The 57,671-nt window shown below is 64.6% G+C and carries 45 protein-coding genes and 3 pseudogenes (1 of these 48 only partly in view); 27 read left to right on the top strand and 21 right to left on the bottom strand.

Going from position 1 to position 57,671, the window contains the following annotated elements:
- Positions 1 to 898: 898 nt before the first annotated feature.
- The 3 genes and pseudogenes from ACZ6O0_RS16405 to ACZ6O0_RS16395 all read left to right on the top strand — a co-directional run.
- Positions 899 to 1,072 (top strand): annotated as a pseudogene (locus tag ACZ6O0_RS16405) (hypothetical protein); the annotation flags it as partial.
- Positions 1,073 to 1,141: 69 nt separating this feature from the next.
- Positions 1,142 to 1,705, top strand: a complete 564-nt coding sequence (locus ACZ6O0_RS16400) for a type IV toxin-antitoxin system AbiEi family antitoxin domain-containing protein (RefSeq protein ID WP_465766437.1) — start codon at positions 1,142 to 1,144, stop codon at positions 1,703 to 1,705.
- Complete coding sequence (locus ACZ6O0_RS16395; protein WP_465765741.1) at positions 1,702 to 2,883, top strand: nucleotidyl transferase AbiEii/AbiGii toxin family protein; 1,182 nt, start codon at positions 1,702 to 1,704, stop codon at positions 2,881 to 2,883. The genes ACZ6O0_RS16400 and ACZ6O0_RS16395 overlap by 4 nt, the downstream gene beginning before the upstream one ends.
- Positions 2,884 to 3,016: 133 nt before the next feature.
- On the opposite strand, the gene ACZ6O0_RS16390 is transcribed toward ACZ6O0_RS16395, so the two are convergent.
- A complete protein-coding gene (locus ACZ6O0_RS16390; RefSeq protein ID WP_465765740.1) occupies positions 3,017 to 3,304 on the bottom strand; it encodes a hypothetical protein in 288 nt (95 codons plus the stop codon).
- Positions 3,305 to 3,418: 114 nt separating this feature from the next.
- Between ACZ6O0_RS16390 and ACZ6O0_RS16385 the strand changes: the two genes are divergently transcribed.
- Together ACZ6O0_RS16385 and ACZ6O0_RS16380 are read left to right on the top strand one after the other, a co-directional pair.
- Positions 3,419 to 4,924 (top strand): AAA family ATPase, encoded by a 1,506-nt coding sequence (locus ACZ6O0_RS16385; RefSeq protein ID WP_465765739.1) that lies wholly within the window; start codon positions 3,419 to 3,421, stop codon positions 4,922 to 4,924.
- A complete protein-coding gene (locus tag ACZ6O0_RS16380) occupies positions 4,924 to 5,781 on the top strand; it encodes an HNH endonuclease signature motif containing protein (RefSeq protein WP_465765738.1) in 858 nt (285 codons plus the stop codon). The genes ACZ6O0_RS16385 and ACZ6O0_RS16380 overlap by 1 nt, the downstream gene beginning before the upstream one ends.
- Before the next feature lie 22 nt (positions 5,782 to 5,803).
- Here ACZ6O0_RS16380 and ACZ6O0_RS16375 read toward each other — a convergent pair whose 3' ends face one another.
- From ACZ6O0_RS16375 to ACZ6O0_RS16360, 4 genes are all read right to left on the bottom strand, one after another.
- Complete coding sequence (locus ACZ6O0_RS16375; RefSeq protein WP_465765737.1) at positions 5,804 to 7,369, bottom strand: ATP-dependent nuclease; 1,566 nt, start codon at positions 7,367 to 7,369, stop codon at positions 5,804 to 5,806.
- An 892-nt stretch (positions 7,370 to 8,261) separates the two neighbouring features.
- Entirely contained in the window at positions 8,262 to 8,480 is a 219-nt protein-coding gene (locus ACZ6O0_RS16370) for a hypothetical protein (protein WP_465765736.1), read from the bottom strand.
- 981 nt (positions 8,481 to 9,461) lie between these two features.
- The gene (locus ACZ6O0_RS16365; RefSeq protein WP_465766418.1) at positions 9,462 to 10,748 is read right to left on the bottom strand and encodes an ISL3 family transposase; all 1,287 of its coding nucleotides are present in this window, start codon (positions 10,746 to 10,748) and stop codon (positions 9,462 to 9,464) included.
- A 271-nt stretch (positions 10,749 to 11,019) separates the two neighbouring features.
- Complete coding sequence (locus ACZ6O0_RS16360; RefSeq protein WP_465765735.1) at positions 11,020 to 11,826, bottom strand: DUF6338 family protein; 807 nt, start codon at positions 11,824 to 11,826, stop codon at positions 11,020 to 11,022.
- Between the two features lie 247 nt (positions 11,827 to 12,073).
- Here ACZ6O0_RS16360 and ACZ6O0_RS16355 point away from each other — a divergent pair, with 247 nt between their 5' ends.
- The 6 genes from ACZ6O0_RS16355 to ACZ6O0_RS16330 all read left to right on the top strand — a co-directional run bounded on the left by ACZ6O0_RS16355 (position 12,074) and on the right by ACZ6O0_RS16330 (position 17,250).
- A complete protein-coding gene (locus tag ACZ6O0_RS16355) occupies positions 12,074 to 12,679 on the top strand; it encodes a hypothetical protein (protein WP_465765734.1) in 606 nt (201 codons plus the stop codon).
- Positions 12,680 to 12,755: 76 nt separating this feature from the next.
- Complete coding sequence (locus ACZ6O0_RS16350; protein ID WP_465765733.1) at positions 12,756 to 13,784, top strand: hypothetical protein; 1,029 nt, start codon at positions 12,756 to 12,758, stop codon at positions 13,782 to 13,784.
- Between the two features lie 33 nt (positions 13,785 to 13,817).
- Complete coding sequence (locus ACZ6O0_RS16345; RefSeq protein ID WP_465765732.1) at positions 13,818 to 14,399, top strand: hypothetical protein; 582 nt, start codon at positions 13,818 to 13,820, stop codon at positions 14,397 to 14,399.
- Positions 14,400 to 14,417: 18 nt separating this feature from the next.
- Positions 14,418 to 14,579 (top strand): hypothetical protein, encoded by a 162-nt coding sequence (locus ACZ6O0_RS16340; protein ID WP_465765731.1) that lies wholly within the window; start codon positions 14,418 to 14,420, stop codon positions 14,577 to 14,579.
- A 124-nt stretch (positions 14,580 to 14,703) separates the two neighbouring features.
- Positions 14,704 to 15,048 (top strand): hypothetical protein, encoded by a 345-nt coding sequence (locus ACZ6O0_RS16335; RefSeq protein WP_465765730.1) that lies wholly within the window; start codon positions 14,704 to 14,706, stop codon positions 15,046 to 15,048.
- Between the two features lie 1,287 nt (positions 15,049 to 16,335).
- Complete coding sequence (locus ACZ6O0_RS16330; RefSeq protein ID WP_465765729.1) at positions 16,336 to 17,250, top strand: hypothetical protein; 915 nt, start codon at positions 16,336 to 16,338, stop codon at positions 17,248 to 17,250.
- Here ACZ6O0_RS16330 and ACZ6O0_RS16325 read toward each other — a convergent pair.
- Together ACZ6O0_RS16325 and ACZ6O0_RS16320 are read right to left on the bottom strand one after the other, a co-directional pair.
- Positions 17,247 to 18,343: pseudogene (locus ACZ6O0_RS16325) on the bottom strand (IS630 family transposase). The gene ACZ6O0_RS16330 and the pseudogene ACZ6O0_RS16325 overlap by 4 nt on opposite strands.
- 9 nt (positions 18,344 to 18,352) lie before the next feature.
- Positions 18,353 to 18,571: pseudogene (locus tag ACZ6O0_RS16320) on the bottom strand (helix-turn-helix domain-containing protein); the annotation flags it as partial.
- A gap of 135 nt (positions 18,572 to 18,706) precedes the next feature.
- Here ACZ6O0_RS16320 and ACZ6O0_RS16315 point away from each other — a divergent pair.
- Together ACZ6O0_RS16315 and ACZ6O0_RS16310 are read left to right on the top strand one after the other, a co-directional pair.
- A complete protein-coding gene (locus ACZ6O0_RS16315) occupies positions 18,707 to 19,177 on the top strand; it encodes a helix-turn-helix domain-containing protein (protein ID WP_465765728.1) in 471 nt (156 codons plus the stop codon).
- Positions 19,066 to 19,803: an IS630 family transposase gene (locus ACZ6O0_RS16310; RefSeq protein WP_465765727.1), complete on the top strand. Its 738-nt coding sequence runs from the start codon at positions 19,066 to 19,068 to the stop codon at positions 19,801 to 19,803. The genes ACZ6O0_RS16315 and ACZ6O0_RS16310 overlap by 112 nt, the downstream gene beginning before the upstream one ends.
- On the opposite strand, the gene ACZ6O0_RS16305 is transcribed toward ACZ6O0_RS16310, so the two are convergent.
- Positions 19,781 to 21,051 (bottom strand): IS3 family transposase gene (locus ACZ6O0_RS16305; protein WP_465765726.1). Its coding sequence is split into 2 segments (ribosomal slippage): positions 19,781 to 20,706 and positions 20,706 to 21,051, totalling 1,272 coding nucleotides; the frame shifts between segments, so codons are not numbered across the junction. The two genes, ACZ6O0_RS16310 and ACZ6O0_RS16305, sit on opposite strands and share 23 nt — an antisense overlap.
- A 39-nt stretch (positions 21,052 to 21,090) precedes the next feature.
- On the bottom strand, positions 21,091 to 21,609 hold the full coding sequence (locus ACZ6O0_RS16300) for an ATP-binding protein (RefSeq protein ID WP_465765725.1): 519 nt from the start codon (positions 21,607 to 21,609) through the stop codon (positions 21,091 to 21,093).
- 320 nt (positions 21,610 to 21,929) lie between these two features.
- Between ACZ6O0_RS16300 and ACZ6O0_RS16295 the strand changes: the two genes are divergently transcribed.
- Positions 21,930 to 22,133: a hypothetical protein gene (locus ACZ6O0_RS16295; RefSeq protein WP_465765724.1), complete on the top strand. Its 204-nt coding sequence runs from the start codon at positions 21,930 to 21,932 to the stop codon at positions 22,131 to 22,133.
- Between the two features lie 150 nt (positions 22,134 to 22,283).
- A protein-coding gene (locus ACZ6O0_RS16290) for an IS3 family transposase (RefSeq protein WP_465765723.1) occupies positions 22,284 to 23,452 on the top strand; the annotation gives its coding sequence in 2 pieces (ribosomal slippage) (positions 22,284 to 22,568 and positions 22,571 to 23,452; 1,167 coding nt in all).
- Positions 23,453 to 23,582: 130 nt separating this feature from the next.
- Here the strand turns inward: ACZ6O0_RS16290 and ACZ6O0_RS16285 are convergent.
- Positions 23,583 to 26,363 (bottom strand): helix-turn-helix transcriptional regulator, encoded by a 2,781-nt coding sequence (locus ACZ6O0_RS16285; RefSeq protein ID WP_465765722.1) that lies wholly within the window; start codon positions 26,361 to 26,363, stop codon positions 23,583 to 23,585.
- A 542-nt stretch (positions 26,364 to 26,905) separates the two neighbouring features.
- On the opposite strand from ACZ6O0_RS16285, the gene ACZ6O0_RS16280 reads away from it, so the two are divergent.
- Positions 26,906 to 28,096, top strand: coding sequence for a hypothetical protein (locus tag ACZ6O0_RS16280; RefSeq protein ID WP_465765721.1), 1,191 nt, complete (start codon positions 26,906 to 26,908; stop codon positions 28,094 to 28,096).
- A gap of 483 nt (positions 28,097 to 28,579) precedes the next feature.
- Here ACZ6O0_RS16280 and ACZ6O0_RS16275 read toward each other — a convergent pair whose 3' ends face one another.
- From ACZ6O0_RS16275 to mobF, 4 genes are all read right to left on the bottom strand, one after another.
- Positions 28,580 to 31,354, bottom strand: coding sequence for a helix-turn-helix transcriptional regulator (locus ACZ6O0_RS16275; protein ID WP_465766417.1), 2,775 nt, complete (start codon positions 31,352 to 31,354; stop codon positions 28,580 to 28,582).
- A 969-nt stretch (positions 31,355 to 32,323) separates the two neighbouring features.
- Positions 32,324 to 33,232, bottom strand: coding sequence for an IS3 family transposase (locus ACZ6O0_RS16270; protein ID WP_465765720.1), 909 nt, complete (start codon positions 33,230 to 33,232; stop codon positions 32,324 to 32,326).
- A gap of 2 nt (positions 33,233 to 33,234) precedes the next feature.
- On the bottom strand, positions 33,235 to 33,528 hold the full coding sequence (locus ACZ6O0_RS16265; protein WP_465765719.1) for a transposase: 294 nt from the start codon (positions 33,526 to 33,528) through the stop codon (positions 33,235 to 33,237).
- Positions 33,529 to 33,631: 103 nt separating this feature from the next.
- Positions 33,632 to 37,213: a MobF family relaxase gene (gene mobF, locus ACZ6O0_RS16260; protein ID WP_465765718.1), complete on the bottom strand. Its 3,582-nt coding sequence runs from the start codon at positions 37,211 to 37,213 to the stop codon at positions 33,632 to 33,634.
- Between the two features lie 737 nt (positions 37,214 to 37,950).
- On the opposite strand from mobF, the gene ACZ6O0_RS16255 reads away from it, so the two are divergent.
- The 5 genes from ACZ6O0_RS16255 to ACZ6O0_RS16235 all read left to right on the top strand — a co-directional run bounded on the left by ACZ6O0_RS16255 (position 37,951) and on the right by ACZ6O0_RS16235 (position 45,360).
- A complete protein-coding gene (locus ACZ6O0_RS16255) occupies positions 37,951 to 38,352 on the top strand; it encodes a trypco2 family protein (protein ID WP_465765717.1) in 402 nt (133 codons plus the stop codon).
- A gap of 23 nt (positions 38,353 to 38,375) precedes the next feature.
- Positions 38,376 to 42,803, top strand: a complete 4,428-nt coding sequence (locus ACZ6O0_RS16250) for a trypsin-like peptidase domain-containing protein (RefSeq protein WP_465765716.1) — start codon at positions 38,376 to 38,378, stop codon at positions 42,801 to 42,803.
- 795 nt (positions 42,804 to 43,598) lie between these two features.
- Entirely contained in the window at positions 43,599 to 43,931 is a 333-nt protein-coding gene (locus tag ACZ6O0_RS16245) for a hypothetical protein (RefSeq protein WP_465765715.1), read from the top strand.
- The gene (locus ACZ6O0_RS16240) at positions 43,921 to 44,865 is read left to right on the top strand and encodes a hypothetical protein (protein WP_465765714.1); all 945 of its coding nucleotides are present in this window, start codon (positions 43,921 to 43,923) and stop codon (positions 44,863 to 44,865) included. The genes ACZ6O0_RS16245 and ACZ6O0_RS16240 overlap by 11 nt, the downstream gene beginning before the upstream one ends.
- A 339-nt stretch (positions 44,866 to 45,204) precedes the next feature.
- On the top strand, positions 45,205 to 45,360 hold the full coding sequence (locus tag ACZ6O0_RS16235; RefSeq protein WP_465765713.1) for a hypothetical protein: 156 nt from the start codon (positions 45,205 to 45,207) through the stop codon (positions 45,358 to 45,360).
- A gap of 424 nt (positions 45,361 to 45,784) precedes the next feature.
- On the opposite strand, the gene ACZ6O0_RS16230 is transcribed toward ACZ6O0_RS16235, so the two are convergent.
- Together ACZ6O0_RS16230 and ACZ6O0_RS16225 are read right to left on the bottom strand one after the other, a co-directional pair.
- A complete protein-coding gene (locus tag ACZ6O0_RS16230) occupies positions 45,785 to 46,075 on the bottom strand; it encodes a hypothetical protein (protein WP_465765712.1) in 291 nt (96 codons plus the stop codon).
- A gap of 51 nt (positions 46,076 to 46,126) precedes the next feature.
- On the bottom strand, positions 46,127 to 46,387 hold the full coding sequence (locus ACZ6O0_RS16225) for a hypothetical protein (RefSeq protein WP_465765711.1): 261 nt from the start codon (positions 46,385 to 46,387) through the stop codon (positions 46,127 to 46,129).
- 520 nt (positions 46,388 to 46,907) lie between these two features.
- On the opposite strand from ACZ6O0_RS16225, the gene ACZ6O0_RS16220 reads away from it, so the two are divergent.
- Both ACZ6O0_RS16220 and ACZ6O0_RS16215 read left to right on the top strand, forming a co-directional pair.
- A complete protein-coding gene (locus ACZ6O0_RS16220) occupies positions 46,908 to 48,131 on the top strand; it encodes a hypothetical protein (RefSeq protein WP_465765710.1) in 1,224 nt (407 codons plus the stop codon).
- Positions 48,128 to 49,018, top strand: coding sequence for a phosphotransferase (locus tag ACZ6O0_RS16215; protein ID WP_465765709.1), 891 nt, complete (start codon positions 48,128 to 48,130; stop codon positions 49,016 to 49,018). The genes ACZ6O0_RS16220 and ACZ6O0_RS16215 overlap by 4 nt, the downstream gene beginning before the upstream one ends.
- An 8-nt stretch (positions 49,019 to 49,026) precedes the next feature.
- Here the strand turns inward: ACZ6O0_RS16215 and ACZ6O0_RS16210 are convergent, their stop codons facing one another.
- The 3 genes from ACZ6O0_RS16210 to ACZ6O0_RS16200 all read right to left on the bottom strand — a co-directional run bounded on the left by ACZ6O0_RS16210 (position 49,027) and on the right by ACZ6O0_RS16200 (position 51,097).
- Positions 49,027 to 49,650, bottom strand: a complete 624-nt coding sequence (locus tag ACZ6O0_RS16210) for a 3'-5' exonuclease (RefSeq protein ID WP_465765708.1) — start codon at positions 49,648 to 49,650, stop codon at positions 49,027 to 49,029.
- A 187-nt stretch (positions 49,651 to 49,837) separates the two neighbouring features.
- On the bottom strand, positions 49,838 to 50,038 hold the full coding sequence (locus tag ACZ6O0_RS16205; protein WP_465765707.1) for a hypothetical protein: 201 nt from the start codon (positions 50,036 to 50,038) through the stop codon (positions 49,838 to 49,840).
- A gap of 147 nt (positions 50,039 to 50,185) precedes the next feature.
- Positions 50,186 to 51,097 (bottom strand): DUF6414 family protein, encoded by a 912-nt coding sequence (locus ACZ6O0_RS16200; RefSeq protein ID WP_465765706.1) that lies wholly within the window; start codon positions 51,095 to 51,097, stop codon positions 50,186 to 50,188.
- A gap of 665 nt (positions 51,098 to 51,762) precedes the next feature.
- Between ACZ6O0_RS16200 and ACZ6O0_RS16195 the strand changes: the two genes are divergently transcribed.
- From ACZ6O0_RS16195 to ACZ6O0_RS16185, 3 genes are all read left to right on the top strand, one after another.
- Positions 51,763 to 52,158: a Tn3 family transposase gene (locus ACZ6O0_RS16195; protein ID WP_465766416.1), complete on the top strand. Its 396-nt coding sequence runs from the start codon at positions 51,763 to 51,765 to the stop codon at positions 52,156 to 52,158.
- A 120-nt stretch (positions 52,159 to 52,278) separates the two neighbouring features.
- Positions 52,279 to 53,118 (top strand): helix-turn-helix domain-containing protein, encoded by an 840-nt coding sequence (locus ACZ6O0_RS16190; protein ID WP_465765705.1) that lies wholly within the window; start codon positions 52,279 to 52,281, stop codon positions 53,116 to 53,118.
- Positions 53,119 to 53,183: 65 nt separating this feature from the next.
- Complete coding sequence (locus ACZ6O0_RS16185) at positions 53,184 to 53,765, top strand: dihydrofolate reductase family protein (RefSeq protein ID WP_465765704.1); 582 nt, start codon at positions 53,184 to 53,186, stop codon at positions 53,763 to 53,765.
- A gap of 254 nt (positions 53,766 to 54,019) precedes the next feature.
- Here ACZ6O0_RS16185 and ACZ6O0_RS16180 read toward each other — a convergent pair whose 3' ends face one another.
- Positions 54,020 to 54,979 (bottom strand): ArsR/SmtB family transcription factor, encoded by a 960-nt coding sequence (locus ACZ6O0_RS16180; RefSeq protein ID WP_465765703.1) that lies wholly within the window; start codon positions 54,977 to 54,979, stop codon positions 54,020 to 54,022.
- A gap of 55 nt (positions 54,980 to 55,034) precedes the next feature.
- Between ACZ6O0_RS16180 and ACZ6O0_RS16175 the strand changes: the two genes are divergently transcribed.
- Entirely contained in the window at positions 55,035 to 56,291 is a 1,257-nt protein-coding gene (locus ACZ6O0_RS16175; protein ID WP_465765702.1) for an MFS transporter, read from the top strand.
- Positions 56,292 to 56,325: 34 nt separating this feature from the next.
- Here ACZ6O0_RS16175 and ACZ6O0_RS16170 read toward each other — a convergent pair whose 3' ends face one another.
- Positions 56,326 to 57,671, bottom strand: the 3' portion of a protein-coding gene (locus ACZ6O0_RS16170; RefSeq protein WP_465765701.1) for a DUF4132 domain-containing protein. 880 nt of this gene lie beyond the right edge of the window; only the last 1,346 of its 2,226 coding nucleotides appear in the window; its start codon lies beyond the right edge, outside the window; its stop codon occupies positions 56,326 to 56,328.

Below are 57,671 nucleotides of genomic sequence, written 5' to 3'. Positions count from 1 at the left end.
AGGATGTGATCAGGGGTGATGTCTGGTGTGGTGCAGCTGCCGCGGCTGAAAGCGATCAGGGGTGTGTTGTCAGAGGCGCTCGGTAGCTGTGATCTGTGGTGGATGAGGCGTTGCCTACCCGCTCCCCGGCGTCAAGCACCGAACGTCCTGATGTCGATCGTCGACCCTCTCATCGACGACGAGCTCCGCGCACTGAATCTATATGTGCACCTCACCAACGGAAGGTGACGGGACCGCGACTGTGTGAGCCGCCGGACCATCGCCGGGACGAGGGGATCATCCGCCTCATGCTGGAGACCGCCATCCGGTCTGGTAAGGGTGATCGTGCTCGAAGTCGACGACCTCAACCTCGATGCCGGGCTCGTCACCATCCGGCAGGCCAGGGCGGACGCGGCCGCATCATCCCGATCGACCCCGGCGCTGCGCTCGCCATTGAGCGCTACCTCGCCGTTCGCGAGGAACACCGCCTCGCCTCCGGTCGCGCCCTCTGGCTAGGCGACAGGCGCAGCGACTACAGCGAGATCGGCCTGATTCGCCCCCTGAACAGGCGAGTCGAGAAACCTTCCGCCCCCTCCGACAGTGGCACACGGCCGCCCACCGCTGGCTGGCCGCCAGCGGCTCGGAATCCAGCCTGATGGCGATGGCCGGCTGGACCCGCATAGACATGCTCATCCGCTGTACCCGCGCCCAAGCCTGCGAACGCGCTGCCGAGGAAGCTTGGAGGCTCAGATCTCGGCGCGATCTGAGCCTGGCCCTCCCTGCACGGGGTACGCGAGTCCTGCTTTCCCAGTGACACTCGTGCACCACTAAGGACGGTGTCGCGCGAGTTATTGGCTCAGGACTGTACTATCAACATGACCCCTGTACTTCCCCTCACGCGAGAGTTGCTGGCTTACCGATGTCACAATCCGGGATCAGTTCGAGAGGACGTGCGGAACTGGCAGCCGTGCTGTCCGGCGGCCGACGCTTTGTCAGGTCAGAGCAGGTGACTGCTGCCTTGGACGTCAGCGCAGATGAGGCGGCAAGGAAGCTCTCCCGGTGGGCCGCCCAGGGTTGGCTCCGACGCGTTCGCCGTGGCCTTTACATCGGAGTCCCCGTTGAGGCGACTCACCCTGCTTCGTGGTCGGAGGATCCCCTAGTCGTGGCGGCTGAGGTGTGGCCCTGCTATTTCACAGGATGGACTGCGGCGAACGAGTGGGCGCTGAGCGACCAGGTCTTCCGAACCACCATCTTGAAGACCACCTCTCGCGTGCGCGCATCCCATGTTCGGCTGCTTGACCACGACTACCTGATCAGCTCGACCAATGACGCCGACATGCGCTGGGGCATGAAGAGTCAATGGAGACATGAATCTCGACTGCGTTTCGCCGACCCCGCCCGCACCGTCGTTGACATCCTGGATGCTCCCAGGCTTGGGGGCGGAATGAGACACGGCGCCGAGATTCTCGCGGCCTACCTCGATGAGCATGACCCCGCCACGCTGATCGCCTATGGCGACAGGCTCGACAACAAGACCCTGTTCAAGAGATTGGGGTACAGCATCGAAGCTCTGCGCAGGGATCTCCCCACGATCCTCAACGCGTGCCGTGAGCGACTATCTGCGGGGATCTCAGTGCTCGACCCCAGCGGCCCACCCGGAGGTCGCGCCAACACGCGCTGGGGACTCCGCATCAACGTCACCGTCGGCGCGGAGGAACCGGCATGATCTCCCGTCGAGAGCTCGACGGACTGCGAGGTGAGTGGTCGCTCGACATCGGAGTCATCGAGAAGGACTACGTGCTGGGATGGCTATTGGCAGGCGTCGCCCAACATGTTGAGCTTGCCCGGACGTGGATCTTCAAAGGCGGGACCTGCCTGCGCAAGTGCTACTACGAGACCTTCAGGTTCTCCGAGGACCTCGACTTCACCGTGATCGACGGCGGGCCTGAAGAGGTCGAGGATCTTCAGCCCATCTTCACCGAGATAGCCGACTGGATTCGCGAGGAGTCAGGTATCGAACTCGTACTCGGCGAGCGGCCGTTTCAGCGCCGAAGGAACCGCCGCGGACATTTCACGACCCAGGGCAGGATCGCGTATCGCGGCCCGAATGTGACGCGGGGGACGCTCCCGAAGGTCAAGGTCGACATCACCAGCGACGAAGTACTGACGCAATCGCCGATCCTCCGGCCCATCGGCCATCCCTACAGTGACCACCCACTCCCCGTCGACGGGGTCTCCTGCTATCCCATCGACGAGCTGTTCGGAGAGAAGCTCAGGGCACTCGCTGAACGGTGCCGACCTCGAGACCTCTACGACGTTGTGCACCTCCATCGGCACCCGGATCTTGTCGGACGCGCATCGGCAGTCCGAGACGTGCTACGCGGCAAATGTGAGCACGCTGGAATCACGGAACCCACTTTGGAGACTATCCGCGAGACAAGGTTTCGCGCGGAGATCGAGTCCGAATGGGAGAACATGCTCGGCCACCAGCTCCCGCGACCACTCCCGCCGTTCGAAGACTTCTGGAACACGCTCGGTGACGTTTTCGGCTGGCTTGAGGGTGCCCGCCCCAGAGCCCTGCTGCCGCGTGCACAGTTCACGGACACCGACCCGAGTTGGAGCGCCCCATCCGCGATCACAACATGGCGTCGAGGCGTTCCCTTGGAGCTCATCCGGTACGCCGGAGCGAACAGGCTGACGGTCGATATCGACTATCGCGCCGAGAACGGTCGCTGGGGCTCACGGCGCGTCGCCCCGTACTCATTCCGCCGCACGCGCGACGGCAACTTCGTCCTCTTCGTCGTGAATGACCGGGGGCAACTGCGCAGCTATCGACTCGATCGCATTGCAGGCGTCCGCCCCACGAGTGAGTCGTTTGCGCCGGTCTTCAGGGTCGAGTTCTAGCCGGAGTGCGAATGCTTGCCGTCGGCAACTCTCGTAGATGGTCGCTTCCAGGGCGACTGTCTGCTCGTCGCACCGAGTAGCGTCTTGGCTTGCGTCGGTAGGTCGCGCACCGGTCCGTCGTGTGCGCCCAGAATCACCGTCGCCGGCGGCTGACTGGCCGTCGCCGTTCCGGCGGCCTGTCGGCAGGCCTCTGCGGCGGCGTCCTTGTCACCGGCAAGTAAGAGCGTCCGCCAGGGACAGCCAGGCCGCTGAAGAAGTACCCGGCGAGGTACCGTTCGTCGGCCGCGATCAGTGCCTCGACAGCGACGGGTACGCCGTGCTCCTCCAGTGCGTAGAGGTACGCGAGGATCCGATCCCGCTTCTTGGGGCCGGAGAGACCGGCGTCGGTGTAGATCCACCGGATGTCGTCGCTGGAACTCAAGTCGCCTTCCGCCAGTAGTGCAGGAACGGCGCCGCCGCCGAATGTCACGGCACGAGTCCTGGCGAGAGCGTCCGGTTGCATGGCCTGTCCGATGGACCTCGGTAGGGTTGGCGAGTGTTGTTTACGATATTGCCGCCGCGAGAAGAGCCGCCCAGAAGTGCGCCGGGCGCCTACCTGGTCAGCGACAACTGGAACGATTTCGGGTTCCGCACGCAGTTCTGGCTGTGGTGCAGCAATGGCACGGTGCAGGTTCGTATCGGTAGCGTGCGGATTGCTTCGTACGGGCTTGAGCAGGGGCCGGTGTCGATACCTGGCACGTTCGATCGGTTGGGCGCCGGCTACTTCTCTCTGGGGACCGACGAGAACTATTACGCGAGGTTGCGGGACGAGTTGTCCGAGCAGACTCGGATGGAGGTCCTCACCGCGCTCCGTGACTCGGCCTACGATCTGCGGATCTTCGAGCAGGCCCTGCGCCAACCTGCGATGGAAATCTCGCTCCTGCGCGACCTCCTGCCCGAGACCGTGCGGCAGCAGTTGCATCGCATCGCTCACGGTGGACCGACCCAGTCGGCATTCGACATTCGGTATCAGCAGGAGCCGGATGATGATGGTCCGCCGGTGATCCTCGACTTCGCCGTCGATCCGGCCGCGAAGCCGCCGAACAACATGCACGCGCTCATCGGCAGCAACGGAGTCGGCAAGACGAGGCTGCTCGAGAGGCTGGCTACGACGGTGCTGGCTCCCACACACTTCCCTCCTCCGAAGAGCCGACTGGAGGACCGTCGCACCTACCTGCGACATCCCTTTACGAACCTGGTGACGGTCTCATTCAGCGCGTTCGACCCACAACAGCCGCGTCGGCCCAGCGCAGACGTCAACTACACCTACATAGGCTTGAAGCAGCCGACCGGCGGGGGGACCAAGAGATACTCGGACCTTGCTGCGGACTTCGAGGCTGCTGTCCAGGACTGTCTGACCGGCACTGCCGCCCGGCGTGAGCGATGGGCCGCCGCGCTCGCGACCCTGGAGGCAACCGATGCGCTGTTCAGTGACGCGCGCATTCGGGACCTCGCGGGTGACGAGTACCTCCGAACTGGTGAGCTGCCGAGCCTCGCTGTGGTTGATCTCTTCAATAGCCTCAGCTCGGGTCACAAGATCGTGTTGCTCACGCTCGCGTGCCTGGTTCAGAACACGGTTGAACGGACGCTGGTGCTCGTCGACGAGCCGGAAGCCCACTTGCATCCGCCGCTTCTGTCGGCGCTGCTCCGGGCGTTGTCCGATCTGCTGCTCGATCGCAATGGGCTGGCTGTCATCGCGACTCATTCTCCGGTGGTGTTGCAGGAGACACCTCGCAGCGCTGTCTGGGCGTTGCGCCGAGTGGGGGACGACGTTCGGGTCGATCATCCGGAGATCGAGACGTTCGGGGAGAACGTCGGGGTGATCACCCGGGAGATCTTCGGCCTGGAGGTTCGGCGGTCTGGTTTCCATCAGCTCATTCAGGACCTGGCTGACGAAGGTCTCTCCTATGAGGAGATCGTCTTGGCGTTCCGGGGAAACCTCGGCGCCGAGGGTCATGCGCTGGCGCGCGCGGCCGCTCGTCATTTTCGGCAGCAGCGCTGATGTGGCACGTCGAACGCCCGCAGCTCGAGGTGCGGGATGTCTTCAGCCTGTGCATCAGCGACCAGATCAGTTCTGCCAAGCTGAGGATTCTTCAGTACTACGAGGATCCGGTGGTCGCCGCCACCGAGCGTTACGAGGAAGCCTGCCGCACGGCGTCGCTGCACCTACTGGATCGCGAGAAGTTCAACCCGCCGAAGGCTCGCACATCAGATGCCAAGGACCTCGTCAACATGTACGAGCAACGTATGGCGCCGGACAAGCCCGGGCGGGAGGTTCGGGACGCCGTACGCAACGCAGTCGTCAAGTGCCCACTGTGCGGTGTTGGGCGGGTGCGGCAGATCGATCATCATCTTCCGAAGGCCGTCTACTCGTATCTCGCGGTTGCTCCGAGCAATCTGCTGCCGGTCTGTGCCGACTGCAACTACATCAAGGGGGAGCGAGCCCCGACCTCGTACGGCGAGCAGACTCTCCACCCCTACTTCGACGACATCGACGACGACCGTTGGCTCAGAGCACGCCTCGTCGTCGACCTGCCGAACTGGTACGTCGAGTACTTCGTGAGTCCACCGAGCTCCTGGAGCCCGCTGCTGACGTCCCGAGTGCAGCATCATTTCGAGGTGTTCGAACTCGCCAAGGTCTACGAGGACCAGTCGGCGGACGAGCTAGTCGGGATCGCCGGCCAGCTCGAGACTACGTTCGATGCAGGCGGTGCCGGGGACGTCCAAGCCCACCTGCTCGACATGGCGCGCTGGCGAACGAGACCCCGAAACAACTCCTGGATGACCGCCCTCTACGAAGCAGCCGCCGACAACGTCTGGTACTGCTCAGGCGGGTTCCGGAGGATCGCCAACCGCTGAGCTGGCGGAGGCTGGTCGGCGACTATTTGTACAGATCCACGTGTCTCGAAGCGATCGTTTGGAGGATGTCGATCAGCTCCCCGGCAGCTGCTCGGACGTCGGCTGGTGAACCGTCGGCGCTGTGGAACCATGCGCAGACATCTTCGACGAGTTGGCCTTTCAGCTCGGTTTGTTCCTTCCAGCCGGCACCGCGGGATCGAGCGGTCTCGATGGCGGCGACGCGGTCTTTGAAGTGGCTCGGATAGTAGTTTTCGATGACCGGCTCCTGGAACGCGATGAAACGATCGGCCGGCCACCGTCGTCGGAACGTCGATGCCAGCTTCTCGACAGCTTGGCGGCCGGAGTCGTCGCCGTCGACGAGTACCCAGGCGCCGGGCTCGGGCTCTGGGTCGTCGGACTTCTGAACGAACAGCATGAACCGTCGCAGATCCTCGAACATCCGTTGCACCTTGGTGGTGCCGCTCGCGGCGAGCAGGCGGAAACCGGCGAGTTTCGGCGCGAACTCAGGGATCAGGATTTCGCGGAAGAACCGTTCGGCCGTGCTTTCCTCGAAGATCAGCCAGCCGACCGGGGCGGTCACGTCGTACCCGAGGTCGGCCAGTGCCTCGCGGCGCTCGATCGCGCTGCTGAGGCGCGTGTAGGTGGTGGTCGGCACTCCGTCGTTCGAGGGTGAGAGAGATGCTTGGTAGACGACTGCGCCGGGGGTTGAGCCGAGCGTTCTGAGTACGACGTCGCTGTGCGTCGAGACGACGACCTGGCAGTCGTGCTCGGCGACGGCCTCGAGGATGACATCGAGGAGTTCGTGCAGGGCTTCGGGATGGAGGTCGTTCTCGGGTTCCTCCAGCAGCAGCACCCTGCGGCCCGGGTTCGCGAGCTCGGCAAGGATCGTGATCACACCGCTGACACCCTCGCCCATCCGATCGAGCGCGACGCCCTCGTACTGACTGAGCGGAAGGCCGGGCTGCTGGCCGTGCTCGGTGAGGAAGGTGCCGATGGAAGTCCCCTCGCCAAGGACGCGCTCCACAAGCTTCCGAAATCGCCGCCCCTCGGGGTGGTCGCTCGACAGCGAGTTGAGCCACGCGGTCAGATTGTGGTCGGTCATGCCGACGCTCCTCGATCGGGCCGCATCGACGCTCGCGTCGTAGGCGCCGACCTTGCGTCGGGAGAAGACCGGAACGAAGAGCTGGTCCGGCCGCTCGGCTGACAAGGGGTCGACACTCCGTTCCGCCTGGCCGCTGTTCCAGGCGAGCGAGACCGTGAAGCGCTGAGGGTCAACGCCTTTGACTGTGATCGTCATGTCTGCCGGGAATGTGCCCGGAGGCTGGTCAAAAAAGTATGCGTCGACCACGGGTTGGGCGGGCGAGGTTCCAAGGACCATGTCGACGCGCGGTGGCTGAGGACTGCGCAGGCGTCGATCTCCGGCCTGGAACTGTGCTCCGCCCTGTGCCAGGTACATCGCCCTCAACAGCGCCGACTTGCCCGAATTGTTGCGTCCGATCAGCACCGTGACCGGTCCGAGTTCGAGCGTTCCGGAGCTGTCGATCGAACGGTACGAATCGATGGTTACCGAGCTGATGATCAAGTTCACTTCCCCCGATTGGTCATGGCGATCCTTCTCCGGATGGACTTTATCGGCAGCTGTCTACAGCCGTTACAGGTGTGAGTGTCCGTGGTTCGTCGAGCGGCATGGTCGACTGGCCGGTGATCCGTTGTGCGAGGCGGAGGTGGCGTTGGCGAGTGCCGGCGTCGAGTTCTTGGTGCATGACCTCGTGGACGGATTGCTTGACACCGGGGTTGTTGAGGACGGCTTCGAGGACGTCTTGCGTGGTGGGTTCTGGGCGGGGTTCATGGAGGTGTGCGCTCGTTTGGTGGGTGGCGACGTAAGCGAGTTCGACGGACTCTCGAACGTGGGTGGTGGGCAGGGTGACGGTGTCCTCGTCGGCACTATGAAGGGGGAGGGAGTCGTCGGGCCAGCGGTAGATGACGGTCCAGTGGTCGCCGTTCTGACGAAACCTGACTTGCCACAGCAGACACGGCTTCTCCGTTGCCAGGGCCGATGGTTGCGACGATCCGCGGGGTGTCGTGGATCTGCGGGGCGCGTTATCGATGCCGGGACAGATGCAACGATCTTGAATGCGGCGATCGGAATGGGCGTGCTCGGGTGCGCGATCTACTTGGGTGTGTCTAAGCGCTGGCGGGTTTCGCGACGCGTCGATCCTCGGCGGGCCAGGTCGCCGCAGTTCCGGAGGCCCTGAGGCGCCGTCCGGTCCGCGAGTGTTCGCGAATATCGGGTCGTCGAGGCGGATGCCAGCGGCGTGGCGGGCGCGGAGGATGGCTAGGGCCTAGTAGGCGAGGTGGAGGAGGCGTTCGCCGGCTCTCGATTTGGTGGCCTTGCGGATGAGCCTTCGCCCCTGATGCGGGCGATGGTGTGGGTGATTTCGACTGTGCCTGCGTCGATGTCGACCTGGTGCCAGGGGAGGCTAGGATTCGCCGACGCGGACGCCGGTGCCGAGCATGAAGCCGACCAGATCAGGTTGGTCGGCCTCCACCGCGCGCTCGTCTGCTGCCAGGCTCCTGCGGAGTAGGGTGCCCTCCTCGCCGGTCAGGGCGCGAGGTGGATTCTTGGGTGGAGCTTCGATGGTGTCGACCTCGCGGACCGGGTTGACGGAGATGGCTCCGTAGCGGACTGCAAGCTTCATGGCGCCGGAGACGATGGCGCGGCAGGTCTTGGCGGTGGCGTCGCCGGCGGTGGTCTTGATTTTGGTTAGGACGGTGTCGAGGCGTGGGTGGTGGCTTCGCCGATGCGGAGTTCGCCGATGGCGGGGCGGACGTGGTGCTTCAGGTTGCGGCAGTAGGTGTCGAGGGAGGCGGGGGAGCGTTTGCCGTCGGCGATCTGGGCCTCGAATCTCTTCTCCCAGAGGTCGAGGAGGTGGTTGATCTTGTGGAGGGCGGTGAGCTCGCCGGACTGGCTGGTGTTTGGCGCGGTCCTGGAGCTTCTTGAGGAGGGCGCGCTCGGCGGCGGTCTTGGTCTTGCCGTAGGCGGAGACCGGCCGGACGTGGCCGTCGTGGTCGCGGAACTTGGCCTGCGACTTGTGGTTGAGGGTTTTCCGTTGGCGCCGGTTTCGGCGACCCAGGTGGAGATCTTTCCCCACGATCCGAGCTGCAGTGGCGGTCTCGCCGTGTCATGCCTCCAACCGGTGTGGTGGTTGGCAGCTCAACGGCGAGCGTGATGGAGGATCCGCGATCTGGACAACGATGCGAAGCGTTGTGATGTGACACACAGTCACGATCAGGTGAAGTAGCTCAGGATCGGGGCGGCCTGAGGCGGAATCGGCTTGCGAAGCAAATGAGTGCGTAAAGAGTGCGCGCCGGACATGAAGAAGCCCAGGGCACTTGCGTGACCTGGGCTGTTGTGCGCCGCCAGGGACTCGAACCCCGAACCCGCTGATTCCCTTTCAAGACGAGCCGGTGATGCTCGTTGTCACCCCCCGTCCTCCCCATGACCTGGGCAAACGAAGGATGCAGCCCACCTCGTGCTTGCTTGAAGGACTCGTTCCTACTCATCCATTCCGATGGGGTAAGGCATGGGTTCGTAGCTGGCAGCGGCCGGGCTACGGCCGAAACTGTGTGCAACCTGCAGGCTTGCCCGGCCGTACTGTTGAGAGGCGTTCACCGGCTCTTCACGATCGAGGGTGTAGTTGCGGTCTGAAGCCGCCGGTCTCGAGCAGGGATCTGGCGATGTAGTTGGTCAGGTTGCGGAAGCCGAGTGCGGATCCTCGGAGGTGTTCGAGGCGGCCGTTGATGGCCTCGGTCGGTCCGTTGGACGTTCCTGGGTGGTCGAAGTAGTCCAGGACGTCGGCGGCACGTTTCTTCAGGGTCCGGCCGAGTGTGATGACTTCGACGAGCGCGGCGGGCACGCCGTGGCTGACCGAGTCGATGAGCTGCTGCATCAGCTCCCGGTCGCGGCGGCGGTCGGGTTCGCGGTATGCGGCGATCATGCGCTGGTAGATCCCCCAGGTCGCGTCGACCTCGACGTGCTCATCGGCCGCGAACAGGTCGGTCAGCCGCTGGGCCTGCTTGCCGGCGAGCAGGCCGGCGCCGGTGTGCAGCATCCGGCGCGCCGAGTAGAGCGGGTCGTGTTTGCGGCCCCGGTGGCCGTGGGTGGCTTGCTGGACGCGGCGGCGGCATTCATCGAGGGCGTCGCCGGCCAGCCGCACTACGTGGAAGGGATCCATGACCGCGACCGCATCCGGCAACTCTTCGGCAGCCGCGGTCTTGAAGCCTGTGAACCCGTCCATCGCGACCACCTCGACCCGCTCGCGCCAGGACTCGGCTCGTTCGGCGAGCCAGGTCTTGAAGACCTGCTTGGAGCGGCCCTCGACCATGTCGAGCAGCCGGGCCGGCCCGGTGCCGTCGCGAATCGGAGTCAGGTCGATGATGACGGTGACGTACTGGTCGCCACGGCGGGTGTGTCGCCACACGTGCTCGTCCACGCCGATGACGTTCACGCCGTCGAACCGGCCGGGATCCTCGATGAGGACGCGTTTGCCTTCGGCAAGGACCGCGTCGTTGGCAGTGTTCCACGACACCGCGAGGCCTTCGGCGACACGAGCCACGGTCAGGTGCTGACACACGATCCCTTCCAGCGCCCACCGCAGCCCACGGCGCGACAGCTTCGCCCGTGGTTCCGCAGCGCGGCTGGTGTCTTGGCGCCACACGTGCCCGCACCCGGTGCACCGGTACCGGCGGATCGTCACCAGCAGCGTGGTGGGACGCCAGCCGAGCGGCTCGTGCGCCAACTGCCTGACCACGGTGTCGCGGGGTACGCCTTCGCATCCGCAGCGCCGGCACCAGCCATCAGCGGCGTCGGGCTCGACCACCCGGCAGGCCAGCACGGCACGGTTCGGCTCAAGCCGCTGGCCGACGACTTCGAGACCGAGCTCGTCAAGGCGTGTGAACGTGGTCAGATCCGGGCAAGCGAAGGTAGTGTCAGGACGTCGAGGTCTTCTGGATGAGGCGTGTAGGAACCTTCATCTTCGGAAGACCTCGCCCCCTACCCCGGCAACGACGCGCCGCCAGCCTCGACACCCTCAACTGCGAAGAGCCCGTTCACCCGCTTGCTGCACAGACGCTATGCGGGTCTCTGGCCGAGTACTAGTCTGGTTAGGTTCACGCAGATACCTACGTCATGCGAGATTGCAACAGGGGGTCCTGACATGAGTGCAACACACGAGCACACTAGGCGGCCCCTGGCCCGGCTGACACCACCTCCCCCGCCGGAGCCGCCGAACCCGCCGACGCAGTCGAAGAAGTCGAAGAAGTCGAGGAAGTCGGAGAAGTAGTCGATGCTCGCACCTGCGTGACGAACATAGTCACGATCCGGCGAGCGGAGATCACGACCATCGACGACTTGTTATCGCGGACATGCTGGCTACCAGCGGCTCGGTGCCTGATTGGAGCGCGAAGGAGTATGTCTCGGTCAGGGCTGTCATTCGAGTCAAGATTGAACGAGTCAAGATAGCCCTCGACGTATGAGCCGTCGTCGAGCTCGAGTGCGACAAACGTCTGTTCGTCTGCCGGGACATCGCTGAAGACGATCCACCACACTGATGCGGTCGACGGATGCGTACGTGTGAGCTGGCCGAACACCCAACTCACCGGCTTCGTGATTCTCGGGTAGCGCCCCGCAAGCCGACCGGCCAAACGCGGGGCAGTCGCCCCGCGAAGTAGCGTCGATGCATAGGCAAGGGCTGTGGCCAGTGTCAAGAGGCTGACGCTCCACCATCCCAGTAGATTCGCGTGCTGGCTGATGTAGACCTTCGGAGTACGGATTAGCTTCTCGATGTCGATATGGCGAGACCAGATCGGCGAGGTCACTGTGACGACAAAGAGGTCCGTGGCTACGCTCACGGCGACCACTGCCGCCGTCTCCCGAAAGGCCGAAATGCGGCGATTGGTACCGCGGCGCTCCCTGCCGACCTGGTAGGCGAAACCGGGCAGCAAGAGTGCGACGAATATCAGGACGCCGGTGAGTGTGTTCGGCACATCGACCTCCAGTCTGACACATATAGCATTGACCATTCTGTCGGAGAAGTCATGTGCATGAGGCGCAGCGGCGCCCGGCATTCGTTCGGCGGGAGGTCTGCTCCTCAGCGTATGAGCACGGCCTCGATCCGATCCATCGCCTGCGCGTCCAGGCCGTCCAGAACCTTGGCGTAAATCCGCCGGCGACTCGCCATCCCGGGACGGCGGGTCGCCACGCCGGTTCGTGCCGTACGCCAGACCATGTGTTATGGACTTGAGCAAGTGGGACTGGGGCAGTGTCCCCGCGTGGTTTGGCGCGCTGTCTCTGATCCTTGCCTTCACGGTCTTCAGGCGCGATCGAGCCAACGCGGAGCGCGCACAGATTGACCTGATCGGCGCGTGGGCGACTGTCGAGCACGAACGCAGTCATCCACATGAATCCCCTGTTGTCGAGGGCATTGTCACGGCGCACATCCGCAATGCGGGTCAACTGCCGGTGCGCGTTGCGAAGATCGCCTACAAGGTCGAGTCGAACTGGATGCTCCCAGACGTAGAGCAGCCGCAATCTAGTCGCGGCGGAGTCATCGCCTGGACATTGACAGCGGGAGTCGAGCCCCAGTTGCACTTCCACGACAACCTGCTTGTTGCACCTCAGCTGACAGAGGATCTCCCGTTCACGGTCAACGTAGCGCACATGGCTCCAGAACGAGCAGAGCACCTATGGCCATCGAGCGGAATCACGGTGAAAGTCGAATGGCTCCTGGTCGTCGACAACGCGGGACGGCGCTGGCAGGTGCGACCCGAGCGAGGAGGCAGAGCAACTAGGGTGCGGTGGTGGTGGCGACCCAAGGAGTACATGCCGCGCGACTGGTAGCCAACGATCGTAGACGCGCTGGGTCGCTCAGCCATAGCGCGGCGACGCGAGATCTGAGTCATGGCATGCTGACGCGGTGAGCGAACCATCCAAGGTCGAAGCAACTGAGCAGCCGGTCACTCAACCCGATACGCGCGCCGCGTCAGAAGCGAACTTGATTGCCGGCGCGAAGCGCTGGGCTGGAGAGGCACTTGACGCCTGGACGGAAGAGGATCACCCGAAGGTGGGGCTACTGGCACCAATGGCGGTTGAGCTTCTCGGCAAGGCAGCGCTATGGCGCGACAACCCCGTCCTGCTCCTCCCGCTAAACGATCGGCACGAAGGGGCGTTGTTCCTGCTGGCGACCCGACCTGACCTCGCCGCGAAGGGCGTCCGAACCATCGGCCTCCAGGTCGTGATGGATCGCCTCGTTAGGTTGCTCGGAGACTTGCCAGTTGCGAAGGATCGCCGTGGCCGCATCGCGGACGTCCGCAATGGAGCCGTACACGCGGGTACCAGTGAGGATCTGCGATTTGTGCTGCTGGACTGCCTTGCCGTCGTCGGAGTCCTTCTGGAACGACTCGGCATAGAGCGACAGAACTTCTTCGGGTCGCACGCCGATACGGTCGATGCGCTCCTCGACAAGCGTCGGACTGAGGTTTCGCGCCAGGTTGCCGCGAAGATGTCCAAGGCCCGCGCCCGGCTTACCCGACTTGAGGAAGCTCTCGGCGAGAGGACATTCGAACTGGCGACCGAGGAACTGGCAGAGCAGCGGTTCACGCTCGACCCCGACGATTTCGTGTCCGGTGGTGCGGGGTACCAGGTCGCCTGCCCAGAGTGCGGATCCAAGGCCATGCTTTTTGGAGATGTGGACGTCAGCGCTGAAGTCGATTACGACGTAGAACCGCTCGGCGGCGGGCAGTACGACGCCATCCCGATGCCGTATTGGCAGGCGAGATTGGGTCCGCAGACCTTCTTCTGCACGGTCTGCAACCTGCAACTTCATGGCACACAAGAACTCGGCGAGGCTCGGCTGCCGTCGCAGTACTTCGACGTGACGGCCGATGACTTAGGTCCGGATTTCGACTTGGATGCACATATCCACGAGATGACGTTGGATTACTGACATGCGAGCCAGGGTCTGAAAGGGTAAATCGCCATGGTTGACATTGGCGACGAAGCGGAATATTTGCGACAACTTGAGGCCAAATTAGCACCCGACCGGATTAGAGCGACGCTCGCGTTTGCTGAGCTTTATCAGATGACGCATGAACTCATCAAACGTTCGATTCTCGATAACACAAAAGGATTCTTCGGGTGGATGCGGTTCAACGACTCGTGGCTGTACGGAGAGGATGAGTACAAGGCCACGGTGTTGAGCAGGGTTCCCAGGAATCCGTTCAGATCTTCCCTGCACCGGCTCGTTGAGATGACCGCTATCACCCAGGCGCAGGCCGACCGTCTGGACGTCATCTACGCCCATCGGCATCAGCTAACGCACGAGTTGGCGAAGTTTGTTGTAGATCTCGACTTCGAACCTGATGTGGACCTGTTCGTGGATGCACTGACAATCCTGCAGAGTATTTCGCGGTTCTGGACTCAGATCGAGATAGACATCGGCTCATTCGAGGAACATGGAGACGTTGACGTTGACGACGTGCAGCCAATGAACCTTGTGCTGCTCGATCTCTGTATATCGACCTACGGCGAAGGGCTCGGTACGAGCGAATCGCAGGAGTGAATCGAGAAGGAGAATGTCGTGCCTTATCGCTTCGTCAGGACCAAGGAATTTGTGTCTCAATACAAGGAGAACAATCCCGGCAAAGACAGGTTGCTCTGGATCGATCTCCTGACGGAGGCAGTGAATGCGTCCGGCGCCGAAGTCGTAGCGTCGGCTACGACGGGATTGCTGAGCCGATGACGATGCTGCTCAAAGTGGCGGCGGATGCTCCCAGCGGCGGAGTCTAGGGCGTCTAGTCGGTCCCCGCCGCGACGGCGCGATGCGTCGTGGCGGGCACCAAATCTGCCTAGGCCGTCTTGAGTTGTTGAGCGATCACACGCCCGACATCGGGCGGTTGGTATCGGTCGCTCTTCTGAACTTTGCCGTCTCGCTCGATAGGTCTGCCGTCAGCGTCGAGTTTGGTCATGTTCGCTTTGTGAATCTCGGCGACGACGGCGTCAAGGTCGATGCCGTAGCTGATCGTTGTCACGCTGCCGCCGCACGTCTCCATCGCCAGGATGTTTCGCCCAGTTCCGGCGACGTCGGTGAACCGGCGGGTCTCCGAGATCGGGCGCCGCTGGTCAACTGCAAGTACCAACCGACGCGGATGGCTCCGTTGGGGCTCTCGCCAAAACCGATGGCGTTGACGATTCAGACGATCGGGATTTGAGTCGTCTCGCTCGAGGCGTTGACAATCGCAGCCTTCCTGGTGCTCACGGTCTGGCTTGCAGCGCCGCTCCTCGAAAGACCAGCTGATGTGCGGTCGATCGATGACAGTGGTGCGATATGGATCGTCGTAGAAACAACAGTTCCCATTGCGGCGAGGGCCATAGACGGTCTGAAGGAATCGCGGACCGACCTGGATCAGGCGGGCGTATTTCAGAGCGTCAAACTCCCACCCTGGCGGAATCTCTGGGTTGTTACCAGTCGAGAGGCAAGGAAGACCAGGGAGTGCAGAGTCAATGGCACGCCGCCGACTTCGTCCTCTCCTGTGCCGGCTTGGTTGGCGGACTCGGGACCATGGATGGGTGATGATGTTGAAGTCCAACATTGGGTACCCGGAGACACGGCGGTCGCTGAGCCGGCGTGTCTGACACTGTTCTGTGGGGTCAATCCTGAGGATCCACCCTGGAGCGATACAGGAGCCAGCACCTACACTGCGGTCATTTCCTGATGTTTCGATTAATGTGACACTGCCCGCTCAGTTGGGCGGGTGGACGCCCGGCGACGACTGCCCACCAGGCAAGCAGACCGCCGAGTTGCCTGTTGCGACCGCATGGAGGGCTTCTACGGCGGACCCTGACGTCACCTTGACGGGCGCGACTGCCGCTTGCGACGTACGCTGCAGGCCAGTCGTTTTCAGCGAGATGTATGTCTACCTCCGGTGGCCGGGCGCTGTCATCTCGGTGACAGACCAACAGGGACAGGCTGCTCTGGTGCCGCGAGGCCTGCTCGCGGGTGCGGCCTTGGGTGTTGCTGCTCAACTGTTGGTCGAAGTCCTTACGGCTCTCACCGGCTCGATGACGTGGCCACAAGGGACAGTGGCCGCTGGGTCAGCGGATGTAGCGAAGGACTGTGCTGTGCATGATTCGGCGGAGTTCGCACCGAGTCACCATCACTCATGTTGACACGGTGGATTACTTGCGGCGGCACACCGATTTGCGTAGATATCCGACGATGTCGGAAAGATGTTTCTTCCGGCCGATCGCGTATCAGAGTCTGGGTTCGACGGTCCCTTATGCTCAGACTCATCGGGAGGGCTGCGCATGGTCGACTGCGAGAACTTCACTGACCAGTTGGATTCAAGTCGTTCGCGCCGGGCTGCCTCGATTGATCGACCGACTCTGATAGTTGGTGTAGAGAGTTCCAGAGAGAAACAATCGATTGACCATGTGAACCTCGCCGAGCGAGAAGCGGTCGTACTTGAGGTCAGGTTCGGGGTCGGGTGGCTAGCGCTATGAGTACCAAGCTGAGCAAGCAAGATTTGGTAGTCGCGATAATTGCAGGTGTCGCGGCGGTCTGCGTTGTATTGGTGCTTGTGCTCGCGGATCCGTCGGCATCGCCACCGCGGACCGCCCTCCTGATCCTGTTTGCGATGCTGGCAACATGGGTGCTGGCGGTCTGCCTGCTCAGGTCCGGTCGTCGAGCAACCCGAGATCCGCAATCGGGTGAGGCCGGCCATCCAAGCTGGCGCATGGGCTTAACGCCGGCCGTGACCGTAGGGGCGCTGCTTATCGCGTGGGTCGCTGTTCCTCGGGCGCCAGCTCGATCCGCTGAGGTTCGGCCACAGCGCACAGCCTTGCCCACCTCGACCGTTGACGATCGTGAACTCGCCAGTGGGTATCGTGCTTGTATAAAACTGGTTCGAGAGACGGCGAGCCATGTTGTCGGGACTATCGAGGGACGCATGGGCGTGACGACGCCGGACGCAACCACTGTGGTTGTTGGCGACGATCGCTCGACCTGGACCTGTAACGTGAAGCCCGATCTGAATGTATCGAACCGAAGCCCATTGGATCGAGCGGAGACTGTCGATCCACGCGACAATGGGACGGCTCCTGAGTACGCGGTGGCGACAACTATTCTGTCCCAGGACGCGACCGAATACACCACCCTGGTCTGGGCGGGAGGACCCGTCGACGGAGCTACCACCGAGCTGACATTCACATTCCCCGATGGAGCGAAGGTGCCGGCGAAGGTCGAAGAGGGGTACTGGGTATTGCAGTATTTCTGGAAGTATCCTTCCTCGCAAGAATCCCTCGGATCCGGAAAGATCGAAGTCTACGCAAAGAAGTTGACTGGCTCTGCCACGCGTGAGGTGAACCTAAGAAATATCCCCGAAGCGTGCAACCAAAAGCTGCATGGATGCTAGTGTCCTGCGCCCGAAATTCGTGACAGATATTTTGCTAGGGAGTTGAGGATCTCGTCGGCGGTTTTGGTCCACACGAATGGCCTGGGTCGTCGTTCCAGGTGTTGATCCATTCGCGGATGTCGGCTTCGAGGGCGGGTACGGAGGTGTGGACGCCGCGGCGGATGAGTTGGTCGGTGATCAGTCCGAAGAATCGCTCGACCTGATTGACCCAGGATGATCCGGTTGGTGTGAAGTGCAGGTGGAACCGGGGATGGCGAGCAAGCCAGGCGTTGATCTGGTCGGTCTTGTGAGTGGCGTAGTTGTCGCGGACGATGTGCACGTCGAGCTGGTCGGGAACGTTCTTGTCGATGATGGCCAGAAACTTCTTGAACTCGACTGCGCGGTGCCGGCGGTGCAGTTCGGAGATGACGTGGCCGGTTTCAATGTTGAACGCGGCGAACAGGCTGGTCACGCCGTGGCGGGCGTAGTCGTGGGTGCGCCGTTCGGGCATGCCGGGCATCATCGGCAGCACCGGCTGGGATCGATCCAGTGCCTGCACTTGGGACTTCTCGTCCACGCACAGCACGACAGCCTTGTCCGGCGGGTTGTGGTAGAGCCCGACCACATCGACGATCTTTTCCACGAACAGCGGGTCGGTGGAGATCTTGAACGTGTCGGCGATGTGCGGTTTGAGGTCGAACCGGCGCCAGATTCGCCCGATCGTGGACTTGGACAACCCGCTGCGCTCGGCCATCGACGCCCGCGACCAATGCGTGGCGTCTTTCGGCCTCTCCTCCAGCGTCGCCGTCACGACCGATTCGACCGTGTCCAGCAGGATCGACGGCGGCCGCCCGAGTCGAGGCTCGTCAGCCAGCCCGTCCAGCCTCTGGTCGAGGAACCGGCGCCGCCATTTACCCACCGTTCCCGGCGTCACCCGCAACTGCTCGGCCACTTCACCGTTCGCCCGCCCCTGCGCACACGCCAACACGATCCGCGCCCGCAACGCCAACGCCTGCGACGACTTCGCCCGCCGCGACCACCGCTGAAGCTGAGCCCGCTCCGCATCGCTGAGCACCAACTCCGCCTTCGGTCGCCCCGCCCGCGGCCCATCCAGCAGCCCATCCAGCCGGGCAGCGGCGAACCGCTTCCTGACATTGAGCACCGTCATCGCCGACACACCCAGCTCGCGAGCCAGCTCCGCATACACCACATCCGGCTCAGCACACCGAAGAACGATCTCCGCCCGGACCGCCAACCGCGAACCGCCCGACGCCCAACGGACCAACTGGGCACGCTCACACTCGGCCAAAACGAACTCAGCAGCAGACACCGCACTCAGCATACGAGCATCGTAATAACTTACATCGCGAACTAACGGCGCGACACTAGTAGCGTGTCGCTGCTTAGTTTTGGGGTGTTGGGGTGTGAGGGTGGCGTGGCAGATTCCTTCCCCTCTGCCAGACAAGGGATTGCTGTCATGGCGTCGCAGAAGAAGCGGCCGGTCGTGTTGACCGTGGCTGATCGTGAAGAGTTGGTTCGGGTGAGCACGACGGGGGTTCGTGGGGCTTCGATGATCATGCGGGCGCGGGTGCTGCTCGCGCTGGATACTTCGGTGGGCGAGGTCGATTCTCAGGAAGCGATCGCGGCCCGTGTCGGGGTCTCGACCGAGACGTTGCGGCTGGTTGCGAAGCGTTTCGCCGAGACCGGTGGTGACGTGGATGCCACGATCGCGCGGAAGGTGCGCGACCTGCCACCGGTGGCTTCGCCGGTGACCGGTGAGGTCGAGGCCCGGCTGATCGCGATGGCGTGCTCGCAGCCGCCGCAGGGCTATGCCCGGTGGTCGCTGCGGCTGCTGGAAAAGCATGTCGCGCTGGTCGAGGACATCCCCGACCTGGATCACTCGACCATCGGGCGGGTCCTAAAAAGACGAGGCTGCGTCCTCATCTGAAGAAGTACTGGACCATCCCACCACGGGCCACCGCGGAGTTCGCGGCCCGGATGGAAGACGTGCTGGCCGTCTATGCCCGGCCCTACGATCCTTTGCGGCCGGTGGTGTGCATGGACGAGAAGCCCTACCAACTCCTCGACCATGCCCGCGCCCCGCTCCCAGCGCGGCCTGGTCACGACGCCTGCCAAGACAGTGAGTACATCCGCCGTGGAACGTGCTCGATCTTCTGCTGGGTCGAGCCCCTGGCCGGGTGGCGCCGGGTTCAGGCCCTGTCCCAGCGAACCCGCATCGACTGGGCCGGCCAGGTCAAACAACTACTGAACCTCGACTACCCCGACGCCCAGACCGTGGTCCTGGTGATGGACAACCTCAACACCCACGGCATCGCCTCGCTCTACGAGGCGTTCGAACCACAAGAAGCCTTCACCCTCGCCCAACGCCTCGAAATCCACCACACCCCCAAACACGGGTCATGGCTCAACATCGCCGAGATCGAACTGTCCGCACTGACCCGGCAATGTCTCGACCGCCGCATCAGCGACCTCGACATCCTCAACACCGAACTCTCGGGCCTTACCCCCGGATCTTGGACACGGTGGTGGATTACGCCGCTGACGGGAGCGTAGTGGGGTGGAGGGTTTCGTAGGTGTTCGGGGACTGGTAGTGGCACCAGGAGTGCCGGCGGCGGGTGTTGTAGCGGGTGACCCATCGGAACACTTCGCGGCGGCAGGTGGCCTGGTCGGGCCAGGAGTTGTTGTCTTGGAGGATCTCCCTCTTGAGGGTCGCGTTGAACGACTCTGCGAGGCTATTGTCGGCGCTCGTGCCGATCGCGCCCATGGACTGGGTCACGCCGAGGGCCTTGCAGAGCTTGGCGTAGTCCTTGGAGGTGTGGACCGATCCGTGGTCGCTGTGGAACACGGACCCGGCCAGGCTGCCTCGGGTGAGTTCGGCGGCTTTGAGCGCGTCTTCGACGAGGCTGGTGCGCATGTGGCCGGCGATGGACCATCCGGCCAGGCGGCGGGAGTAGCAGTCGATGACCGTGGCCAGGTACAGGTTGTTGCCGTCGGCAAGCGGCAGGTAGGTGATGTCGCCGACGTAGCGCTGGTTCGGTGCCTCGGCGGTGAAGTCCCGGTTCAACAGGTCGGGCACCTTCTGATCGGCTGGTTCGGGGATCGTGGTGCGGACCTTGCGGCGGCGTCGGTAGCCGGCGATACCGTGCTCGCGCATCACCCGGGCAACCCGCTTGTGGTTCACCCGCTCAGCGGTGTCAGCGCCGTCGTTGAGGTCGGCGGTGATCCGCGGGGCACCCTGGGTGTTGTCGGTGTCGTGGACGGCCCGGATCCGCTGAGCGAGGTGGGCGTCGGCCTCGGCCCGCGCGATACGGGCGGGGGCAGCGTTCACCCACGCGTAGTACGACGAACGCTCGATCTCGACGAGCGCGCACAGCCGCTTCACGCTCCAGCCAGGGCGGGAGGTGGTGGAGTGGTCGGCGACGAACTGGAAGCGGTTCACCAGTTTGTCTCCCCGGCGAAATACTTGGCCGCCTGGCGCAGGATCTCCCGCTCGGTCGTGAGCTTGGTCTTGTCCGCCCGCAGTTGCGCGTTCTCGGCCTCGAGCCGGGCGATCCTCGCCTCCGGCGTCTCCGGCTCGGCACCCGTCGGTGTCTTACGCCGGCGGGCCCGGGAAGAGCCGCTGACAATGGTGCCGTCGCCGGTCGTCTTCTTGCCCGAGCCATACACCTCGACCCAGCGGGCCAGGGTCGCCCGCTCGATCCCGAGATCGGTCGCGATACCACGCAGCGTCGCTCCCGGAGTGGACTCGTACAAGTCGACGGCCTGCCGACGGAACTCCTCGGAGTAGTTCTTGCGGGCCATAGTTCTGAATCATCTCGCTTCCCCAGCACATGGCTGGATTCAGCGTGTCCAATCCTCGGCCAACCAGGCCGCGCGATCCTCGTCGGTCTCGTCGTCGCGCCACGTCAGCATGACCAGCAGGCGATTCGCCGGCAGGTTACGCGTCGAATATGCAAGGAAATCGAGGGTGGACCAGTCCGCCCAATGCACGTCCTCAACCAGGAGAATCGTGCCGGCCTCGGGACCGTCGAGGAGCGCCCCCCGAAGAAGGCCAAGGGCCCGCGCCCGGCCACCAGCAGACGATGCGACGTCGTCGGCAGCGACACCTTCACCGAGCACACTGCCGAGCGCCACATCCAAACCGCCATACGCCGCTGCGCCCGCCATCGGCGCACACGCACCACGAAGCACACGCGGGCCGCCATCCGCTGCATCCGCGAGCACGGACTCGACCAAGACGGTCTTGCCGACGCCCGCCTCGCCCCTCACCAGCACGCCCGCCGAGGCCACCGGCAAGTCAGCGATCAACCCTCGCAACACCGCAGCCTCGAGCGCACGTCCGACCAGCAAGCCGGTCATACCTCATCATGCATCCGATAACTGCCTGCCGCAGCAAGACCACTCCTCGCTGACTGACTGCGCATGGATGACATGCGAACCACCCTCTCCAGCCCGGACACCCGGACTTGTTCACTCAGTCCCGCCGACCAATGCCGCCGACGACAGGCGCCGGGACTGTCGCGTAGGCGTGATGCGCCACCGCACGACTAAGGCGTTTGCGTGCGATCAGTAAGACGTTGTGGGCGTCAAATGACGCCACGTGCCCGATGCGTCTACCCGCGGATCGAGGCGAGGGTAGAGCCAGCAAAGCCCTGCAAGAACTGTCCAGGGAGGACATCATGTTCACTGCGCGTGAGCAGCGACTGATCGTGGAGATGCTGGCCGACGGCAGCCCCGTCTGGTACGTCGCTGCCGTGACCAAGAAGGACCGGCACAGCGTCTATGTGGTGGGCACCAGGCACGGCTACCCGCATCGGGGGGCGATGAAGCGCGCCTTGGAGGAACTGACAGTCGGCCGCGACGTCATGGCTGATACCGGCTAGAGAAGCCGTTCGAGCCGCCTGCGGATCGTTATGCCTCGAGCGGGGCGCGGACACCCCTGCCAGCCTCGAGACTTGAACATCTGGGTCTGCTGCACGGATAGGTGACATCTGAGCTGGCTTGCCGTGAGGTGGGCCTGGAAGGATGTTGCTGTGCCCAAGCCTTACCCTCGCGAGTTCCGCGATGATGTCGTTCGGGTTGCCCGGGACCGGGAGCCCGGTGTGAGGGTCGAGCAGATCGCCAAGGACTTCGGGGTTCATCCGATGACGCTGTTCAAGTGGTTGCGCCAGGCCGAGGTCGACGAGGGCGCCAAGCCAGGGGTAAGCCGTGGTGAGTCGGCCGAGCTGCGTGAGGCGCGGCGGCGGATCAAGCTGCTGGAGCAGGAGAACGAGGTGCTGCGCCGGGCCGCGGCGTACCTGTCCCAGGCGAACGTTCCGGGAAAAGGCTCTACCCGCTCGTGAACGAGCTGGCCGCCGACGGGATCCCCGTCGCGGTGACGTGCCGGGTATTGAAGCTCGCTCGCCAGCCCTACTACCGCTGGCTGGCCCGGCCGGTCACTCCTGCCGAGCTCGAGCAGGCCTACCGGGCCAACGCGTTGTTCGACGCCCACCGCGACGACCCGGAGTTCGGGTATCGGTTCCTGGCCGACGAGGCCCGCGACGCCGGACAGCCGATGACGGACCGGACCGCGTGGCGGATCTGTTCTGGCATGGGCTGGTGGAGCGCGTTCGGCAAGAAGAAGCGCGGCAAGAACGGCAAGCGGCCTGGTCCACCGGTCCACGACGACCTCGTGCGCCGCGCCTTCACCGCCACCGCGCCGAACCAGTTGTGGCTGGCCGACATCACCGAACACAAGACGAACGAGGGCAAGCTCTACCTGTGCGCGATCAAGGATGTCTACTCGAACCGGATCGTCGGCTACTCCATCGACTCGCGGATGAAGTCCAGGCTGGCCGTTGCCGCACTCAGCAACGCCGCCGCCAGGCGTGCTGACGTGGCCGGCTGCGTTCTGCACACCGACCGCGGGTCGCAGTTCCGGTCGCGGAAGTTCGTCCGTGCCCTGGGCCGCCACGGGCTGGTCGGTTCGATGGGGCAGGTCGGCGCCGCCGGCGACAACGCCGCGATGGAAAGCTTCTTCGGTCTCCTGCAAAACAACGTCCTCAACCGACGATCCTGGCCCACCCACGAGGAACTCCGGATCGCGATCGTGACCTGGATCGAACGCACCTACCACCGACGCCGCAGGCAACACGCCCTCGGCCGATTGACCCCCATCGAATACGAAGCAATCATGACCTGGCCGGCCAGTCAGGCCGCGTAACCGAAACTGTCACCTACTCGTACAGCAGACCCTCTCTAGGCGTTGCCCAGCTCGCTCCGGTCAGGAGATGTGACCCAGCGGATTGCTGGCTGGGTCAGGAGAGTCAGTCGAGTCCGGAAGGCAGGTGTGGCTAGTCTGCGGTTGGTCGGTCTGCGAGGCCGAGGCTCACAGCGATCGCGGCGGCCTGGACGCGGCTGCGGACGCCGAGCTTGGCGAGGATGTGGGTGACATGGACGCTGGCGGTCTTTGGGCTCATGTAGAGGGTCGCACCGATCTCTCGGTTCGTCTTGCCGTCGGCGAGAAGTGCGAGCACGTCCCGCTCGCGATCGGTCAAACCATAGTCGTCGGCCGCTGCGGCATCTTGCTTGGCGCCGTGCTCAGTGACTGCGTCGGTGAGGGGGATTCGCGCTAGTTTGGCGAGTTCGTCGATCTGCTCGCGCAGCGGCGCAGTGCGCAGCGATTCGGCCGTCAACCTAGCCGCTTCGAGCTCACGCGCTGCCCTTGCACGAAAACCTGCCACGCGGCCCTGTGCGAGGAATGCCTCGGCGGCCCGCAGCCGCGCCCTCGCCTCCGGATACGGCCAGCCGAGCGCGCTCCACTCCCTGACTGCGGCCAGCCACAGGTCCGGATCGGACGCTCCGTGGATGCGGGACCGCTCGGCCTCGATCATGGCGCCGACAGCGGCCGCCGTTACACCGGTGATGGCCCCGGTGAGCAGCTCTACCACTCGCTCGAACTCCTCGGGTGCGTTCTGCGCGACCGTAGCCTCCAGGCCGGCAAGCAGCAGCATGTCTGCACTGCGTTCCGCGTCTGTCCCGTGAACGATCTCGGCCGCACCGATCGCGACAGCTAGCGCCTCATCTGATCGGCCCAGGTGCAGGCACAGTTGGCACTGCACCTCGGCGTAGGTCACTTTCCGCATCGGCTGGTCGTCACGATCCAGGATGGCTGCCTTTTGCTGGAGCCGAGCCGCCGAGCTCAGGTCTCCACGCGCCATGCGAATCTTCGCGAACCTCCCTTCCAGGAGCGGGAGCTCGGAGCCACCGATGTGGCGTTCGTAGCTCAGCGCCTCGTCCCAGCGACCTAGCAAGTAGAGGCTTGTCACGGCATTGCTCTCCATCATGTCCTCAAGCCAGTGCCGGCCGGACATTAGCTGCCGCAGCTCGCGCTGCGTCAGGCTGAGGGCATCGAGTTGCTCGTCGAGCTTGCCTTGCGAGGCGTAGGTGTACGACAGACCAACACCTGCGAATGCAATGTCGTCTGGCTCGGCCACCTGCCGGGCGATCGACATCGCCTCGCGCAGGTCTGCGAGCCCTTCCGCAAACCGGCCGCTCACAGCGGTGGCCAACCCGAGCGTCATCTTGGCTTGGCCCACGGTTCGGATATCGCCCGCGGGAAGCGCCAGCGCGAGCGCGGACGTCGCAAGTTCGGCGGCCTCGGCTGCGCGGGAGTATGGCAGCATCACCAGCGCATGCCGTGCCAGGGTGCGGCCAAGGAGCAGTTCGTCTCCGTGCGGCACCAGATGCCTGGCGCGTTCGACGTCACGCAACGCTTCGTCGGAACCGCCGGCCCACATGCGCAGCCAGCCCCTGCTGAGCAAGACGGGCACCAGTTCCACGCTGTCGGCGCGCCCGGCCAGCGCCTCGTCGAGCACCGCTAGCGCCGCGGTCCGGTGTCCCGAGCTCCCGAGGTAGGACGCGGCTGACTGAGCCAACTGCAACCGGCTGGGCACGTCTGGGGTATCGGCGGTCGATTCGCGCACGGATGCGGCGACGGCATACCAGTGACCGGCCTCGGCAAGTGCGAACCGGGCCTCGGCGGCGCGCGCTGCCTCAACCGACCATCGCAGGGTGGCCGTTGGGTCGTCGGCCCGTCGATACTGCTCGGCTACCTCCGCTACGGCCGACGGACTCGCTGGCGTCCGCAGGGCTGTCTCGAGGTGGTGTGCGAGGCGGGCATGAATTTGCTGGCGTTCCGGTGTCAGCAGGTTCTCGTAGGCGACCTCGGCGAGGACTGGATGTCTCGCGGTGGTTCCATCGATCGGGTCCCTGATCAGGAGGCCTGACTCGCATCCCATCCGTATCAGGTCGGCCTCGCCACCAGTCACTGCTAAGAGTTCACCGTCGGTAAGCGGGCGGGCCAGCGTCCCGGCAGCGGCGACGAGCGTGCGTACGGCCCGCGGCACTAGCTGCAGGCGGCCCAGCAGCACGCGTCGCAGCGAGGCTGGCACGACCGGTTCAAGCCTCGCCAGCTCGGCGGTGAGATATGGGTTACCCGCACTGCGCTGATGGATTCGTTGCACATCCTCCGGCGTCGCGTCTGGCTGCAGTCTCCTCACCTGCAGGGCCGTCTCGGCGGCAGCGAGCCGCGCTAGTTGCAGGTCGCTGAGTTTGGGACCGCGCAACTGCTCGGCAAGCCATACCTCGCGATCCGCTTCGAGCACCTCGTCGCGCCAGGTCATGAGAACCAGTAGTCCGCGCACGGGCAGGTTTCGGGTCAGGTAGGCGAGGAAGTCGAGGGTCGACCAGTCCGCCCAGTGCGCATCTTCGACCAGGAGAACGGTGCCGGCCGGAGGGCCGTCGTCGAGCGTCTGCCGGAGGGTCTCGATCGTCTGCGCACGACCTGCCGCAGCAGAGGGAAACACCCGCTTCGCGACGCCAACGCTGAGCGCGTTGCCCAAGGCGATTTCCAGCCCGCTGTACGCCGCCGCGGCGGCCATTGGCGCGCAGCCACCGCGCAGAACGCGCGGTCCGTCATCCGGCCGACCGTCGAGCACCGTCTCCACCAGAAGGGTCTTGCCAATGCCCGCCTCACCCCGGATCATCACGGCAGCCGAGGTGGTCGGCAGTTCGGCGATCAACCCCCTGAGAAGCGCGGTTTCGCCCTCACGGCCCACCATTGCGGTGGTCATCTCACCATCTTGCGCCACTGCGGTGCGTGTAACCAGGACGGGCGACGTAGGCCGTATGCCGCCACTCACCAGCTGGCCCGGCCGCGGCAGTGGCGGCGGTACAAGGCGGCGGCCGGCCACGTCACAAGCGTTCGTTTGAACCAGGCGGCACAGTCGCGGTGCAGCGACGGACGACGTGCCCCGCGAGTCACCAAGGGGCTTGCGCACAATCCTTGACCTAACCGCCGAGATGCTCACCGTAAGGGTCCGCCGGGTCGCGGGTAAGTACTTTGACCCGCGATGTCTGCGCGGCTTCCCGATGTGGACACCGGACCCGACCGGCGACTGTCTTCCCATGAACATCTCCACGGACACCGGCAATGACAGCGCTGCCATCGGCGAACAACTTGCGGACGTCCGAACAGATTCGAGAAGACGGCTGACATCGTGTCGGTGCTGTCTGAGGTAATGCACCGCCTAGAGCTTCGTCTCCACATCATGTTGGCGGGGCACAGAGCGATCACTTCAGTGACCGAAGCGAGCCAAGTAAGGCAAGGGAAATCATGGGCGAGTCGACGAAATCAATACCAGCCGCGGCGAACGGCGGCAGAGCTCTAGCCGCTGGCGACATGCCTCAACCGAACAGAGATGAGATCCAAGCGGACCAGACCCCTGCATTCACGGTGGAAGAAGGTCATGGCAGGTGGTTGCTAGACGAGTTGGACCCCGACCAGATCAACCCGCGGAGCGTCTACGTCGGGAACCGATACCTGAATTCTCAGGTCAGCGTTCTGGTGGGGCGCTACGCCCAAGCCCGGGGCGACTTCAGAGTGGCTGTAGTGATGGGTTCTGATGTGATACCTAGTCCCGAGCGGCGTAGCTACATCCAGCGGGTCCGGGACGACCTGAAGTCCGCCAAGGCTGAGCTTGAGAAGGAGGATGAGGAGCCAAACCTGCCGGTCGCGGCCAACCTCCTTTCGCTGGCTGAGCGGTCCCTCATCTGGCTGTACCCGGACAATATCCTGCGTCAGAAGGCCAAGCTGGTACTTGACGAGCTGGAACAGTTGAAGCCGCGCCAGGCGGTGCTGATCACAGAACTCAAGTCCCTGATCACGGAAGATGCCGTTGACGAGAGGATGAAGCAGGCTTTGGTGGAGGCGAAGATGCGTGTCGACGGCGCCAAGGAGGACGCGCTGATCGAGGACGACCTGCAGGTGACACGTCTGCGGCGTGCCCGGACTTTTCTGATGATCGCCTTCGTCACCATCCTCGTTGCGGTGCCGATTACGACGAAGGTCAAATCAGGCGCCGGCCAGGTTATTTGGCCGGTTGCGCATATGAATGTCGTCCCGGACGAAAGAGTCAATGACAACCTGTTTCTTGTGCTCGGAGCCCTTGGACTCGCCGCACTCGGCGCGACCGGTGGCATCATGTCCGGCATGTTCCGCGTTCGGGACTCGCGAGCCAATCTGAGGGACTACCGGACGAGCATGCTCAACCTCGGCTTGAAGCCTCTCATCGGAGCTACTGCCGCGATCAGCATCTGCCTCTTCCTCAGTTGGGGAACGATCAACGGCATCGAGGTCACCAACGCCGGAACATTTGCAATGGCGGCCTTCCTTGCTGGATTCTCTGAGCGCTACTTCCTGCGATTCCTACAGGGCCAAACATCGGCGGCGCGAGAGGAGCTTGACCGAGATGAACCGCAGGCGAGCGGCACTCGCGCTTCCGTGCCATCGCGTCCGCACAGGTGAGAGCAGCGGCAGACAGCCGTGTCGGATGCACCGGCCACCTGATGTGTCCGGCGCGGCAGGCTTTGGCCGACAACCGAGGATTGTGAGAGCTGTGAGGATCACGGTGTGCGGTCCCGGATCGCGGTCTGTCAGGCGGCCGAAGGCACGCCCACACTCGCGCTCGTGCAAGGCGAGGCCCAGTGGAGTCTGTGCTCATTCCACAGGGACTCATCAGCGTTCGTGCGGCTGCGTGCGGTCTAGGCTGACCGCTTGGGCGACCTTGGCCGACGCCTTGGTCAGTGACGGCGGCCGCTCGCGGGCATCCACCCGGGGGGACTGCGGAGGTGGTAGCAGTTGGAGATCCCGGACTTGTCGCGGGCGAGTCGTCGACGACGTGACAACCTTTGGCGGTTGCTGGCATAGTCCGTCGCTGGCGGATGCTCGGACGCCACGACACGCTCGCCGGTCGACCCGCGCGGATCGCTGGCCTCGTCTGTCAGGTGATCAATGCTCGTCCAGCTGTGACCGGGCGAGCCCGAGCCGCACTGCGATCGCGGCGGCCTGGACGCGGCTGCGGACGCCGAGCTTGGCGAGGATGTGGGTGACATGGACGCTGGCGGTCTTTGGGCTCATGTAGAGGGTCGCACCGATCTCTCGGTTCGTCTTGCCGTCGGCGAGAAGTGCGAGCACGTCCCGCTCGCGGTCAGTCAAACCATACTCGTCGTAGGCCGCGTCATCCTGCTTGGCGCCGTGCTCGGTGACGGCGTCACCAAGCTGGAGGCGCGCCAACTTGGCAAGCTCGTCGATCTGCTCGCGCAGCGGCGCAGCGCCCAGCGATTCCGCCATTAACCTGGCCGCTTCGAGCTCACGCGCTGCCCTTGCACGAAAACCTGCCACGCGGCCCTGTGCGAGGAATGCCTCGGCGGCCCGCAGCCGCGCCCTCGCCTCCGGATACGGCCAGCCGAGCGCGCTCCACTCCCTGACTGCGGCCAGCCACAGGTGCGGATCGGAGGCTCCGTGGATGCGGGACCGTTCGGCCTCGATCATGGCGCCGACGGCGGCCGCCGTTGCACCTTCGACCGCGGCGCTGAGCAGCTCCACGAGTCGCTCGAATGAGTCCGATGCATGTTCCGCTACAGCAGCTTCCAGACCGTCTAGCAGCAACTCGTCCGTACCAGCTTCTACCTCTGTCCCGTGCACGATTTCGGCAGTAGCGAGCGCGATAGCAAGCGCCTCGTCCGAACGGCCCAGCTGTAGGCACAGTTCGCACTGCACGACAGCGTAGCCCAGTTTCCACATCGGCTGGTCGTCACGATCCAGGATGGCTGCCTTTTGCTGGAGCCGAGCCGCCGAGCTCAGGTCCCCACGCGCCATGTGGATTTGCGCGACCGTCCCCTCCAGTAGCGGAAACTCGGCGTCCGCGATGTGGCGTTCGTAGCTCAGCGCCTCGTCCCAGCGACCCAGCAGGTACAGATCTATCACGACGTTGGCCTCCATCATGTCCTCAAGCCAGTGCCGGCCGGACATGAGCCGCCGTAGCTCGCGCTGCGTAACGTGGATGGCGTCGAGTTGCTCGTCGAGCTTGTCCTGCAGGGCATATGCCGACGACAGACCAACACCTGCCAGTGCGACGTCGTCTGGCTCGGCCACCTGGCGGGCGATCGACATCGCCTCGCGCAGGTCAACCAGCCCGTCCTCGGGTCGGCCGCTCACAGCGGTGGCCAACCCGAGCGTCATCTTGGCTTGGCCCACGGTCCGAATGTCGCCCGATCGGAGCGCCAACTCGAGCGCGGTCGCAGCCAGTTCGGCGGCCTCGGCTGAGCGCGAGTACGGCAGCAGCACCAGCGCATGCCGCACCAGGGCGCGCCCAAGAAGCAACTCGTCCCTGGGCGGGACCAGGTGTCTGGCTCGTTCGAAGTCGCGCAACGCTTCGTCGGAGTCGCCGGCGTGCATGCGCAGCCAGCCCCTGCTGAGCAAGGCGGTCACCAGCTCAGGGCCATCGTCCTGCCCGACCAGGGCATCGTCGAGTACTGCGAGCGCCGCGGTCCGGTGTCCCGCACTTCCCAGGTAGGACGCGGCTGACTGAGCCAACTCCAACCTGCCGGGCAGGTCTGGGGTATCGGCGGTCGATTCGCGCGCGGATGCGGCGACGGCGTACCAGTGGCCGGCCTCGGCGAGTGCGAACCGGGCCTCGGCGGCGCGCGCTGCCTCGACCGACCATCGCAGGGTGGCCGTTGGGTCGCCGGCCCGTCGATACTGCTCTGCTACCTCTGCGACGGCCGACGGACTCGCCGCCACGGGCAGGTGTGTCTCGAGATGGTGTGCGACGCGAGCATGAATGTGCTCGCGTTCCGGGGGCAGTAGGTTCTCGTAGGCGACCTCGGCCAGGACCGGATGCCTCGCGGTGGTTCCATCGATTGGGTCCCTGACCAGGATGCCTGACTCGCATCCCCTCCGTATCAGGTCGACCTCGCCACCGACCACCGCTATCAGTTCGCCGTCGGTCAGCGGGCGGGCGACCGTCCCGGTAGCGGCGACGAGCATCCGTACGGCCGGCACCTGTGCTTGCAGGCGGCTGAGCAGCACGCGCCGCAGCGAGGCAGGCACGACCGGTTCAGGGTTCGTCAGCTCAGCGGTGAGATATGGGTTACCCGCACTGCGCCGGTGGATTCGTTGCACATCCTCCGGCATCGCGTCTGGCTGCAGGTTCCTTACCTGCAGGGCGGTCTCGGCCGCGGTGAGCCGCCGCAATCGCAGGTCGCTGAGTTTCGGGCTGCGTAGTTGCTCGGCAAGCCAGGCCTCTCGATCGGTTTCTGTAACTTCGTCGCGCCAGGTCACGATGACTAGCAGCCCGCGTGCAGGTAGGTTGCGGGTCAGGTAGGCGAGGAAGTCGAGGGTCGACCAGTCCGCCCAATGCACATCCTCGACCAGGAGTACTGTGCCGCCCGGCGGACCGTCGCCGAGCTCCTGTCGAAGCGCCTCGATCGCCAGCGCGCGCCCTGCTGCCGGTGACGGGACGTCGCCCGGCACCGCACCGGCGCTGAGCGCGGCACTGAGAATGATGTCCAAACCGCTGTACGCCGCGGCACCCGCCATTGGCGCGCAGGCGCCCCGCAGTACGCGCAGGCTGTCGTCCGGTCGACCTTCGAGCACCGTCTCTACCAACACGGTTTTGCCGATGCCTGCCTCGCCCCGGACCATCACAGCAGCCGAGGACATCGGTAACTCGGCGACCAACCCCCCGAGCAACGCGACCTCATCCCCTCGACCCACCAGCATGGCGGTCACGTCTCCATGATGCGCCAACGTCCGACAGACAACCAGCATGGTGCACAGCCCTGGTGGCACCGCCTACTGCGACTGCGGTCCGGCGGTCTGTCAATCGTCTGCCAATGAAACCGAGTTGTCCCAAGGCAGATCCGGTGCCACAGACAGCCGAACCGACAAGGTTTTCGCTTGAGAACAACAGAGACTCGGCGGCCCTCGCACTTGTAGAGCGGTGGTGGGCATTCGCTCTCGTGCTCGCAAGCATTCCGAGAGTGAGGTCAGCGGCTGGAGCCATCACAGCGGGAGTTCTGACGGGTAGGTCGTTGACTCAGCCCATTCAGATCGCTTCATCGGCTCCGTTACCGGCTGGCAGCAGGTTGCTCGTCGGGTGTCGTTCGTGACATTCGTCGGGCGGGTGACGCGGAGGAATCCAGCAGTTCGACGTCGTGGCAGCCTTCGGGGCCTTGCCGAGCCTCGGCGTTGCGTGGCAGTTCCGTGCGCCGTGGCAGTCAGTAGGAACGGACGGCAAATGCTGGGAGTCAAAACCCGCGGCCGGTGACTCCGCGAGCAACTGGCGTAGGTCAGTGCGCAGACAGTCCCAGCGGACCAGAGCCTGACGAAGCCGGAGCTGCGCACTCTTCTGGCCGCAAGTACATGGCGATCGTGACCGCTGGGGACCTTCTACATTCAGCTCATCCGTCCGTTGCAGCTAACCACCAGTTGTCGGCGAGTTGGTCAGCATGTCGGTCGGTCCACCGGGAACCTATCGTCATGGCAAATGTCGGATCGGTCCTGGGATTGGCAATCCCCTGAAACCCTAGAGACTTGATCTTGTTGTTTCGGTTTGTTGGCCGGCTCCCGCTTGGTGGCCTGGGGGCTCGCCCGGAGCCGGGGTCAAGGCTGGCCGGAGGCCACCCGGAGGGCGTGGTCTTGACGCCGGGGAGGGCGAGGTCAGACTCGGCGTGCGGGGGTCTGGTCGTTTCATGCCGCTTGTTCCGGTTGGTGGTTGTTGCCCAGGTGGGTGAGTTCGTTGTCGATCGGTGAGCGCATGCCGAGGGCGGAGTGGCGCCGGTCGTGGTTGTAGTTCTCGATCCAGGCCGCGATTCGGGTGCGAGCCTGGGCCAAGGTGTGGAAGTGCTCGAGGCTGCGTAGTTCGAACTCCAGGGTGGAGTGCCAGGATTCGATGACGGCGTTGTCGAGTGCCGAGCCGGGCCGGCCCATGGATTGGGTGATGCCGAGCCGTCCGCAGGCGGCTCGGACGGTGCCGGCGGTGTATTCGCTGCCCTGGTCGGTGTGCAGGATCACCCCGGTGATCGCTTCCTTGCCGCCGCGGACTGCGACGGCCATGACCAGCGCGTTGTAGGCGAGTTCGGCGTTGTGGTGTTCACCGAGGCTGAACCCGACGATGCGCCGAGACGCCATGTCCAGCACGGAGTCCAAGTACAGTTTGGCTTCGTCGGTGGGGATCTCGGTGCCGTCGCCGTACCACTTGCGATTCACCGTGCCGGCAGGGAAGTCACGACCGATCAGGTCGGGTGCCCGCCACTTTCCCCGGCCTGGGCGGGTCGTGTGCCTGCGGCGGCGTTTGCGCCGGGCCTGCAGCCCGAGCTCGCGCATCAGCTGCGCGACGGTGTTCTTGCTGACTCGCCAGCCCTCGTCGCGCAGGTCGGCGGTGATCCGCGGCGAACCATAGGTTCCGTGATGCTGGGCAAACAGTCTTCGGATCGCCACCTTGAGCTGCTCTCGCCGCGCACGCTGCGCCGAGGCGTCGCCGTACTTGACTACCTGGCGCCATTTGTAGAACCACGCTTGGGACACTCCCAGCACCCGGCACGCTACCGCGTGCGGCACCCCATACTGCTCCCTCTGGGCGGCGATGAACGCGGCCACGGCTACCGGCCCATCGCGTCCTTGACCCAGAGGGCCACCGAGCGCTTGAGGACATCGCGCTCCATCGCCAGCTCCGCGTTCTCCTTGCGCAGCCGGGCCAGCTCGGCCCGCTCGTCCTCGCTCAACTGACCGTCACCACCGTGGACCCGCTTGTCTCTGGCCACCCAGTTCGCCAGCGTGCCCGCGTTCACGCCGAGCTCCCGGGCCACCTGCGCGATCGGCTTGCCCGTCTCCCGAACAATCCGAACCGCACCCTCGCGGAACTCCCGATCAAACTTCCGTCTCACCTCAGCCATCACCCTCACCTCAAAGGGGATGTCTCCGCGTTACGAGGGGAAACCCAGATCTCGCCAGCGCTGACGCTGCAGTTCGTACCGTCGGCAGCGGAGTTGAAGGAGTTCAAAGCAACTCGGGTACTGCGCACTCGGTGGGCAGTGGCGCGCTCCGGAGGCCGATGTGCTGGAGTCTTCGCGCCAGGCTGTCATGGTGATTCGCGTGCCAGGTGTCGTCGGGGCGAGCTTGAGCCAGGATGTCGTCGCTCCGGACGTTGAAACGCTCGCGGTGGGCCGCCACGTCGCGTATCAGGTCGCGTGCATCGTCACTAGTTGCTGCAGGCGCTGCGAGGAGCATGCGATACCAGGCAGGGTGTGCTGACGCGGCTTCGTCTACGAGCCAATCGGCGCGTTGGCTGATCAGGGACTCGAGTTCCTGCAAAGCAGCCTTGTAGGTCGGATTGGTGGCGTGGGTGGAGGGTATGGCGAGGCCAGCAAGGAGCGAAGTTGACGCGGTATTGGTGCGGCGTTCTGTTCGGTTGGTGACGCGTTCGACGCGGGCGTGGAGAACCGCGGCGAGGTCTTTGGCGGTCGATAGGGAGGACTGAGTTGCGGCTTCCTGGAGGGTGGTGGGGACGTCTAGGCCCAGGTGCTCGGCTCGGCGGAGGGCTGCGATGAGGGCGCCGAAGGCGGGGGAGGATTGGAGGGCGGTTTGGTCGATAGCATCGAGGCCGCAGTTGGCGATGGCAGGACGGTAGCGTTCGCGGGCCTCGAGTTGACTGAGGTGTTCGTGGATGGGGACCAGGCGGTCGAGGCGGGTGGCGTTGTCGAGTTCCTCGCGCATCATCTCGTGCGCGGAACGTTCAATGCCGTCTTGTTGAAGGATCGCCTCGAGGACGTCTTGCAGGGTTTGGGGGAACTGGGGTTCGTGCTGCTCGGCCGTGGTGGTGTGCGTCGCCACGTAAGCGCGGTTGGTGTTGCGGCCGCGGGTCATGCCGACGTACATGAGGGCTCGGGTGAGTTTGTCGGTGACGAGTAGGTGGGCGCTGTCGACAGTGGCGCCTTGGGCTCGGTGGGCGGTGGTGGCGTAGGCGAGTTCGACGGACTCTCGGACGTAGGTGCGGGGGAGGGTTACGGTTTGGAGGTCGTCGTTCTGGACGGTAAGGGAGCCGTCATGCCAGCGGCGGATGACTGTCCAGCGGTTGCCGTTTTGGACGAATCCGCGCTGCCCGATGCGAAGACGTCGGTTGTTGAGGCGGGTGACGATGTGGTCGCCGACGCCGACGTGATTGCCGTCGTGAAGGACGACTCCGTCGGGCTCTACTTCGCCGGTGGTGATGCGATCGAGGCGCGCGCGGGCGTTTAGCCGGCTGACGGTGGAGTTGTCGGAGGCTATGAGAAGGCTGGTTTCGCCTGCTGCTGTGTCGGCTTTCCAAGCAAGGTAGGCGGCGTCCTCCATGTTCTCGAGTGAACCGTGCGACAGGCGGTCGTGTTCGTGGTAGGTGTCGATGACATCCGGCTGACCATCGCGGAGCCTAAGGCTGACCTCTCGTTCCCAGTCGTTGCTGAATCGCCAGACGTCGCTGAGTTCGGCGGCTTGCGTGTCGCGCGCGATGAGTCGGAAGGCTCCGCCGGTGTCGGCGGCTCCGAGCTGGGCGTCATCACCGACGAGGAGTAGCTTGGCTCCGACCCGATTGGCCTCACGAGCGAGGGCCGCCAACTCCATCGTTCCGGCCATGGACGCCTCGTCGACGATCACGAGCTGGTTTCTCCGGAAGCGCCATCGATCGTCTTCGGTCCGTACGCGAGCGAGCTCGCCAACGATTCGCCGATGGCGTCGTCGTCGGCCGGCTTCATCGGCTGTTTGAGCTGCACGCTCGAGCTCGCCGATCCATCGTCTCCGCTGGTCCGCACCGATCCCAACGGCCTCATGCAGCCACTTCGCGACGTTGTCCGCGGACAGTCCGAGGGTGTCCGCAAGGATCGTTGCAGCCGCTGACGAAGGCGCTAGAGCGAGGATGGATCCCTCGCCGTGTTCGGTCTCCCAGGCGGTGCGTAGTGCGGCTAGCAGGTGAGTCTTTCCTGCGCCGGCCGGCCCGACAAGGGCCTCGACGACTTGGCCGCTTGAAGCGACTCGGAGCAGCGCTTGGAGCTTGTCCTCGCTCAAGTTTGCATGTCGATAACCGTTCGATTCCAAGGTCGGTCCGGTCATCGTGCGCGCAAGATCGAGCAATAGGCTCTCGGCACCCAGGATCACCGGCGACGTGAAGATCTCGCCGTTGTGGATCGTGAAGACGCTCTGGTTGTCGGCCCGGTGCGCCGGCGACGTGAAGAGTACTGGAGGGGAGATGCTGATCGACTGGCCTTCGGCGCTCTGGACGATTGCCTCGAGCATCATGAACCTGTCTTTTGAACTGGCCATCCGCACGAGACGACTCTGGCGTGCGGCTTCAGCGAGAAGGTTCCAGCGCGTCCAGGTGGACCGCTTGGTCTGTAGGGCCAGCACCGTGGTTGCGCCGTACGCCTGGATTGTCTCCGGGCTGAGATCGTCCGCCGACAGCGGGCGTTCTGTAACCCGGTTCAGGGCATCCTGAACGACGGCTGCGGCCTGTCCGTGGGTGACTCGGTCGGCGCGCTCGCGCCAAGCTTGCATGAGGTCGGCGAGAGGTCTCGCGAGGTGCTTGGCGGGACGGTTCATCAGGGTCGCTTGCTGTCTCAGCAGGTACATGTCGCGTCTGCCGAGAGATCCACTCTCGTCACTGCGCTGAGCCAGAAGTGCCACCAGATTTGCCTCGATCTGCTCCGTCCGTGACGAGAACTCGCTGATCAGGTCATCGGGAATCCCGTCGATCTCGAAGGCGGCGTTGCGGCGCTCGCCGCGCTCCCGGAGCTGCCAGCCGACGCCGAGTCGCTGGCTGAGGTTGTCTGCGAGGAGCGTGTTGTGGACCTCGGACATCGCCACAGTCGCGGCGTACAGGACCCTCCCGTCGATCGTGCGCCACTGCGCGTCAGTCGAGGCCTGAACCCGGTTTGCCACGACGACATGGGTGTGAAGTTGTGGATCCCCGCTGCGGGTGTCCCAGTGATCGAACGCCGCCGCGATCACACCGCGAGTGTTGAGCTGCGCCACGCCGTTCTCGCCGGTTCGGGTAAACAGAGCTTGCCGCTCGACGAGGCCGATGACGTCGTGGACCGCTTCGTGGTGGGCGGCAACGATCTGCTCTTGTACGCCCACGTCCGCGGTCGCCCACAGCGCCGATACCGACTTGACGGGGGAGAAGGTGAGGTCGTAACCGGCGACGGCCTGCTTGGTCCTTCGCCTGGCTTCATCATCGCGGATCTCCTCGATCGCGAGCTCTCGCCGTGCCGGATCCAGCTCAGGGTCAAGCGCGCGAACTCGCTCGGTCATGCGCTCCGTAGGGCTCTTGTAGACCCGGTACGGTCGGCCGAGAACGGTCCCAGTGACGGGATCTTCGGCTCGCCCGAACAGCGATGCCATCTGAGCTTCGGTCACCTCGTCTCCGACCCTCAGCTGGCCGTCGCCCAGCCCGAAGAGGCCGTTGCCCAACCACCTCCCCGCGGGATACCCGGAGCTCGCGTAGTACGCCGTCAGCGTCGTAGCCATGCGCCGATCGACGTCTCCTGTCGCCACGTGCTTGAGCAGATATTTGTATCCCTCGCCTGCCGTCAGTCGGTGAATACTGAGCATCGGTCAGCGCCACTTTCCCTGCGGGACGCGATGCGTAGTCAGCGACCGGTACTGATAGTGGCAGAGGAGGATTCCGGCACGCAGGGCTTTGAGCTGAGGATGGCCCGAGGCTTCGGAGCTGAGGTTCATGTGAGTTCAACGCCGCGCCGCAGATGCCTCGCTGCTGCCGCTCCGGCAGCTGAAGCATTCCCTGAATGCAAGACGTGTAACGGCTTGCGACTCCGTCGCTGCGGCGGCGGATGAGGGTCGGGGACACTGGTGCGGGCGAGCCGGTAGACGTGGAAGACAGGGGTCTTCGGGGGCGGTTGGATTGTTGCTGCGAGCGCGTGGGTCTGCGTCCGGCAGGAGGCCCCGGCGGCACGGCCTCGGTGTCCGCGTCCGAGGCACGTTGCGCGAGCTGCAGCGGACGAACAGCTGACGGTGTCCACCTCAACCTTGGCCGTCGCTCTCCTGGCCGCTGTAGCGAACGGCATTCGGTACCGACGCTGCAGGCGTCCTGGTTTTCAGAGTCCTCACGCCAGCCCCAACGGCCCATGTCGTACAGCCGAACCAGACTGGTCAGGGCGGCTCTCGATGAGATGGACAGCGACTGCCGTCAGCGACTCGCCTGCCTCGCGCTGGGTCCGCACCCAGGGTCTGGCCGCCAAGACGTGCCGCACCCGAGCGTGCCGCGCTGAGTGGCGGTGCGTCTCAACGCTTACGCTGTTCGAGTAAGGTGAATAGAGAGGGAGACCGCGGTGGGGGACCTGGAGTTGGCGGACTTTATCGCCGCGCTACGTGACGAGCTCGCGACAGCGCAGGAGCGTGCGAAGGGTGACACGCTGAAGCTGGGGGTGGATCAGATCGAGCTGTCCCTGGATATCGCGTACACCGTCGAGATGTCCGCTGATGCGGATGCCAGGGCGAAGCCGAAATTCTGGGTGCTTGAGTTCGGGGAGGCGGGGGTCTCCGCTTCCGTCGGCTCGGAACGGGTCCGGACGCAGCATCTGAAGCTCGTGCTCACCCCACAGATCGAGGACACAGTCACCGATGTCACGGGGCATACCCATAAGGTTGGCCGCGGCCTCGATGTCGACGGCGAGCTGGGCGCAGACGAGGAGCGCCCTGCAATGCCAGAGCTGCCAGCTGGGCCCAGCTGAGTGCATGCTGAAGGTGTAGAGCGGTGAGGCATCCGTCGCAGGCTTGCCTTGCTGAGATCGTTGTCACCGATCACTCAGGATCTTCATCGCGAGGATCAGGTTACCTGGTCTCGCCCGGCTGGGTGCTCACCGCTGCGCATGTCGTTTCCAGTGCTGCCGAGATCGGCGTCTGGCTCGGGGCAGCGTCCCGGATGCGCGCTGAAGACGGCATCGGGGTCGAGCCAGCCGCAGTGCGGTTGCAACCTGAACTGGATCTGGCACTTGTACCGGTGCAGTCCGTTCCGGCCGACTTCATCCCGCCGCTGTTCGGAGCGATCGATCGAGAATCCGCGGCCGAGGTGCCAGTCGTCGCCGCGGGCTTTCCCTGGTTCAAGTTGCGACCGATGCCCGGTCAGCAGGACAGGTACCTGCGAGACGTTCACTACGCGACAGCGCACATCGTCGGTGCAGCGAACGCCAAGACCGGCACCTTCGAGTTCACGACTGGTGGCGCTGGCCCCGCTCCGCATGCTGACCAAGATCGCTCGCCGTGGCAGGGCATGTCGGGTTCGGCAGTCTTTGCGTCCGGCCATCTCATCGGCGTGATCGGTCAGCACCACCACGCGGAGGGTCTACACACGTTGACCGTCCGACCGCTGCGACTCCCGCCGGGCAGCGAGTTCAGAGACCCTGACGCACTCATCTCTGCATGGTCCGACGTGGTACCACAGCTCGCTGAGTCGATGCCGGTGATCGCGCCGACGCCTCTGCGGGAGTTGACAGCTACACGCGCGAATCGACGTGCTCGGGAGTTGACCCCATCCATCCTGATCGGGCGCGACGACGAGCTTCACAGGCTAGGCGGCTTCGCCGCGGATCCTCATGAGTCGTGGCTCTGGTTGCAAGCAGATGCCTTCGCGGGCAAGTCTGCATTGTTGGCCTGGTTCGCTCTACATCCCCCAGAGAACACCGATGCAGTTGCCTGCTTCCTCCAGGCCGCGTCGGCGGACAACACTGCGAACTACGCGCTCGACGTATTGAACTCGCAGCTCGCGGCCCTCGCGGGACGTACGGGCTACAGCTCACCTGCGCAGACGTCTGATCGCGTCTCCGATCTGCTCGATGATCTGCTTCCCGCGGCAGCGGCCGCATGCAGGCAACGGCTCCGTCGGCTGCTGCTGATCGTCGACGGCTTGGACGAGTACAACCCCGCGGAGGCGCGAGCGCTGTCGGCATGGCTGCCAGACCCAGACACCTTGCCGGCAGGGGTTTCACTTGTCGTCGCCAGTCGTTCCCGCATCGAGGTTCGTTTGACCGAGCGGCACCCACTACACGCGCACGTCGAGGTTCTTGTTCCTTCGGAGGCTGCGACCGAGATCCGTTCTCTGGCTGCGCAGGAAATCCAGGACGCACTGCGATCGGCGTCTGACGACTTGCAATATGAAGTGGTCGGCCGCCTCGCCGCTTGTGGTGGGCAGATGACAACTGCAGATCTAAGACTCTGGATGCAGCGCGGCAAGCCCCGCCGAGACCTTCCTTCGTTGGAATACCTCACCGCGAAAGTCGCCGTGTGGTTCCCGCGGACGATCCGCGTTAGCCGAGAACAGGACCGGCCCGCAGGCGACACCCTGGCGTTTACGCACCTCACACTTCAGGCGGCCGTAGATGAACTGTTCGCGAGAAGCATCGCTCAGTATCGCGGTGAGCTGCATTCCTGGGCGGATGAGGTCGGCGGCGAGGGCTGGCCTGGGACGACTCCGACATACCTGCTGGTGGGGTACTTCCAGCTGCTGACTCTGCTCCATGAACCGGACAGGCTGGCTGCGCTCGCGCTGGACCCGCGGCGTCATGACCTGATTTACCTAGCCACCGGAAGCGACGCCGACACGCTCAACGAAATACGCACTGCTCAGACGATTCTGGCGAGCTCGGACGAACCCGATCTCCTCGCCATCGCGACGCTCGCCCTCCACCGGGATCGCCTTTCCGACCGCAACCGTGACATGCCGACCGCCCTGCCTGCGTTGTGGGCCAGGCTCGGCCATCCCGTCAGAGCCTTGGCCATGGCACGAGCAATCCCCGAACAATTTCGCAGGGTTGAAGCATTCGCAGACCTCATTAAGACGCTAGCGGAACTCGGGAAGTACGACCGAGCAGCGATCGTCGCGACCGCTGCGGACGAGGAGGTCGACGAGTTCGTCAGGCACGACGTCTTGATCGCCTTGGTCGAGGGCCTCGCCGAGGCCGGGCAGTACAAGCGCGCGGAATCGGCTGCGACGAGCGTGGAGGACGGCTACACACGTTCTCGGATGCTGTCGGTTCTCGCGGCCGCGTTGGCCAAGGCGGGCCAGCACGATCGAGCGTTCGCCGTGGCGAACAGCGGCGGACCGTACTCGCGCGACCGGGCGCTCGCGTCAGTCGTGCCTGCTTTCGCAGACGCTGGAGACTTCGCGCATGCCGAGGCCGCAGCTGGTGGGATTGCTGACGGCCGTCATCGCACCGAGTCCCTGATCGCGCTGGCCACTGCGCTTGTGGGCGCCGGCCGACTTGAAGATGCCCGGAACACAGTCAAACCGCTGACTAGGTCGTCCGAGCGGATCGAGGCGTTGACAGCCATGGCTAGGGCGGCGACCAAGCGAGGGGAACTGGCCCGGGGAGCACAGCTTATCGACGACGCCATTGCCGTTGCCGCGACAATCACTCATCCGTACGAACAACGCACGGCCCACATCGCACTTGTCGGTGCACTCGCTGCCTGCGGCGAATACCGTCGCGCTCGAGATATGATCACTGCTCCGCAGGACCAGACCGAGGCGCAGATCGAACTCGTCCGCGCTCTGGTCGCCGCAGAGCACTGGGACCAGGCTACCGAGATCGCTGCCAACGCCGGGCGATACCGAGAGCCCGCCGTGAAGCGGGCATGGGCTGAGGCTCTCGCCAAGGCCGGCGAATACGACAAGGCTGTGGATGTTGCCGCAAGCATCACCGATCCACACTGGCGCGACCGCGCCCACCTGGAACTGGCCAGGGTGCTCGCTGAGGCGCACGAATATGACCGCGCTGGCGCCGCCGCTGCTGCGATTGCGAACCACCGCACCCAGGCCGAGGCCAGGACAACCGTCGCCAACCGGCTCGCCGTGGCAGGAGAGCATGACGCCGCGCTCCATCTAGCCGACGAAACCACTACCACCCTTATCTCGCTAGCGAGTGACCGTCTGGAAGAACGCCAAGTATTTGTGCGGGCGTTGGTCGGCGCGGGTCAGTATGATCGCGCCGCTGCAGTCGTCGCGACCGGAGCAGACCATGACAGCCGATCCGACGAATTGGCGGCGTTGGCGGATGCGTTGACTTCCTGCGGCGAGTTCGATCGCGCGGCGGCCGTCGCCGCGACGATCACCGAGCCATATCCGCAGGCGCTGTCGTTGATAACGCTCAGCGAGGCGCTGGCCTCTGCAGCGGCGTACGAGAGATCCATCCAAACGGCCCGCTCTATCTCCAACTCGTACTGGCGAGCCAAGGCAACGATCAAGGTGATCGGAGTGATGGCAGCCGACGAACCAGACCGAGTCCGGAGTCTTGGCGAAGACGTCGTGGCCGATATCGGCGCGGTCACCGACCCAGATGGGCAGGTCGAACTCATGGCCGGGTTGGCGGCGGCTTCGGCCCCGCTCCACGAACGCGAGTTGGCACTGCGGATGATCGACAATGCGGAGGTCGTCGCCGCCGCTATCGATCCAGGCTTCGGGCGCTCAGCCGCCCTCGCGTCCGTGGTCAAAGCGCTGGCGAGGCTTGGTCGATTCGATCGTAGCCTGGAACTTGTGGCCACCGTCCCGCTACCAATGGACCGATCCGAGGCGCTGGCGGCCTTGATTATTGCCTTGGTCGAGGCCGGGGAGTACGAACGAGCAATAACCCTCGCCGACAGCAACGATCTTGTCGATCGTGATCAACTGGCTTCTGCGACGTGCCTTGGTTTGGTGCACACGGCGGAGTTCGACCTTGCAAGGAGGCATGCCGCGACCATTCGCGATCCGGGCGAGCGCGGCGCGGCACAGATCGCCCTGCTCCGCGCAGTCTTAGGCGATTGGGCGGCAAGCGAGGTACTCCAGCTCGCTGACGAGATCACCGACACGGTTGACCAGATCTCGGTCAGCCACGTGCAAACGGAGACTCGATCCGAGCTGGTCTCGGCACTCGTCGACGCCGGGCAGCTCGATTCCGCGATCTGGCTGGTCGATCGGGTGGCCTCCGAATTGCGCCTCGGCATCCACTCGGACGGGCATGCAGAAGCGCTGACCGAACTCGCCTCCGCACTGGCTGGGTCTGCCGAGCCCTCGGTCTGCAGGCATCTACTTGCAGACGCCTGGCTCGAAGGAAACTGGCTCATCCCGGTGCGGCCGCTCGGAAGGATCGCTCCAGAGGTGCTGCTCCAACTCACGGACGCGCAATTCCCTTCGTCCGCCCCGAGTTGACGTCCTGCAACGTACAGCCAGGTATTCGGTCCGGCTGGTCGCGCAAGCTCCTACCGGGACGTCGAGCTGATGCGATTCCGCGGCGGGTCGCCACGACGCACATTGCCTGTTTGCCTCAGAGACGATGGCATCGGTCTACGGGCCAGCGGAATGACAGCGGTCTTCGGCTTGAGTTCCGTCGAAGACGCACCAGGCGCCGCCGATGTCGAGGAGATTTGGAGCTAGAGCACGATCGTGTACTTGTACGCCACATCGCGGCTCGAAATGTCGCTGTTGGCAGGTTCTTGCTCCGTCGCTGCTCGGTGAGACGCTGACAAACACTGGTAACGGTTGACCATCGACGGCTACACATTCTTCGAAGGCATCACTGAGATCGCCCGTTGGGTTTGCGGCCTCCGACGGCGGGGCGGTCATTGGTGGAGGATTGCCAGCGCCTTCCATGTCACTATCACCCGACAGACCCCGTGCGCGTCCTCAACTGAGGTCTGTGACCGCGCCGACGACCAGTTGGCCCCCCGATGGACGCCGATCGCCTACGACAGCGACGGAACCACGGTCCGCAGGTCGTAGCGACCTTCAGGGCTTAGGCATCGTCCCTGCCTCAGCGGTGGGGGAAATTCGAGCTGATCGGCTGGCCTGAGTCTCGGCTCAGTTGGCCCGAACGTTGAGCCTCCGTGAAAGCCACTGATCGGTCAGGCGGCCGGTTTCGTACCACGCGTGGTTATCCACAGATTAGTCGGAGCCGCTGGAGCGGGATCGTTTCGGCCGCATCTTCCTTGTGACGAAAGGAAGTTCATGGACATGTCTGAAGCACGTGCTCGGGTCAGGAGCCTGGTGATGCAGGCTGAGGCGATTGTCGAGGCGATGGAGGCGAACGACGTCGGTGGTCGCTGGGCGATGACTGCGTTCAGTCGGTACCGAGCCTGTCAACTGCTCGGAGTGCCGCCGTACGAGCCAGACGACGGGGAGCTTGATGCTGATCCGGCCGAGCTGCTTGACCAGGCTGCACGAGAGGCCGATCAGTTCGAGGTATCGATTGATGACCTCAGTTGGCGTCTGGCTGTGGCCGATGCCTTGAGGTCGGCAGCTGTGGATATCCGGATGGGTCAGGATGCGCGTGACGTATGACGATCTCCTGTGGGTCGCGCGACGACACGCTGTGTCGGCATACAACTCGGCCGAGGCCGGGGCCGATGCGACGGATCTGGTCGCCGGGTGGCAGGCGACGCTGACAGCTGCTCGCCATCACTTCCGCTGGCTTCGGCTCGAGATGTCCACGGCCGACTTCACGGACACGGATGTCGACTGCGCCGCGGGGCCGCTATATGCGCTGGCGCAATCGCTTGGTGCCGGCGGCGATCTCCTGGCGAGCCAGAACGCGAGTACGTGCGTTGCGCTGGATAACCCGAGCTCTCTTACGGCGGCTCGATCGGAGGTCGCATCGATCACGGCGCTAGGGGCACGCGCGGCGCTCACGAGTCTTACGTCCCAGCGGATCCGGCCTGAAGCGACCCACGATCCACTCTTCCGCCACCTGGTCGAGGTCATCGCCGAACTCGAGTTCCTCCGCAGAGTCGACGTAGCGGACATCGGCTCCTTGCGGGGTCTCTCGACGACTCTGCCGGTCACGCCGGCCGACGAACCATCTCAGGTGATCCGACTGGCGGCGAGATGGCAGTCGGCCCACGAGGCGACGCCGGCGACCGGCGTACTGACGCGAGACCTTCGGTCGACGACAGCGCAGCTCCGGACGATGCTCGGCTACGCGTCGCCTCCACCTCCACTGCCCGCTGGATCTCTTCGCGCGCAACGAAAAGTCCATGCCAGCGGACGCATCATGGTCGCCGGACAGCGCATCAAGCTCGGGCCTCGCCACCGCGGCAAGATCGTCACCGTCGTCATCGAAGACACCCACCTCCGCATCCTCCACGACGAAGAAGAGATCGCAGTCCGCCCTCGCCGAAGCACCAAACCCATCACCCGGCTCCACGTCACCGCGGCCGGCGCCAACCTCGACGAACGTCAAGCATCTCCTGGCGACAAACCGTCAAGCATGTCCTGAGCCCATACATTGACACGTTCGACAACCCTCGCACTTGTAGAGCGGTGGTTGGTGTTCGGTCTCGTGGTCGCAACGGGCTTGCGAGAACGAGGTCTTGCTGCGCCATCACTGCTACCACTCAGACGGGCAGGTAGCTGACTCAGCCCCCTCCAGGTCACTTCATCAGCTTTGTTACAGGCTGGCAGCAGGTGCTCATCGGGTGTGGTCCGTGACAGTGGTCAGGCGCGTCGCGGAGCAAGCCGAGCAGTCCGCGTCGTGGCAGGCTTCGGGGCCATGCTGAGCCTCGGTGTTCCGTGACTGTTCCGTGGGACGTTGGCAACCAGTAGGAACGGATGGCAAATGCTGAGTGTCAAAACCGCAGGTCAGGGCCGGATTGGTGCGACCGACCGAAACCTCCCAGCGAGCACCGGGAAGATCTACACCATCTTCGAAGGCACCTCCGAGATCCAGCGTTTGGTCATCGCCCGAGCCATCTCCGGCATGCGGATCAGGTAGTACAGCCCACGCGTGCTGCGCAGGCGCTTGCCTCGTCGTTCCGCTCCTCGACGCACCTGCTACGCCCGCTCCCACCCACCCTCCGGCTTGTCGCCGGTGCATCCATGCCAGCTACCGCCGGCGACCTGCGCGCTGCCGCCCGCGGTTTGCGCGCTGCCGCGCGCCTCGACTACCCGGTGGTCACGCACGGACGGGATGTGCGAGCAGCCTCGCCCTGCCCCGGCCGTCTGCGGGCTGTGTTGACTGGATGAGCTTGCCGCGCGCCGCAGGTCTGTGGTCATTTGTCTCGTGCCAGCTCGCCGTTGACGTGTCTGGGGCACGCGCAGCTGACCGGCTTGGTGAGGTGGCCGGTCAGGCGCTCCCGGCTGGAACGGCGGAACGGACGCGGGGTGCAGGGGACTGGAGGAGCACGAGGGACGTCCCCTCAGCACGTCCGCTCCGCCGGCTTGGTGGCGATCAGGACCTCCTGGGTGCAGCCGCGCAGGTGGTCTCTGATTTCGGCTGGGTGCCCGAGTACAGCGAGGTGATGCAGTGTCGGCACGACGAGAGGTTGCCCGTCGGATTCCAGGAGCGATTCGAGGAGGTCGAAGGCCGCGCTGGGCGGTCCGGGCTCTTCGACGTACACCTTGGTCAGCTGAAGGCCGTGCTCAGCCGCGAACGCCTTCAGCCGTCGGTGGACCGTGAGGAGCTCGCCGGTGTTACGTACGAAGTGCATAGAGATGAATCCGAGGGCTGGAGTGGCCGGCATGTGCGTTCCTTGCAGCGCCTAGTTGCCGATCACGATCGTGATGCCGTTCGACTCGAGGCGCTGTCTGACCGATGACGGGTCGCCGGCTACCGCGAGGTGCTGGACATCGGGCGTGATGATCATCCGCTGTGCTTCCTGCATCACGACAGCGAGCAGATCGTGGAAGGCCTCTGGCGATGTCTCGATCTCCTCGACATGAATCGCCACGAGCTGCACACCACAAGTTTGAGCGGCTTCGACGATGAGCCTCCGAGCGTTCGCCAACTCCGTCTCGTTCATGAGGAAGTGCTTGCGGACGTAGCCGTACGCCCGCATGCCGTCGCCCCGCACATGGTGATCTGTGTCTGCAAGACTGCTGGTCATCTGTCTAGCCGCCATGTCATTCGTTACGGCCGGACAGGTCTCGGAGCAGATCGGTGAGCATTGCGATCGTCAGCCCCGCGGTCAGGCAGATCACGATGAACAGTGGCGTCGTCATGATGGCGTCCTTCGTTGGTTGTTGTAACGCTCTGTATTCACACCATGGCGCCGCGGCCGCGAATCTCACTACCGGCTGTGCTCATCGAGGCGACCTATCGGCGATGCCGATAGACGGATCGGATGCGCGCGGGCTAACTTCGCAGAGCCGCCTAGGGACAAGGAGTGACGATGACGGCACCGCAGCCGCTGCTCGACTCCTCGTGGTGGGATCGCCCGGAGCTGCGTCCTGTTCTGGCGTCACGGGACGTGGCGGGCATCTTCCGCTGGTTGCAGCGGCATGGCTGGAGCCGGCGCGCGGACATACCAATCCCAAGGCGAAGTGTCGGAGATCCTCAACGGCCGCCAGGTCAAGGCGTACGACGTCCTCGAGCGCATTGCCGACGCATTCGAGATCCCGCGCGGACGGATGGGACTCGCATACAGCTCAACGGGTCAAGGCGAGGGCGAGAGGCCCCGCGAGCTGACGAGCGACGATCGCAGAGACTTTGCTGGCGCGGTGGCGAGCGTGGCATTCGGTTCGGTGAACGACCAAGCTCGCAAGTGGCTGCCCGAGTTGCCGAACTGTGTGGCCGCTGTGCCGCCGGTGATCACCGAGACCGACGTCGAACAAGTGGTGTCGATGACCGCCGAGTTCCGGAAACTCGATCAGCGCTACGGCGGGGGAGCAGCGGTCGACGCAGCTCGCGGTTTCTACGGCTACGTACGGCGGATGATGCACTCCACCGCGGATCAGCGCACGCACCGGGACCTCAAGGTGTCCCTCGCGGACTTCAGCAGCATGCTCGGTTGGTCGTTCCATGACATCGGCGATCAAGCCGCGGCTCGACGCTTCCTGATGAACGCTCTTGTCCTGGCCAAGGACGCCGACGAGCCCTCGCTGGCCGCGTCGATCCTGTACCGGCTGGGCCGGGTGAGCATGCAAGAAGCCCAGCCTGTGGAGGCGTTGAAGATGCTGCAACTTGGCCAACTCGCCGCGCAGGACGCGGGCGATCCAGCTGAAGTCGCGAGACTGCACGCCAACGAAGCCTTGGCGTATGCGATGCTCGGCAAGCACGACCACGTCGTCGATGCTCTCGCTCGTGCAGAACACGAGATGGGCCGTGCCGACAGGCGCAGAGTCTCCCCGTGGACGACGCTGTACTTCACACCAGGCGATTACACCGGACATCAGGCACTGGTGTACAACTCGCTGTCGGCTTATGCGAAGGACGATGCACAAGCCCACGAGTACGCCGTACGCGCCGTCGGATTCGCACAGCAGGCAATCACCGAATCCGGTCCCGACAGGTCGCGCCGAAGCCGGACCTTCGATCGGATCATCTTGTCGACGAACCTCCTGCGTACCAACGAGCTGGACGTTGGCATCGACGTGGCTCGTGACGTCATCAGTGAAGCGCAGCATCTCCGCAGCGGCCGCGGTCTCAGCCGCCTCGCCGAAATCGGCACCGCAGCCTCACAACACTGCGACAACTCCGACGCCGTGGACCTGCTACACCAGCTCGAATCCGTCCGCACGACCGCGCCGAAGGCACTCACAGCATGACCAACCTGTCCCCGGAGCTCGACCAGCGGCTCAGGCACGCACTGAAGGGCATCTGCCAAGAAGCCGGCCTTCTCCCGGACGAAGCCGAACTCATCAAGTACACCAACAACGCCGTCTACCGACTTCCCAACCAAGGCGTGGTCGTTAGGTTCGGCGCGGGCGACCTGGCCAGCCAGCGGGCCGACCACGTCGCGCGAACCGCCATCTGGCTGGAGGACCACAACGCGCCCGCCGTCAGGCTCGCGCCAGGCCTAATCCAACCCGTCCTGTTCGAGAACTACTCGGCCACAATCTGGCAGCTCCTCGAAAGCAGCAACCCCGCGTGGACCGGAGCCGAGCTGGCAGCACCCTTGCTCGGCTGGCACAAACTCGAGCCGATGCCCGGCCTCAAGCCGTGGGACCCCTTCAGCAGCGCCCGCAGCCGCCTAGCAATGGCCGACGGTCTCACCGCCGACGACCATGCCTGGCTGACCCGGCAATGGGACAACATCGAATCCGACTACCGTGCCCTCACGCCCGACCTCCAGATGGGCCTCCTCCACGGCGACGCCTACATCGGCAACCTCCTGCGTGAACCCGCCGGCCGCTTCGTCCTCTGCGACTTCGACGGCACCAGCATCGGCCCCCTCGCCTACGACCTGGTCGTCGCCGCCGTCAGCGCCCTCCGCTTCGGCGCCACTCAAGATCATGAAGCCTTAGCCACCACCTACGGCCTAGACGTCACCACCCTCCCCGCCTGGCCAACCCTCCGCCGAATCCGAGAACTAGTCCTAGTCACCAGCGTCATCACCGACCTCCGCAACCGCCCCGACATCGCCAAGGTCCACGCGCACCGGCTGGCCACCCTCAGATCCGGCGCCAACGAACTGTGGCACCGCTACAAGTAGCAGGCGGTTCAGAAGAGGGTCGCGGCTGGCTCATCCGCCGCGTTGTCTGGCGTGGCCTTGCCCCCTGTGGCATCCAGCAGTTCGGCGAGCGTGAGCAGCTCGCGGCCGGGAGGCGACGCGAAATGGGAGAGGAGCCTGGCGCAGACGAGAGCGTCGTAGGTCGCGCGGTGCGGCATCAAGTCGGCTGGCAGGCCTCTGGCTAGGCCGAACGCGTCGACAAGGGCTCCGAGTTTGTAGGAGACCCGGCCGGGGAGCAGTCGCCGAGCGAGCTTGAGGGTGTCCAGGACGTGGTCGGGTTGGAAGCCTGGCAGCTCGCGGCCGAGCACGCCGAGATCGACGCTGGCGTTATGGGCGACAAGTACCTTGTCGCTCAGCGCGTGGCGCAGTTCACCTTCGATGTCGACAGCAGCCGATGCGTCTGCGAGCTGGTCGTCGGTGATCTTGTGGAAGCGTCGCGCCATCGGAGTGATCGGCCTAGGCGGACGAACCAGCCAGTTCTTCGCAGGGCCGATCGAGCCGTCCTTGATCGGGACAATCGACATCTCGACCAGGTCCGGGAGCCGCTGTCCGTTGCCCTCGACATCGACGACGACGTAGTCGAACGCCGTCCACGACTCCGTAGGTTGCTCCATGCTCGTCGTCTCCCTCCGATGTTCGTGCGGCCGCGCCGGTCGACGTGTACGGCGTCCTGCGCCGAGGGCGTGTCGAGCAACTCCAAGTCTGCCGCCGCCGGCGGTTCCGCGGTTGCATCCGAGCAGGGGCGCGTCGTGAGCGCCTAGTTGGCGTTAGCGCACAGCACCTGGCGGACCTTCAGCCACATCACAAGGCGCACGGCAGGAAGAGACCATCAAGACGCTGCCGCCGCGGAAGCCGACACCACTGGGCGTCATCGTCAGCGGCCACGATCCGATCGGCGACTTCGCGCAGACCATGATCCGGCAAGTAATCGCCATCAACAGCGAAGAGGCCGCTCATCTGCTCGACGACCTGGCGCGTCAGACCGACGACATCTGGCTCCACTCAGTCCGCAGCCGGGAGCTGCGCCCCGCAATAGCAGTCGGCCGTCATTCCTCGGTCAGAACGGCCTACTGGAGGGACGGATCAGAGTACAGCCTTGCCATAACCTCAGAACGCTGCTATTCCCGTTGCGTGTCTAAAGTAACAATGTCACCGATAAATGGCGACGGGCTGGACGACAGCGACTGGAGGCTCAACACTAAGGTGCTTGGCTGTCTCGACCCAACTTTGAGAGAGCGTGCTTTTCTCGATGAGTCCCTCCAACCACTCAATCACTTCTGGCGACAATCCACCAGTTCTATACTGGCTTGTCAATTTCTGTTCTAGCCTGCCGAGGACCCGCACCTCACCGGCCAGTTGGACAGGGCTGGTGACCAGTAGATGGTCCCTGTCTAGGTGAGCAACAAACTTGTAGTCCGGCGACCCAATCAAAGGTGCAATTACTTCCAGCTTCGGAAGAGCTTCAGTTCCATCTAGCAACGACAGAACCCGTTGCATGAGAGTTGATACTGATCGACGTCTTGTAGTGACTTGTCCGGACGGCTCGACAGTTGCCAACTCATGCCGATGCGACAAGGACTGGGTAGACGAGATCGGTCGGGCATCATATCTTAGTCTTGTCAAGATGTCCGCCAACCATTTGCGCCTGACAATGAGTATTTCGACAGTCTTTGCAACAGTCGACAGAGTGGCTGTAGCTCTGATGTCTATAAACTCACCCGGTTCAAGCCGTTCCCAGATTTCAGCGTCAGCGGTGGAAAGTTCACGAATTTTAGACTGATCCGTCAAGAGGCTGTAGAGCTGGCCAAACCGTACGGCGTCTGTTCGCTCTACTATACGCTGAATTTCTTCACGTTTGCCTTTCTCCCTCTCGCCACCGCCCTTCATGGAAAAGAACTGAAACCCAACACCGGCCTCACCTTTAACCCGTCGCGATCGATTTTCCTCTGTCGTTCTGATCTCCGAATCGTACGAGCCACCTTCCATCTGCGACAGAGAATCGGTAACCAAAGGAATGTCTAGATAAAGGAATTGCCGGATTGGCGAATCCGAAGGCTTCATGGGCTCGCTCGCTCCCTCCTCTGTGCCAACCTGAATCGTTTGCGGGTGGAGACCCGAGTCTCGAGTGCCCCGCGCAATCGATCCGACGCATGGCAACTGCCAAGTTGGTTGGATCCTTAATTAGCGGTCCGTCAATTCCCGAGCCATGTACGCCCGTGTGGCCCGCCATAAGTCAGCCCGTAACTGACGGTCGATCCAATCACTACTCTCGGTTCAAGGTCTCGAACCTTGCCGGCGACTCGCAATAGACCGTCGGATCCAACGTCAGACCACCAGATCCGCGAACCTTGCCCAGTTGAAAGACATCCCGCGGTGCACTCATCGCGCACCTCCCCGGGTCGGCTAGGCAACCCATGCTCCACTGTCCTCCCCGCGGGCAGCCTTGGGAACCCCTGACAAGGGAGCCCGAAAGTGCTAAACGGACTGCGCAGCAGCGTCCTTGGGCGGAGGTCGTCAGGCCGAGTCTGCGCTGGGCAAACCAACCGGATCACCAAGACCACGCGAGCTCGGGCCAACGACGATGCGCCATACGGCGTTCCAAACCGGCTCTTCACAATGCAAAGTGGCTTCGGTGGCGCTGATGCGCCGATTGTCGTCGGACTCGCGCAGAAACCCGCCCTGCAAGGCGTTCGGGGAGGTTGGGCGCGTGATTTGGACCGTGGCGGCTGCTGTGGTTCCTTGCCGACTCGGGGCTGCGGGGACGGGTGACCGCGGCCACCAACAAGGCCGGGGCCTACAACAGGTTCTCCGCCTGGACTCCGGTTCGGCAACCATGGCGTGATCGCCGAGAGCGACCCGGCCGAGGAGGAGAGTCGGTCAAATCGAACTCGGTGCTGTGCAACGTGATCGTGTTCCACAGCACGATCGACATGATGGAGGTCATCCGGCAGTTGGCTGCCGGGGGGTGGCAGGTGACCGCTGAGGATCTGGCGCAGCTCTCCCCCTACCTGACCTTCCACATCGTCCGGTTCGGCGCCTACGCAACCGACGAACTCCACATCCCGCCGGACGTGTTCGACTGGAGGGCTGAGAATCCTCCATCGCTCATGCAGCACGTGTAACCCACGCGAATGGCCGCGGCCGGGTGCTCGTCGGGGGAGCGGTGCGGGCTCGATGCTGGCGGCGGCGTGGGTGGACTGTCCCGGCGCGCGATGTCGGTTGGTATCGGCGATGCTGTGGGTATGGAGTACGTGTCCAGAGTGCCGCGACCGCCGCTGGACGGGCTGATCGACGACCTTTACTACCTGGAGGGTGCGCCGCCGTACGACCGGCTGACGCTGCCGCCGATGCCCGGGGCGCTGCTTGTCGTCAACCTCGGGGCGCCGTTCCGCATCCGCGCCGGCACCGACGTCGAGACGGCCGAGTACGCCGACGGCTGCGTGGTCACCATGCCCACCCGCGCGTTCGAGTTCGGCTACCCGCGCCGGACCCGGTCCGTCGGCGTGCACGTCAAGCCGTGGGGGCTGGCGCCGTTCCTGCCGATGCCCGCGGCCGAGTTGTGTGACCGGCCGGTGACGATAGAGGAGGTTTGGGGCCGGCCTGCGGTTGCGGAGCTGCGGGACCGGCTGGCCACGGCGGACGGACCGCACGAGATGCTGACGCTGCTCGAGGAGGAGCTGATGCGACGACTGTGCGAGACCGCCGGGTTGGGGCTGGTTCGCCATACAAGCAGTGTCATCGCGGCGACCAGCGGGGCGGTGGCGATCGGCGAGCTGAGCGTGGCAGCCGGTGTCAGTACCACTCATCTGGCACAGCGGTTCAAGGAGCTCGTCGGTGTCACGCCGAAGCGGCTGGCCCGTACCTGGCGCTTCGCCGCCATCGTGTTGGCGATCAACCCCGCCGAACCGATCGACTGGGGTGACCTCGCCGCCGGCGCAGGCTACTTCGACCAGGCCCACTTCGGCCACGAGTTCCGGGCGTTCACCGGGCTCACGCCGACCCGGTACGTCGAAGTCCGGCGGCGGTTCCTGCGCGAACATCCGGGCCACGCGCTGGACGGCTGGCCGCTGCCGGCCGATTGATTTCTTACAAGAGCGACAGCTCACGACACGCTAATTTGGGGGCACCCCAAGCAAAGGAGAGCCCCGTGGGCAAGGTGGTCATGTACAGCTCGGTGTCGGCGGACGGCTTCATCGCGGACGAGAATGACCAGCCCGGACCGCTGTTCGACTGGTTGACCAGCGGTGATGTCCCGTTGGACGAGAGCGGCGTGCTGAAGGTGTCGCAGGTGTCCTACGACTACACCCGGGCGTACTGGGACCAGATCGGGGTGACAGTCGCCGGCCGCCACGTCTTCGACATGACGGACGGCTGGGACGGGAAGCCTCCGGCCGGGATCGACCACGTGGTCGTCGTGACGCACCGGCCGAAGCCCGAGGGCTGGGACCCCGAGGCGCCGTTTCACTTCGTCGACGGCGTCGAGGCAGCCGTGGCCAAGGCGCAGGAGCTTGCCGGTGACCGCATAGTCGAGGTTGCCGCCGGCGACGTCGGTGGCCAGGTGCTTGCCGCGGGTCTGGTCGACGAGGTGCGCATGGATGTCGTACCCGTCGTGTTCGGGTCCGGCAAGCGCTACTTCGGGTCGGTCGAGGCGCAGCACCTGTTGGAGGATCCTGACGTGGTGATTCAGGGCAACCGGGTGCTTCACCTGCGCTATCAAGTGCGCCGTTGACCGATCTGAGCGGGTACGCGAAGAAGTCCACTGCGAACGGTGACACAAGATCGGGCCTCCAGCTGCGTTTTGCGCAGTGCTGTCCCTGGTCGGGCAGCCGACGCCGATCCGCCCCAGCACCTCACCTGCGGCAAGTTCAACTCAAGATCACTGGTTTCCGGTTTCCGTCGTCGGTGAGCAGGTATTGAAACTACTGATCGATCACCGCCACGACCTGGCTGCCCGGGGTTGACTGGTCCTGCTGGCGGCTGCAGTTACATCCCACGGATGAGGCGGTCGCCGAGGTCTGAGCGGCGGTAGAGGACTGAGCGGCCGTGGCGGGCCGAGATCAGGAGGCCGGCCGCGCGCAGTGCGCGGAGGTGCTGGTTGACCGCGGTTGGTGTGACGTCCAGGCGTACGGCGAGTTCGGTCGATGACGTCGGCGTTTCGAGGAGGCCTAGTAGCCGGGCTCGGACTCGGCCGATCAGGCCAATGAGGGCCGTTGGCGGCGTGGTTGTTTCGGTCTGCCAGAGTGTTCCGAGGCCGCGTGCCGGGTAGATGAGGTGCGGCGGCTCGTCGGGGGAGATCGGCACCGACCCGCGTCGGCTGAAGAGCGAGGGAGTCAGCGTCAGTCCGCGGCCGGCGGTCGAGGTTCGGTAGGAGAGGTCGCTGCGCAGACGTATCCGGAGGACGGTGCCGTCGAGGCGGACGTGCGGGTCGACGTCGGCGAACATCGCCGCGAGACCGGCGTGTGCCATGACTCGGCCGCGGTAGACGACGTCGGCCTCGAGCACTGTCCGCATCCGGGCCCAGTGCGGCTCGAAACAGGCCTCCCAGTAGTCCCGCAATGCCGCGAGTACGCGGCGGAGCACCCTGGCCGGTCGACCTTGAAGCACCGGCGGCAGCGTGGCCGGATGGATCTCGGCCAGGTCCGCGCGTACGACGCCGGTTGGGGTGTCTGTCAGAGTCGACAGCTCGTCCTCGATCCTTCCGAGCGGACTGTAGGGCCGTGGGGTGAGGAAGTCCGGCGTCCACAGCGACTCGTTCGTCAGGGCGCGGAGCAGATCCAGATCGAGCTCGGTACGCGCCGGCTCGGTGGCCCGCAGCCAGGGCAGTTGCAGTGGGAACCGGCCTGGGTCGCGCAGGGTCCGTAGGGACAGGACCAACTCATGCAGTGGTGAGATCGCGAACCGCACCTCGCCGAGATCGTTGCCCGCGAGCTCGTACTCGATCATGAAGCAATACGCTACATCGCTGGTACCGTCGGCATCCGGATGCGACAACTGTCGCGTGCCTGAGCTCCTCCGCGATCCGATCGAACGCGCGCTCGCCTCCGCCGTGGCAGCGCTGTCGCTGTCTCGTGGCATGTTCTTCGCCGTCAGCGCGCTCTACTTCACCCGCGGAGTCGGGCTGTCCCCAGCCATCGTCGGGATCGGGCTGACCGCTGCCGGAGGGGTCGGCGTGCTGGCGTCGTACGTCGGTGGGCGGCTGAGCGACCGATACGGTGCAGATCGGCTCCAGCAATGGACGCTGGCCGCGAACGGAGCCTCACTGCTGGCGTATGCCCTCGCCAGCAACGTTGTCAGCTTCGTCCTGATCGCGGCTTGCGTCTCGGCCACGCGCGGTCTGCAGAGCACCGCTCAGGTGACATTGCTTGCCCGGTGGTACGTCGGCCCGGAGCGGGTCACTGTCCGCGCCAGGCTGCGTGTGGTGATGAACGTCTTCATCGGCGGCGGCAGTCTGCTCGCGGGACTGGCCCTGATGGTCGACACGACCTCGGCGTACCGCCTGACAGTGGTTCTCGTCGGCGCGGTCACGATGCTCGGCACACTGCCACTGATCGGTCTGCGTCGCAGGGTCGCCGGGCTGACGGCTCGTATGCATGCTTCCGACGGCGCCGCGACATCCGTGAGTGGACGCTCCCCGTTGCGCGATCGTACGTACGTCGCGTCGACGATCCTCAACGCCGTGCTCGCGATCCAGTTCGGACTGACGTCGGTCGGGATACCGCTGTGGGTCGCAGACCACACCGATGCCCCGACGGTCGTCGTATCAGCGCTACTGCTGGTCAACACCACTTATGTGGCTCTCTTCCAAGTCCGCGCCTCCCGCGGTGCAGACAACCTGCGCACCGCCGGGCGGTCGGTACGACGCGCGGGTCTGTTCCTGCTTGTCGCCTGCCTGCTCTTCGCAATCGCGGGGTACCTCGGCGCCGCGGCGGCAACCGCTGTTCTGCTCCTCGCCGCGCTCGCCGCCTCGGCAGCCGAGACACAGGGGGAGGCCGGAGGCTGGACCATGGCCTTCGAACTCGCCGACCCCGCTCGGGCGGGCGCCTACCAAGGGCTCAGTCAAACCGGCTACGCACTCGCCCTGATGCTCAGCCCATCCGTCGTCACCACGAGCGCGATCGACCACGGCACGCCAGGCTGGATCGCGCTCGGCGTACTCTTCGCGGCCACCGGCACCACAACCGCGGTGCTCGCTAACCACGCAGCCTCGCGCAGGAACCATCGCCCCACACCCGTCGGCGGCACTCCTGTGGCGTGATACGCGGCGCGTGAACTCGGCGAACAGCGCGGTGTCAGCGGCGGTTGATCTGGCTGGTGATCGTGGGGTCTTTGATGGTGGTGTCGTTTGCCAGGAGGAAGGCCTTGCTGAGGATCAGGCTGAGGACGGGGTCGTCGTCGAAGGGGAGGAAGAGCTTGCCGGCCTGGGGGTTGCGGGCGGCGACGATGCAGAGGTACTGGTCGTTCGGTGACATGAGGATGTTGCCGCTTCCGAGATGGATGCGGTAGGTGCGGAGGTCGCCCCGCACCCTGAGGTATCGGTCCTCGAGTTCACAGCGGTCGGCGATGGCAAGACGCGGTACGAGTTGTTCGAGGACGTCGCGGCGGATCGCGCCGGCAGCGGACAGTTCGCCGAAGCCGTAGGTATGCCAGTACGTCTCGAAGCGGCGCTCTGCACCGCGGTCGAGCCACTGCGGATCGGCTCCGATCGAGGTCACCCCGACGAACAGGTCGACGTCGCGCATCGCTTCGGTGAGGACGAGTGGCGGAACGTCGGCGAGTTCGATCGAGTCGTCGCTGTGGATATCGACGAATCGCACCTGATCGCTGGTGCAGTATGGATAGAGATCGCTCGCGGTCGGATGGTGATCGAGGATCGGATCGAAGAAGAATTCGGCACGGATCCCGGCGGTGTCGAAGGTTCGCCGGGCGACTCCGTGGTCGATGCCGTCGTCCCACCACGCGACGGCGACCGGTGTCCACCCACGCCCCTTCATCAAGGCGCGAGCCTGGACCTGCCCGAAGATGTGGCCGGCGAAGCGGTTCGAGTACACGCGGGTCTGCTCCTCGGCGGGCGTGAGCACGTAGAGCTCGCGGAACGCTTGCTTGAGTGGCTGAACGACCTGGTGCTCGAGCAGATGGGCTCGCCAGGAGCGAACCTCGTCAGCGATCGCGTGGATCGGGTGCCAGAGCCGCACCTCCGCATCGAGCGGGATCGCGACCTGCCGGCCGGAGCTGGTGACCGCGGTCGCGGCATCGCGTGGGATTCCGACGACGCTGTGTCCCTGCGGTGTGGTGAACGCCCAGATCAGCGTGCGTGTCAGTCGGCCGGTGATCGGATGGTCCAGGTACCAGGTGCGCCACTCGTCGAGCGGCCAGCGACGGTCGAGGGACATCAGGCCATCGAGCCGCAGGCGCTCGCCGGCGATCGTCTTGCGAATCGCCTTGAGGTCGCCGCGGATCGCAGCAAGCGTTTCGGCATCAGTCTGCTTCACATCCGCCGGAACCGACTTTCGCAGCTTCTGGTTCTCATCGAGGTAGACAAGTGATGCCGTTCGTGCGTCCACGACGATCAAGGCGGACCCCCGCGACAGCAATACGCGACGTTCGCCGTCCTTGTCGAGATCATGTGTTTCGACGG

The organism is Kribbella sp. NPDC048837, assembly GCF_055586945.1.
Note: the sequence above shows the minus strand (reverse complement) of the source record. Positions and strands in the feature narration are given on the sequence as shown.

What these genes read in the sequence shown, in the direction of transcription:
- ACZ6O0_RS16395 (WP_465765741.1), top strand. Translation starts at nt 1,702, where the DNA reads ATGATCTCCCGTCGAGAGCTCGACGGACTGCGAGGTGAGTGGTCGCTC.
- ACZ6O0_RS16380 (WP_465765738.1), top strand. Translation starts at nt 4,924, where the DNA reads ATGTGGCACGTCGAACGCCCGCAGCTCGAGGTGCGGGATGTCTTCAGC.
- ACZ6O0_RS16370 (WP_465765736.1), bottom strand. Translation starts at nt 8,480, where the DNA reads ATGAAGCTTGCAGTCCGCTACGGAGCCATCTCCGTCAACCCGGTCCGC.
- ACZ6O0_RS16355 (WP_465765734.1), top strand. Translation starts at nt 12,074, where the DNA reads ATGGACTTGAGCAAGTGGGACTGGGGCAGTGTCCCCGCGTGGTTTGGC.
- ACZ6O0_RS16345 (WP_465765732.1), top strand. Translation starts at nt 13,818, where the DNA reads ATGGTTGACATTGGCGACGAAGCGGAATATTTGCGACAACTTGAGGCC.
- ACZ6O0_RS16330 (WP_465765729.1), top strand. Translation starts at nt 16,336, where the DNA reads ATGAGTACCAAGCTGAGCAAGCAAGATTTGGTAGTCGCGATAATTGCA.
- ACZ6O0_RS16315 (WP_465765728.1), top strand. Translation starts at nt 18,707, where the DNA reads ATGGCGTCGCAGAAGAAGCGGCCGGTCGTGTTGACCGTGGCTGATCGT.
- ACZ6O0_RS16300 (WP_465765725.1), bottom strand. Translation starts at nt 21,609, where the DNA reads ATGACCGGCTTGCTGGTCGGACGTGCGCTCGAGGCTGCGGTGTTGCGA.
- ACZ6O0_RS16295 (WP_465765724.1), top strand. Translation starts at nt 21,930, where the DNA reads ATGTTCACTGCGCGTGAGCAGCGACTGATCGTGGAGATGCTGGCCGAC.
- ACZ6O0_RS16285 (WP_465765722.1), bottom strand. Translation starts at nt 26,363, where the DNA reads ATGACCACCGCAATGGTGGGCCGTGAGGGCGAAACCGCGCTTCTCAGG.
- ACZ6O0_RS16280 (WP_465765721.1), top strand. Translation starts at nt 26,906, where the DNA reads ATGGGCGAGTCGACGAAATCAATACCAGCCGCGGCGAACGGCGGCAGA.
- ACZ6O0_RS16275 (WP_465766417.1), bottom strand. Translation starts at nt 31,354, where the DNA reads ATGCTGGTGGGTCGAGGGGATGAGGTCGCGTTGCTCGGGGGGTTGGTC.
- ACZ6O0_RS16265 (WP_465765719.1), bottom strand. Translation starts at nt 33,528, where the DNA reads ATGGCTGAGGTGAGACGGAAGTTTGATCGGGAGTTCCGCGAGGGTGCG.
- mobF (WP_465765718.1), bottom strand. Translation starts at nt 37,213, where the DNA reads ATGCTCAGTATTCACCGACTGACGGCAGGCGAGGGATACAAATATCTG.
- ACZ6O0_RS16245 (WP_465765715.1), top strand. Translation starts at nt 43,599, where the DNA reads ATGGACATGTCTGAAGCACGTGCTCGGGTCAGGAGCCTGGTGATGCAG.
- ACZ6O0_RS16235 (WP_465765713.1), top strand. Translation starts at nt 45,205, where the DNA reads ATGCTGAGTGTCAAAACCGCAGGTCAGGGCCGGATTGGTGCGACCGAC.
- ACZ6O0_RS16230 (WP_465765712.1), bottom strand. Translation starts at nt 46,075, where the DNA reads ATGCACTTCGTACGTAACACCGGCGAGCTCCTCACGGTCCACCGACGG.
- ACZ6O0_RS16225 (WP_465765711.1), bottom strand. Translation starts at nt 46,387, where the DNA reads ATGAACGAGACGGAGTTGGCGAACGCTCGGAGGCTCATCGTCGAAGCC.
- ACZ6O0_RS16215 (WP_465765709.1), top strand. Translation starts at nt 48,128, where the DNA reads ATGACCAACCTGTCCCCGGAGCTCGACCAGCGGCTCAGGCACGCACTG.
- ACZ6O0_RS16210 (WP_465765708.1), bottom strand. Translation starts at nt 49,650, where the DNA reads ATGGAGCAACCTACGGAGTCGTGGACGGCGTTCGACTACGTCGTCGTC.
- ACZ6O0_RS16200 (WP_465765706.1), bottom strand. Translation starts at nt 51,097, where the DNA reads ATGAAGCCTTCGGATTCGCCAATCCGGCAATTCCTTTATCTAGACATT.
- ACZ6O0_RS16190 (WP_465765705.1), top strand. Translation starts at nt 52,279, where the DNA reads ATGGAGTACGTGTCCAGAGTGCCGCGACCGCCGCTGGACGGGCTGATC.
- ACZ6O0_RS16180 (WP_465765703.1), bottom strand. Translation starts at nt 54,979, where the DNA reads ATGATCGAGTACGAGCTCGCGGGCAACGATCTCGGCGAGGTGCGGTTC.